Here is a 57,348-nt window from a genome sequence, read left to right as displayed (position 1 = left end):
GAAAGCTTTCGGGGCGCTGGAAGAAGTGTGGGGCAGTAGCGTGATGAATCCGTGGCTGCCGAAAGAGCAACAAAGCAGCATTCTGAAAGTAACGGTACTGGAACATCATCCGCGTTACGCGATGACCGCGCTGGCGCTGGGCGATCAGCATTTGTGGGTTAATAAGCTGGATGAACCGCTGCAAGCCGCGCTACGCATCCGCATCCAGGCTTCCGATGTTTCTCTGGTTTTACAACCGCCGCAACAAACCAGCATCCGCAATGTGCTGCGCGCAAAAGTCGTCAATAGCTATGACGATAATGGCCAGGTGGAAGTGGAACTGGAAGTCGGCGGTAAAACGCTGTGGGCGCGAATAAGCCCGTGGGCCAGGGATGAACTGGCGATCAAACCTGGCCTGTGGCTATACGCGCAAATTAAAAGTGTGTCGATAACCGCCTGATTAAATCAGGTGGCTATAAATAAACTGGGCGATGCTGTCGGTGGTATTGTCACCAATCACGATATTGGCGCGTGCTTTTACCGCATCATCGGCATTGCCCATCGCTACACCCGTTCCGGCAGCCTCCAGCATACTGATATCATTGAAGTTATCGCCGAATGCGACTACGTTTTCCATCGACCAGCCTTGCGCCTCAACCCATTTCGTCAGGCGTTTGCCTTTACTGTTGCCGCCGCGCGCAATATCAACCTGATCGTGCCAGGACCATTCACACTCCAGACCCAACTCATGTTCAACATGCTTACCAAAATGCTGTAACTGCGGCAGGTCATCGTGCGTCAGAGCGAACTTCCACACGGCGTTAACTTGTTGCGCCTTTTCAGCCAGAGAAGCGACTTGTGTGAAAGTCGGGCGCTGTTCCGGCGGCAAAGTCTGCGCCCAGTTAGACGTACGAATGACATGTCCGGTCGGATGCTCATAGACCATTGCGTCATCCACATACATCAGACCGTGAATGTGGTGTTCATTCAGCATCTCAATGAGTTGCAGGGCTTTGTTAACGGGCATTGGATCGGCTTCAAGCACAGTTTTTGCATGATAATCATACAAATAGGTGCCATTACAGCAAATAGCAGGTGTATCCAGCGCCAGCGCCTGATAAAAAGGATGAATAGCGACGTGATGGCGACCCGTGACGATAATCAATTGGTAACCTGCTTCGCGAGCGCGGGCAAGCGCTTCAATCGATGAGGGAAGTAGAGTCTTTTTCGGGGTCAATAAGGTGCCGTCTAAGTCGAGAGCAATCACGCGTGTGGTCATGGCGTTTTCCAGATTAAGGTTAAGAATTTTCGTCTGCGCGAATGGTACACCGATACCACTATCGGACAAAATTCTGCGTTTTAATTCAGCATTCACCGCCAAAAGCGACTAATTTTAGCTGTTAAAGTCAGTTGCTAAATGCAAAGGAGCATTCATGAAGCAAACAGTTTATATCGCCAGCCCTGAGAGCCAGCAAATTCACGTCTGGAACCTGAATCATGAAGGCGTGCTGACGCTGACACAGGTTGTCGATGTGCCGGGGCAGGTGCAGCCGATGGTGGTCAGCCCGGATAAACGTTACCTCTACGTTGGCGTTCGCCCTGAGTTTCGCGTTCTGGCGTATCGCATTGCACCAGATGATGGCGCACTGACATTTGCCGCAGAGTCTGCGCTGCCGGGTAGCCCGACGCATATTTCCACCGACCACCATGGGCAGTTTGTCTTTGTCGGCTCTTATAATGCGGGTAACGTGAGCGTAACGCGACTGGAAGATGGCCTGCCTGTGGGCGTTGTCGATGTGGTTGAGGGACTGGACGGCTGTCATTCCGCCAATATTTCACCAGATAACCGCACCCTGTGGGTTCCGGCATTAAAGCAGGATCGTATTTGCCTGTTTACGGTCAGCGATGACGGTCATCTGGTGGCGCAGGACCCCGCAGAAGTGACTACCGTTGAAGGGGCCGGTCCGCGTCATATGGTGTTCCATCCAAACGAACAATATGCATATTGCGTCAATGAGTTAAACAGCTCAGTGGATGTCTGGGAACTGAAAGATCCGCACGGCAATATCGAATGTGTCCAGACGCTGGATATGATGCCGGAAAACTTCTCCGACACCCGTTGGGCGGCAGATATTCATATCACCCCGGATGGTCGTCATTTATACGCCTGCGACCGTACCGCCAGTCTGATTACCGTTTTCAGCGTTTCGGAAGATGGCAGCGTGTTGAGTAAAGAAGGCTTCCAGCCAACGGAAACTCAGCCGCGCGGCTTTAATGTTGATCACAGTGGCAAATATCTGATTGCTGCCGGGCAAAAATCGCACCATATCTCGGTATACGAAATTGTCGGCGAGCAGGGGCTGCTGCATGAAAAAGGCCGCTATGCGGTAGGGCAGGGGCCAATGTGGGTTGTGGTGAACGCACACTAACCGCTGATTTACCCGGCGCTGAATCTCCTGCGCCGGGAGTATTAACCTATCTCCTGTAACGCGTGTCTCTGGCGTTCGACGATATTGGTCCACAAATTGTCTTTATCGTCAGTCCATAAATTAATCAGCAAGGCAAAAAAGCGTTCTGCTGCTGGAGAAAGTACGGCATCTTTACGGCGAATTATTCCCAATGTCCGACGTATAACGGGTTCCACCAATGGGATACCAATAATCGAAGAATAGGGCGCATGAGGCATTGCCAGGCCTGGAAGCGCCGAAATCCCCAGTCCCGCTTCCACCAATCCTAATGACGTCGAAAGATGACGCACTTCATAAAACCAGTCCAGTTTCCAGGGCTTATCGGACAATTTTTGCTCAATCAGCAGTCGGTTGCCGCTGGAGGAACGCACGCCAATCATTTTGTAACCTACTAACTCCTGCCACTCCACCAGCTGCTTTTTGGCCAATGGATGGTCACGCCGACAGGCCAGCACGAACGGCTCATTGACCAGTGGGGTAAAGTCAATGGATGAATTTGTGACATTGTTCATGTTTATGCCAAAGTCAGATTCATTGCACAGCACCGATTCCATGCAATTATTCGTGCCTTGTTCCAGAATCCGCACTTTAATATTGGGATACAGCTCATTAAATTTACCGATTGCCAGTGGTAAAAAATAAAATACCGCGGTCGGAATACACGCTAACGTCACCATACCACGATGATAAGCATTCATATCACGAATACTAAAAAGCGTTTCATCGAATTTCTTTATTAATTCCCGAGCTTCCGGGAGCAACCTTTTTCCTGCTTTTGTTAACGTAACCTTGCGAGTTGTACGCTCAAAAAGTTGAATGTGTAAATCTTCTTCCATCTTTTTTATTCTGCGCGTTAATGCAGGTTGCGTAATATTAAGTAATTTAGCAGCATTGTTAAATGAACTGGACTCTGCCAGCGTAACAAATGCCTTCATACTTGATAATTCATGCTTCATTATTACTCCGAAAAATGGAAGCGGTGCGTTTTAGTGATTTACAGTTAAACAGTTTAACTGCAATTTAATCACTTAAATTAATGAAAAAATGTTATTAATCGTGGAGCTAAAGTCATTAGAGATGCTTTGCCCTTAATGTAACCATATCGCAATAAGTTATGTTTTTAAATTGAGGGCATTATTATGAAAAAAATACCCTGCGTGATGATGCGAGGTGGAACCTCGAGGGGCGCGTTCCTGTTAGCGGAACATTTACCCGAAGATCAAACGCAGCGCGATAAAATATTGATGGCAATTATGGGTTCCGGTAACGATCTGGAAATAGACGGTATCGGCGGCGGTAATCCGCTGACCAGTAAAGTCGCCATTATTAGCCGTTCCGACGATCCGCGTGCTGATGTCGATTATCTGTTTGCTCAGGTTATCGTCCATGAGCAGCGTGTCGATACGACACCAAACTGCGGCAATATGCTGTCTGGGGTTGGGGCATTCGCTATTGAAAATGGTTTGATTGCAGCGACATCACCGGTCACCCGTGTGCGTATCCGCAACGTCAATACTGGTACGTTCATCGAAGCTGATGTGCAAACGCCAAATGGTGTTGTCGAGTACGAGGGTAGCGCCAGAATTGATGGTGTGCCAGGGACAGCCGCACCGGTCGCTCTCACTTTCCTGAATGCCGCAGGAACAAAAACCGGAAAAGTCTTCCCGACTGATAAACAGATTGATTATTTTGACGATGTTCCAGTGACCTGTATTGATATGGCGATGCCAGTCGTCATTATTCCGGCTGAATATCTGGGCAAAACAGGCTATGAATTACCGGCGGAACTGGATGCCGACAAAGCATTATTAGCCCGCATTGAATCTATCCGTCTGCAAGCGGGTAAAGCAATGGGCTTAGGCGATGTTAGTAATATGGTTATCCCGAAACCTGTGCTTATTTCTCCAGCGCAGAAAGGCGGGGCAATTAATGTGCGTTATTTTATGCCGCATTCTTGCCATCGCGCACTGGCGATAACTGGCGCTATTGCCATTTCCAGTAGCTGTGCATTGGAAGGCACCGTCACCCGACAAATCGTCCCTTCTGTGGGGTACGGCAATATCAATATTGAACACCCCAGTGGTGCGCTTGACGTTCATTTAAGTAATGACGGTCAGGATGCCACAACGTTACGTGCATCTGTTATTCGGACGACCAGAAAAATATTTTCCGGTGAAGTTTATCTTCCCTGAAAAATTTCGTTGTCGTGATAAGGACAATCAATAAAGGACTTCTGTATGAGTCATACAGAAAGAACAGGATTTTAAATGAATAAGAAATCGTTATGGAAGCTAATTCTGATATTAGCGATCCCATGTATTATTGGCGTTATGCCAGCCCCGGCAGGATTAAGCGAACTGGCATGGGTACTTTTTGGTATTTACCTGGCGGCGATTGTGGGGCTGGTTATCAAGCCTTTCCCGGAACCTGTCGTACTGTTAATTGCTGTTGCTGCCTCGATGGTGGTGGTCGGTAACTTATCTGACGGTGCGTTTAAAACCACCGCCGTATTAAGCGGTTACTCTTCAGGTACCACCTGGCTGGTGTTCTCGGCGTTTACCTTAAGCGCCGCATTTGTGACCACCGGCTTAGGTAAACGTATTGCCTATTTGCTGATTGGTAAAATTGGTAGCACTACCCTGGGTCTGGGTTACGTTACGGTATTCCTCGATCTGGTACTGGCTCCGGCAACACCGTCTAACACCGCGCGTGCGGGCGGCATTGTATTACCGATCATCAACAGCGTGGCGGTGGCTTTGGGGTCAGAACCTGAAAAAAGCCCGCGTCGTGTCGGACATTACTTGATGATGTCCATTTACATGGTCACCAAAACCACCAGCTATATGTTCTTTACCGCAATGGCGGGGAACATTCTGGCGCTGAAAATGATCAACGACATTCTGCACCTGCAAATTAGCTGGGGGGGATGGGCGTTGGCCGCCGGTTTGCCGGGTATCATTATGCTGCTGGTCACTCCGCTGGTGATTTACACCATGTATCCGCCAGAAATTAAAAAGGTGGATAACAAAACCATCGCCAAAGCGGGCCTTGCTGAACTGGGACCGATGAAAATCCGTGAAAAAATGCTGCTCGGTGTCTTTGTGCTGGCGTTGCTGGGCTGGATTTTCAGTAAAACGCTCGGGGTTGATGAATCCACTGTGGCAATCGTTGTTATGGCGACCATGCTGCTGCTGGGTATCGTTACCTGGGAAGACGTGGTTAAAAATAAAGGCGGCTGGAATACATTAATCTGGTACGGCGGTATTATCGGCTTAAGCTCCTTATTATCGAAAGTTAAATTCTTCGAATGGTTAGCTGAAGTCTTTAAAAATAACCTGGCATTTGATGGTCACGGTAACGTTGCTTTCTTCGTTATTATTTTCCTCAGCATCATCGTGCGTTATTTCTTCGCTTCCGGTAGTGCCTATATCGTTGCCATGTTACCGGTATTTGCCATGCTGGCGAACGTCTCCGGTGCTCCGTTAATGTTAACCGCGCTGGCACTGTTGTTCTCCAACTCCTACGGCGGCATGGTTACTCACTATGGTGGCGCGGCTGGTCCGGTCATCTTTGGTGTGGGTTACAATGATATTAAATCCTGGTGGTTGGTCGGTGCGGTACTGACGATATTAACCTTCCTGGTGCATATCACCCTCGGCGTGTGGTGGTGGAATATGCTGATCGGCTGGAACATGCTGTAAATATCCCTTCATTATCTTTCTGCGCACTTTCCGGTGCGCAGATATCTGGAGCATTTGATGATCAAGTTATCTGAAAAAGGCGTGTTTCTCGCCAGTAATAACGAAATAATTGCCGAAGAACATTTCACCGGCGAAATAAAAAAAGAAGAAGCAAAAAAAGGCACTATTGCCTGGTCTATTCTCTCTTCTCATAATACGTCCGGAAATATGGATAAACTTAAAATTAAGTTTGATTCATTAGCCTCTCACGATATTACCTTTGTTGGTATTGTACAGACCGCTAAAGCGTCCGGTATGGAACGTTTCCCGCTGCCGTATGTGCTGACCAACTGCCATAACTCACTCTGTGCTGTGGGCGGCACCATTAACGGTGATGACCATATTTTTGGTTTATCGGCGGCCCAGCGTTATGGCGGTATTTTTGTGCCTCCGCATATTGCGGTCATCCATCAATATATGCGTGAAATGATGGCAGGCGGCGGCAAAATGATCCTCGGGTCAGACAGCCACACCCGTTACGGTGCATTAGGGACAATGGCAGTCGGTGAGGGCGGCGGCGAGTTGGTAAAACAGCTGCTTAATGACACCTGGGATATCGACTATCCGGGCGTGGTTGCGGTGCATCTGACCGGAAAACCTGCGCCGTATGTGGGGCCGCAGGATGTGGCGCTGGCTATCATCGGTGCCGTGTTCAAAAACGGCTACGTCAAAAACAAAGTGATGGAATTCGTAGGTCCCGGTGTTGCTGCGCTCTCTACCGATTTCCGTAACAGTGTTGACGTAATGACTACCGAAACGACCTGTTTAAGCTCAGTCTGGCAAACTGATGAAGAAGTGCATAATTGGCTGGCGCTGCACGGTCGCGGCCAGGATTACTGCCAGCTTAACCCTCAACCGATGGCGTACTACGATGGCTGCATCAGCGTTGATTTAAGCGCCATCAAACCAATGATTGCGCTGCCGTTCCACCCGAGCAACGTGTATGAAATCGACACACTGAACCAGAACCTGACCGACATTCTGCGTGAGATTGAAATTGAGTCCGAACGCGTGGCGCACGGTAAAGCCAAACTCTCGCTGCTGGATAAAGTGGAAAATGGTCGCCTGAAAGTGCAGCAGGGGATTATCGCGGGCTGTTCTGGCGGTAACTATGAAAACGTTATCGCCGCAGCAAATGCGCTGCGCGGTCAATCCTGTGGCAATGACACCTTCTCGCTGGCGGTTTACCCGTCATCACAGCCGGTGTTTATGGATCTCGCCAAAAAAGGTGTGGTAGCCGATTTGATTGGTGCAGGCGCAATCATCAGAACCGCGTTCTGCGGCCCATGCTTTGGCGCGGGCGATACGCCAATCAACAACGGTTTGAGTATTCGCCACACCACACGTAACTTCCCGAACCGCGAAGGCTCTAAGCCAGCCAATGGGCAGATGTCAGCGGTGGCGTTGATGGACGCTCGTTCTATCGCTGCGACTGCGGCAAACGGTGGCTATTTAACCTCTGCCAGCGAACTCGATTGCTGGGACAACGTGCCGGAGTACGCCTTCGATGTAACGCCGTATAAAAACCGTGTTTATCAGGGCTTTGTTAAAGGGGCGACTCAGCAACCGCTGATCTACGGACCGAACATCAAAGACTGGCCGGAATTGGGCGCGCTGACTGACAATATCGTCCTCAAAGTGTGCTCGAAGATCCTCGACGAAGTGACCACCACTGACGAATTGATTCCTTCCGGTGAAACCTCTTCGTATCGTTCAAATCCGATTGGTCTGGCGGAATTTACCCTGTCACGCCGTGATCCGGGTTATGTTGGCAGAAGTAAAGCCACTGCCGAGCTGGAAAATCAGCGTCTGGCGGGGAATGTCAGCGAACTGGCAGACGTTTTTGCGCGCATTAAGCAGATTGCTGGTCAGGAAAATATTGATCCGCTGCAAACTGAAATTGGCAGCATGGTCTATGCGGTCAAACCAGGCGATGGTTCTGCGCGTGAGCAGGCTGCGAGCTGCCAGCGAGTGATTGGCGGTCTGGCGAATATTGCCGAGGAGTACGCGACTAAACGCTACCGTTCTAACGTCATCAACTGGGGGATGTTACCGCTGCAAATGGCGGAGGCACCGAACTTTGACGTAGGTGATTACATTTACATCCCTGGCATTAAAGCGGCGCTGGATAATCCAGGTACGACATTTAAAGGTTATGTGATCCATAAAGATGCGCCGGTAAGGGAGATTACGCTCTATATGGAAAGTCTGACTGCTGAAGAGCGCGAGATTATCAAAGCGGGTAGTTTGATTAACTTCAATAAAAACCGTCAGATATAAAAAGCGCCATGTGAATGTAGGTCGCATCCGGCACTTATTGTCGGATGCGATGCTTGCGCATCTTATCCGACCTACAAATCGCATCGAGCCGTAGGCCGGATAAGGTGTTTACGCCGGATCCGGCAAATAGTTAATAGCTTTTACTTCTTCGCTTCTGCAACCACTTTGCTACCCACGCCGCGGTTATTGTATTCCCACATGCGGTTGTAGTTAGTGTCATTCAGATTGCGCTGTACTTCGTCGCTATCGTCAACGCTGCCGGTATTACCCGCAAATGGACGATTGGAAATCACCGCATCGGCCCACGGTTTAGCCGTGTTAAAACCTTCGTTGATGGCGCTATCACGGATCACCACCTGACCGTTGGTATTGGTATCAACATCCAGCGAGCGGCCCAGTTGCGCCACGCCATCACCGGAAGCATTGAAACGGCTGTTTACGGCGAGGAAACCGTAATAGATGTTAGACAGCGTAGCCGGTGCAAACACATACGCTTCTTGCTGGGTACGGGAGTTCACCACGCGGAATTCGGTGTTATCGAACACCACCGCGCCGCGACCAGAAACGATATCCACATCCCCTTCAATGTAGCTGTTGGTCACCAGCGTACGCGGTTGACGATTGGTTTCCAGACGGTTTTGCACACCACTGTTGGTGACAAAAAAGGTGTTCTGACGACCGAGAATGTTGACGTTATTGATCTGCACTTTGTCGCCATCAGTACGTAGTGCCACCGCCGGATGGTTACCCGCATCTACGCTATCGCCCAGTGTGTTTTCGATGGTCAGGTTTTGCAGTTGCAGGCCATTGTTTTGTGACCAGAAGACCGCAGAACAGAGCACGCCGATACTGTCGCTGCGTTTGCTCTGGCAGCTATCGTACATATACCACGCTGGTTTACCTGGCATATATTTGCCGCGTGGGTTGACGTCGTGACGCCAGTCGGCAGGGCTCATGCCACCATCAAGGGAAAGCCCAATCTTCACATCAATCGGTTTTTCGCCTGTACCGTACAGAGTAATTCCACCCGGAGCGGCAGGGACATAGACCGTGCCTTCATACTCACCAGGCATCACGGCAATATACTGGCGCTTGTTGGTACGCTTGATAATTGCCGCATCCACCGCTGCCTGAATCGTGGTATGCGTTACACCTTGAGTACCCGCCGGGCCGACAACAAAGTCAGGTTGCGCAGGCAGGGTAATGGGGGAAGGATTCCACGCTGCAGCACCAGGTGTCAGGGACGCAAAATAGTGTTGAGCATCGAAATTCTGCGCTTCTTTTGCCGACAGAATCGGGCGAGAAGAGGTACCAGGCGCGGTTTGATCAGAAGGACGTTGATCGGGCGGTGTTGAGCTACAGGCGGTCAGCGTCACGCCAAAAGCCAATGCCAGCGCCAGACGGGAAACTGAAAATGTGTTCACAGGTTGCTCCGGGCTATGAAATAGAAAAATGAATCCGTTGAAGCCTGCTTTTTTATACTAACTTGAGCGAAACGGGAAGGTAAAAAGACAAAAAGTTGTTTTTAATACCTTTAAGTGATACCAGATGGCATTGCGCCATCTGGCAGAGTAACTAACTAAACATCGCCGTAATCGAGGCGCTGGCCAGAGAGTGGAAATGAACGTTAAACCCGACCATCGCGCCGCTGGCGCCTTCATCGACATCAATACGTTCTACATCCAGCGCGTGGACGGTAAAAATGTAGCGATGGGTTTCGCCTTTCGGCGGCGCTGCGCCATCGTACCCGGTTTTACCAAAGTCGGTACGCGTCTGCAAAACGCCGTCTGGCATTGCTACCAGACCAGAGCCAAACCCTTGCGGTAATACGCGGGTATCAGCGGGTAAATTAACAACTACCCAGTGCCACCAGCCGGAGCCGGTTGGCGCGTCCGGGTCATAGCAGGTGACAACAAAACTTTTCGTTCCCGCAGGAACATCATCCCACGCCAGATGCGGTGAAATATTATCGCCATCGTAACCCATGCCGTTAAAGACATGACGATGCGGCAGCTTATCGCCATCGCGCAGATCATTACTGATGAGTTTCATGAATCCTCCTTTCTTGTTTGCAGAAAGTGTAGCCAGAAACCCTCGCGCTGACTTCCCGTTATTGGCAAAAAAATGTTTCATCCTGTACCGCTCGGTTAACTGCTGCGGTCAGGCGCTGCAACTGTTGCGGGCGAATAATATAGGGCGGCATCAGGTAAATCAGTTTGCCAAAAGGCCGGATCCAGACGCCCTGTTCGACAAAGAATTTTTGCAGCGCCGCCATATTCACCGGGCGAGTGGTTTCGACCACGCCAATGGCCCCCAGCACGCGCACATCGGCAACCATTTCGGCATCACGGGCGGGGGCAAGTTGCTCGCGCAGCTGTGCTTCAATAGCCGCCACCTGTTGCTGCCAGTCGCCAGATTCGAGAATCGCCAGGCTGGCGTTTGCTGCCGCGCAGGCCAGCGGATTGCCCATAAACGTTGGCCCATGCATAAAGCAACCGGCTTCGCCGTTACTAATGGTTTCCGCAACCTCACGCGTGGTAAGCGTGGCGGAAAGGGTCATCGTGCCGCCGGTTAAGGCTTTACCGAGGCACAAAATGTCCGGCGCGATTTCTGCATGTTCGCAGGCAAACAGTTTGCCGGTACGACCAAATCCGGTGGCTATCTCGTCGGCAATCAGCAAGATACCTTCGCGATCACACATTTTGCGGATTCGTTTTAACCATTCCGGATGGTAGATGCGCATCCCGCCTGCGCCCTGGACAATCGGTTCAATGATCACCGCCGCGATTTCATGACGATGCGCCGCCATCAGGCGGGCAAAGCCCACCATATCGCGTTCATCCCATTCGCCATCCATGCGGCTTTGTGGAGCCGGAGCAAACAAGTTTTCTGGCAGATAGCCTTTCCACAGGCTGTGCATTGAGTTGTCCGGATCGCACACCGACATCGCGCCAAAGGTATCGCCATGATAACCATTGCGGAAGGTCAGAAAACGCTGGCGCGCTTCGCCTTTGGCCTGCCAGTACTGCAACGCCATTTTCATCGCGACTTCTACCGCTACGGAACCGGAGTCCGCGAGAAAAATGCACTCCAGCGGTTGCGGCGTCATTTCCACTAGTTTGCGGCACAGCTCAATGGCTGGCGCATGGGTGATACCGCCAAACATCACATGCGACATAGCATCAATTTGCGTCTTCATCGCCGCATTAAGCTGCGGGTGATTGTAGCCGTGGATCGCCGCCCACCAGGACGACATACCGTCAACCAGGCGTCTACCGTCAGACAAAATCAGCTCGCAACCTTCGGCGCTCGCCACCGGATAAACCGGCAGCGGGGAGGTCATGGATGTGTATGGGTGCCAGATATGGCGTTGGTCAAAGGCAAGATCGTCCGTTGTCATAATCGACTTGTAAACCAAATTGAAAAGATTTAGGTTTACAAGTCTACACCGAATTAACAACAAAAAACACGTTTTGGAGAAGCCCCATGGCTCACCGCCCACGCTGGACATTGTCGCAAGTCACAGAATTATTTGAAAAACCATTGCTGGATCTGCTATTTGAAGCGCAGCAGGTGCATCGCCAGCATTTCGATCCTCGTCAGGTGCAGGTCAGCACGTTGCTGTCAATTAAAACGGGTGCTTGCCCGGAAGATTGCAAATACTGCCCGCAAAGCTCGCGCTACAAAACCGGGCTGGAAGCCGAGCGGTTGATGGAAGTTGAACAGGTGCTGGAGTCGGCGCGCAAAGCGAAAGCGGCGGGATCGACGCGTTTCTGTATGGGCGCTGCGTGGAAGAATCCCCACGAACGCGATATGCCGTACCTGGAACAAATGGTGCAGGGGGTAAAAGCGATGGGGCTGGAGGCGTGTATGACGCTGGGCACGTTGAGTGAATCTCAGGCGCAGCGCCTCGCGAACGCCGGGCTGGATTACTACAACCACAACCTCGACACCTCGCCGGAGTTTTACGGCAATATCATCACCACACGCACTTATCAGGAACGTCTCGATACGCTGGAAAAAGTGCGCGATGCCGGGATCAAAGTCTGTTCTGGTGGCATTGTTGGCTTAGGCGAAACGGTAAAAGATCGCGCCGGATTATTACTGCAACTGGCAAACCTGCCGACGCCGCCGGAAAGCGTGCCAATCAACATGCTGGTGAAGGTGAAAGGCACGCCGCTGGCGGATAACGATGATGTCGATGCCTTTGATTTTATTCGCACCATTGCCGTAGCGCGGATCATGATGCCGACCTCTTACGTGCGCCTTTCTGCCGGACGTGAGCAGATGAACGAACAGACTCAGGCGATGTGCTTTATGGCTGGCGCAAACTCGATTTTCTACGGCTGCAAACTGCTAACCACGCCGAATCCAGAAGAAGATAAAGACCTGCAACTGTTCCGCAAACTGGGGCTAAATCCGCAGCAAACTGCCGTGCTGGCAGGCGATAACGAACAACAGCAGCGTCTGGAGCAGGCGCTGATGACCCCGGACACCGACGAATATTACAACGCGGCAGCACTATGAGCTGGCAGAAGAAAATCAACGCGGCGCTCGATGCGCGGCGTGCTGCCGATGCCCTGCGTCGCCGTTATCCGGTGGCGCAAGGAGCCGGACGCTGGCTGGTGGCGGATGATCGCCAGTATCTGAACTTTTCCAGTAACGATTATTTAGGTTTAAGCCATCATCCGCAAATTATCCGTGCCTGGCAGCAGGGGGCGGAGCAATTTGGCGTCGGTAGCGGCGGTTCCGGTCACGTCAGCGGTTATAGCGTGGCGCATCAGGCGCTGGAAGAAGAACTGGCCGAGTGGCTGGGCTATTCGCGGGCGCTGCTGTTTATCTCCGGTTTTGCCGCTAATCAGGCAGTCATTGCCGCGATGACGGCGAAAGAGGACCGCATTATAGCCGACCGCCTTAGCCACGCTTCATTGCTGGAAGCCGCCAGTTTAAGCCCGGCGCAGCTTCGCCGTTTTGCCCATAACGATGGCGCTCATCTGGAACGTCTGCTTGCTACCTCCTGTCCGGGGCAGCAACTGGTGGTGACAGAAGGTGTGTTCAGCATGGACGGCGATAGTGCGCCGCTTACGGAAATTCAGCAGGTAACGCAACAGCACAATGGCTGGTTGATGGTTGATGATGCCCACGGCACGGGTGTTATCGGTGAACAGGGGCGGGGCAGTTGTTGGCAGCAAAAGGTGAAGCCGGAACTGCTGGTAGTCACTTTTGGCAAAGGATTTGGCGTCAGCGGCGCGGCGGTGCTTTGTTCTGATAGCGTGGCGAATTATCTGCTGCAATTCGCCCGCCATCTTATCTACAGCACCAGTATGCCGCCCGCTCAGGCGCAGGCATTACATGCGTCGCTGGCGGTCATTCGCAGTGAAGAGGGCGATGCACGGCGCGAAAAACTGGCGACACTCATTACGCGTTTTCGTGCCGGAGTGCAGGGTTTGCCGTTTACGCTTGCGGATTCATGCAGCGCCATCCAGCCATTAATCGTCGGTGATAACAGCCGTGCGTTACAACTGGCAGAAAAACTGCGCCAGCAAGGTTGCTGGGTCACGGCGATTCGCCCGCCAACCGTACCCGTCGGCACTGCGCGACTGCGCCTGACGTTGACTGCGGCACATGAAACACAGGATATCGACCGCCTGCTGGAGGTGCTGCATGGCAACGGTCAATAAACAAGCCATTGCGGCGGCATTTGGTCGGGCAGCCGCGCAATACGAGGAACACGCAAATCTACAGCGCCAGAGTGCCGATGCCTTACTGGCAATGCTCCCACAGCGTAAATACCCCCACATACTGGATGCTGGCTGTGGACCAGGCTGGATGAGCCGCCACTGGCGCGAACGTCATGCACAGGTGACGGCCTTAGACCTCTCGCCACTTATGCTTGCGCAGGCCCGCCAGAAAGATGCCGCAGATCATTATCTGGCGGGAGATATCGAATCCTTACCGCTGGCGAATGCGACGTTCGATCTTGCATGGAGCAATCTCGCGGTGCAGTGGTGCGGTAATTTATCCACGGCACTCCGCGAGCTGTATCGGGTGGTGCGCCCCGGAGGCATGGTTGCGTTTACCACACTGGCGCAGGGATCGTTACCCGAACTGCATCAGGCGTGGCTGGCGGTAGACGAACGCCCGCATGCTAATCGCTTTTTACCGCCAGATGAAATCGAACAGTCGCTGAAAGGCTTGCGTTATCAACACCATATTCAGCCCGTCACACTGTGGTTTGATGATGCGCTCAGTGCCATGCGCTCGCTAAAAGGCATTGGCGCAACGCATCTTCATGAAGGGCGCGACCCGCGAATATTAACGCGTTCGCAGTTGCAGCGATTGCAACTGGCCTGGCCGCAACAACAGGGGCGATATCCTCTGACGTATCATCTTTTTTTGGGAGTGATTGCTCATGAGTAAACGTTATTTTGTCACCGGAACGGATACCGAAGTGGGGAAAACCGTCGCCAGTTGTGCGCTTTTACAGGCCGCGAAGGCGGCAGGCTACCGGACGGCAGGTTACAAACCTGTTGCTTCCGGCAGCGAAATGACAGTAGAAGGCTTACGTAATAGCGACGCACTGGCGTTGCAACGCAACAGTAGGCTGCAACTGGATTACGCCACGGTAAACCCTTACACCTTCGCAGAACCGACCTCGCCGCATATTATCAGCGCGCAAGAGGGCAGACCCATCGACCCCGTGGTTATGAGCGCCGGGTTACACGCGCTGGCACAGCAGGCAAACTGGGTACTGGTAGAAGGTGCAGGAGGCTGGTTTACGCCGCTTTCTGAGTCTTTCACTTTCGCGGATTGGGTAACGCAAGAACAACTGCCAGTGATACTGGTTGTGGGCGTGAAACTCGGTTGTATTAATCACGCGATGCTGACCGCACAGGCTGTACAGCAAGCCGGACTTACCCTTGCAGGGTGGGTAGCGAACGATGTCACTCCACCGGGCAAACGTCACGCTGAATATATGGCCACGCTCAAGCGGATGATTTCCGCACCGTTGCTTGGGGAGATCCCATGGCTTGATGAACCCCCTGAAAACGCGCTAACCGGAAAGTACCTCAATCTCACCGCATTGTTGTAGCAATATATTTGGTTAAATTGCGAGCGAGATCGCGTCGTCTGCTGCCTGCAATTCAACCAATTAAATTTTAAAAGAATCGAGAAAAAATATTTACCCCCACAATATGCGGTTAGTGTGGGAATTGCCCAGGCGGCAGGGCATACGGGCTGCAGGCAGTTATCCACTATTCCTGTGGATAACCATGTGCATTAGAGTTAGAAAACGCGATGCAAGCGAGAGAATACGCGGCTTGCACGCGAATTGACGCGAAAGAAGGCTTGATGGAATATTTGTTATTTTTCAATTAATTATATAAAAGCAATGGCAGTCATGAAAGTGACATCTCTTGCCATAAATCCGTCATCAGCCATCTTGACAATTGTTAAAAAAGCCGTTGCTTTGGGGATAACCCCGCAAGCATGGAGTTTTATCTCGTCACTGAGCAAATTATGCTCATGATTGATACCTTCGTTGACGGTGTAACAGAAATAATGTGGCGTGAAACTGTTTTTTTATCCAGTATAATTTGTTGGCAATATTAAACACGACGAGTAAAATTACATACCTGCCCGCCCACTCCTTCAGGTAGCGACTCATGAGTAAACCGTTCAAACTGAATTCCTCTTTTAAACCTTCTGGCGATCAGCCTGAGGCAATTCGACGCCTCGAAGAAGGGCTTGAAGATGGCCTGGCTCACCAGACTCTACTCGGCGTAACGGGCTCCGGGAAAACATTTACCATTGCTAACGTCATTGCCGACCTTCAGCGCCCGACGATGGTGCTGGCGCCCAACAAAACGCTGGCAGCCCAGTTGTACGGCGAGATGAAAGAATTTTTCCCGGAAAATGCGGTGGAATACTTCGTCTCTTACTACGACTACTATCAACCGGAAGCCTATGTGCCGAGCTCGGACACCTTCATTGAAAAAGATGCCTCGGTAAACGAACATATTGAACAGATGCGGCTTTCAGCGACCAAAGCTTTGCTGGAGCGGCGCGATGTGGTGGTGGTCGCCTCTGTTTCAGCCATCTACGGTCTGGGCGACCCTGACTTATATCTTAAGATGATGCTGCATCTGACGGTCGGCATGATTATCGATCAGCGCGCGATTCTGCGGCGCCTGGCGGAACTGCAATACACCCGTAACGACCAGGCGTTCCAGCGCGGGACTTTCCGTGTTCGCGGGGAAGTGATTGATATTTTTCCGGCGGAGTCCGACGACGTTGCGCTACGTGTTGAATTGTTCGACGAAGAGGTAGAGCGGTTGTCGCTTTTCGACCCGTTAACAGGGCAGATTATCTCAACCATTCCCCGCTTTACCATTTACCCGAAAACACACTACGTTACCCCGCGTGAACGTATTGTGCAGGCGATGGAAGAGATCAAAGAAGAGCTGGCCGATCGGCGCAAAGTGCTGCTGGCAAATAACAAGCTGCTGGAAGAACAACGCCTGACTCAGCGTACCCAGTTTGATCTGGAGATGATGAACGAGCTCGGTTATTGCTCAGGCATTGAAAACTATTCGCGCTTTCTTTCCGGTCGTGGACCCGGTGAGCCACCGCCGACGCTGTTTGATTATCTCCCCGCCGATGGTCTGTTGGTGGTCGATGAATCCCACGTGACTATTCCGCAAATTGGCGGCATGTATCGAGGCGACCGGGCGCGTAAAGAGACGCTGGTGGAGTACGGTTTCCGCCTGCCCTCGGCGCTGGATAACCGTCCGCTGAAATTCGAAGAGTTCGAAGCATTAGCGCCGCAAACCATCTATGTTTCTGCAACACCCGGTAATTACGAGCTGGAGAAATCCGGCGGCGATGTGGTGGATCAGGTCGTGCGTCCAACAGGGCTGCTGGACCCGATTATCGAAGTGCGCCCGGTAGCGACTCAGGTTGATGATCTTCTTTCAGAAATTCGCCTGCGGGCGGCAATTAACGAACGCGTACTGGTCACGACGTTGACTAAGCGGATGGCGGAAGATCTCACCGAATATCTGGAAGAACACGGTGAACGCGTGCGTTATCTTCACTCGGATATCGACACCGTCGAGCGTATGGAAATCATCCGCGACTTGCGCTTGGGCGAGTTTGATGTGCTGGTGGGGATCAACTTACTGCGCGAAGGTCTGGATATGCCAGAAGTTTCGCTGGTGGCGATCCTCGACGCTGACAAAGAAGGCTTCCTGCGTTCCGAACGTTCATTGATTCAGACCATTGGTCGCGCGGCGCGTAACGTCAACGGTAAAGCGATTCTCTACGGCGATAAGATTACCCCATCAATGGCGAAAGCGATTGGCGAAACTGAACGTCGTCGCGAGAAACAACAGAAGTACAACGAAGAACACGGCATTACGCCGCAAGGGCTGAACAAGAAAGTGGTCGATATCCTGGCGCTGGGGCAGAACATTGCCAAAACCAAAGCGAAGGGCAGAGGAAAATCGCGCCCGATTGTTGAGCCGGATAATGTACCGATGGATATGTCGCCTAAAGCGTTGCAGCAGAAAATCCATGAACTGGAAGGGCAGATGATGCAACACGCGCAAAATCTGGAGTTCGAAGAGGCGGCGCAAATTCGTGACCAGTTACATCAGCTGCGTGAGTTGTTTATTGCGGCATCGTGACAGGATAACGAAGAAGAGAGATAGCAAAAGCAAAATTGCCTGATACGCTACGCTTATCAGGCCTACATTTTCTCTGCAATACATTGAATTTGCGCGGTTTGTAGGCCGGATAAGGGTTCACGCCGCCTCCGGCATGAACAACGTGTACTTTGTCTTCAATAGGAAGCCGGAACTTTCTTTCGGCTTCCCGTTAACCTAAAACCTGTAATGCTTTTTCCAGTGCGTTATGTAACAACTGGCGGTCATGACGATAGGGGATATCGCTGGCCTCCAGTACGTCCTGAATGACTAATCTGTCGTTAACTGTAGAAACATCGACCTTCGGCCCAACAATCACCGCATCAATCACCTTTTTACCGACATACTGCTCCATAATCGCCAGCTTGTTTTCAAGCTTCAGATTCGCCGCAGGCAGGCTTAATTCTCTTCCCAAATTGCCAATATAAACCATCGGGGCTGGCGTGCGGCGTAGTGCCTGCGCCATTTCCTCAAGCAGTAGGATTGGCATCAGGCTGGTATAAAAACTGCCTGGCCCGATAATTATCAGGTCAGCCTCATTAATTGCCAGCACTGCTTCACGGGTGGCAGGTACGTTGGGGGTTAACAGTAGTTCCTGAATCGGCGTAGTTAGCTGGTCGATGTTGACCTCGCCGTAAACTTCATGTCCCTGATCGTCAATGGCCATCAGATCAACGGGATGCTCTGACATCGGAATTAATTGCGCGTCCACTTTCAACAGATTACGAATTAAATTGATGGCTTCCAGAGGCCGCACGCTAAGGTGATCCAGCGCCTTTAACATCAAGTTTCCGAGATTATGACCGGAAAGTTCGCCATTACCGCCGAAACGGTATTCAAACATCGCGGAGGCGACGCTCGGTTCCGTTATCAGTTGGTTGAGGCAGTTGCGCATATCGCCCCAGGCAATGCCGCCTTCTGAACGACGAATACGTCCCGTCGAGCCACCGTTATCGGTGGTGGTGACGATACCCGTTAAACGAGAACCCAAAGACGAAAGTGATGAGAGAACGCGTCCCAGTCCATGCCCCCCGCCGAGAGCAACGACACGATCAAGGTCAGCCAGCGTACGATTGCGCATATACATTCCTGAAGTCAGATTATCCGCGCTACAGTAGCGCAAATTACGGGGAAACAGCAATTAGCCTGCCAATATTGAGGATACAACTCATGGTTTTCTACCCCCAAAGGACAATATTCGCTCTGCATCCCTGATGATGTATATCAAAGTAAAACCGCCATTTTCCCTTATTCTGTAGCGAAATAGGCCGATTATGACGCTATATACATGATTACATAGCGAAAAGGGTGAATGGTAAAAATCTCATTTACGCGCTAGTATCGGCATAACCACTAAACACTCTAGCCTCTGCACCTGGGTCAACTGATATGGTGCTTTGGCCGTGACAATGCTTTGAAAGGTTGCCACCAGGGCGAAGGAAGAAATGACTTCGCCTCCCGTATCTGGAAAGGTGTACATGGCTTCACAACTGACTGATGCATTTGCGCGTAAGTTTTATTACTTGCGCCTGTCGATTACCGATGTGTGTAACTTTCGTTGCACATATTGCCTGCCGGATGGCTACAAGCCGAGCGGCGTCACCAATAAAGGCTTTCTGACCGTCGATGAAATTCGCCGGGTTACGCGCGCCTTTGCCAGTCTGGGCACCGAAAAAGTCCGTCTGACAGGCGGAGAGCCGTCTTTACGTCGCGACTTTACCGATATCATCGCCGCAGTGCGGGAAAATGACGCCATCCGTCAGATTGCGGTCACCACTAATGGTTACCGTCTGGAACGCGACGTGGCGAACTGGCGCGATGCCGGACTGACGGGCATTAACGTCAGTGTTGATAGTCTCGACGCTCGTCAGTTTCATGCCATTACCGGCCAGGATAAATTCAATCAGGTAATGGCTGGCATCGATGCTGCATTTGAGGCGGGCTTTGAGAAGGTCAAAGTCAATACCGTGCTGATGCGCGATGTCAACCATCACCAACTCGACACCTTTCTGAACTGGATCCAGCATCGTCCTATCCAGCTGCGTTTCATCGAACTGATGGAAACGGGCGAGGGCAGCGAGCTCTTCCGTAAGCATCACATCTCTGGTCAGGTTCTGCGTGACGAGCTACTGCGTCGCGGCTGGATCCACCAATTACGTCAACGTAGTGACGGTCCCGCGCAAGTCTTTTGTCATCCGGATTACGCCGGAGAGATTGGCCTAATTATGCCGTATGAAAAAGACTTCTGTGCCACCTGCAACCGTCTGCGCGTCTCCTCCATTGGTAAACTCCATCTCTGCCTGTTTGGTGAGGGCGGCGTTAACCTGCGCGATCTGCTGGAAGACGATACCCAGCAACAGGCGCTGGAAGCGCGTATTTCAGCGGCGCTGCGGGAGAAAAAACAGACCCATTTCCTGCATCAAAACAACACCGGTATTACGCAAAACTTATCGTACATTGGCGGCTAAAACGTCAAAAGGAGAGATCAGATGAGTCAGGTAAGCACTGAATTTATCCCGACCCGTATTGCTATTCTTACGGTTTCTAATCGTCGCGGTGAAGAAGACGATACCTCCGGTCACTATTTGCGCGATTCGGCGCAAGAAGCCGGCCATCACGTTGTCGATAAAGCCATTGTGAAAGAAAACCGCTACGCTATTCGCGCTCAGGTATCTGCGTGGATCGCCAGCGACGATGTACAAGTGGTGTTGATTACGGGTGGTACTGGCCTGACGGAAGGTGATCAGGCTCCCGAAGCACTGCTGCCGCTGTTCGACCGTGAAGTCGAAGGTTTTGGTGAAGTGTTCCGTATGCTGTCGTTCGAAGAGATTGGCACCGCAACGTTGCAATCCCGTGCGGTAGCGGGCGTCGCTAACAAGACACTGATTTTCGCCATGCCGGGCTCGACCAAAGCGTGCCGCACCGCGTGGGAAAATATCATCGCGCCGCAGCTGGATGCCCGTACGCGTCCATGCAATTTCCATCCACATTTGAAGAAATAAGTATGTCGCAACTGACCCATATCAACGCCGCTGGCGAAGCGCACATGGTGGATGTCTCCGCCAAAGCGGAAACCGTACGTGAAGCGCGAGCTGAAGCCTTTGTCACCATGCGTAGCGAGACGCTGGCGATGATCATCGATGGTCGCCACCACAAAGGCGATGTGTTTGCCACCGCGCGTATTGCCGGTATTCAGGCGGCAAAACGCACCTGGGATCTGATCCCGCTGTGTCATCCGCTGATGCTCAGTAAAGTCGAAGTCAATTTACAGGCCGAGCCGGAGCACAATCGGGTGCGTATAGAAACCTTATGCCGCCTGACCGGGAAAACCGGCGTTGAAATGGAAGCGTTAACCGCGGCCTCCGTGGCGGCGCTGACCATTTATGACATGTGCAAAGCGGTGCAAAAAGATATGGTGATTGGTCCGGTACGTTTGCTGGCAAAGAGCGGCGGCAAATCAGGTGACTTTAAGGTGGAAGCGGATGATTAAAGTTCTTTTTTTCGCCCAGGTGCGCGAGTTGGTAGGAACAGATGCAACCGAAGTGGCTGCGGATTTCCCAACCGTTGAAGCGTTACGCCAGCACCTGGCTGCGCAGAGCGATCGCTGGGCGCTGGCGCTGGAAGATGGCAAATTGCTGGCTGCCGTCAACCAGACGCTGGTGAGTTTTGACCATCCGCTGACTGACGGCGACGAAGTGGCTTTCTTCCCGCCGGTAACCGGAGGTTAAAATGGCAGAAACCAAAATTGTTGTCGGCCCGCAGCCGTTCAGTGTAGGGGAAGAGTATCCGTGGCTGGCGGAGCGTGACGAAGATGGCGCAGTGGTCACGTTTACCGGTAAGGTGCGCAACCATAACCTGGGAGACAGCGTCAAAGCATTAACCCTCGAACACTATCCGGGAATGACAGAAAAAGCACTGGCGGAAATCGTTGATGAAGCGCGTAACCGCTGGCCGCTGGGGCGCGTTACGGTAATTCACCGCATTGGTGAATTATGGCCGGGTGATGAAATTGTTTTTGTCGGTGTTACCAGTGCGCATCGCAGCAGTGCGTTTGAAGCCGGGCAGTTTATTATGGACTATCTCAAAACCCGCGCGCCGTTCTGGAAGCGCGAAGCCACGCCGGAAGGCGACCGCTGGGTCGAAGCCCGGGAGAGCGATCAGCAAGCGGCAAAACGCTGGTAGTTTTTAGCAGGCCGGATACCGCACAGCTGCATCCGGCAATTTCACCGCTCAGTACATGCGTTTACGCTGCGTCGATGCACAGCCCCATCATTTGCAGTATCCTTAAGATATTCCTTATATCTTCAGGAGAAAGTCATGGACAGATTCCCACGTTCTGATTCAATCGTACAAACCCGAGCTGGCCTGCAAACCTATATGGCACAGGTCTATGGCTGGATGACAGTAGGCTTGCTGCTTACTGCGTTTGTTGCCTGGTATGCGGCTAATTCCGCCGCCGTTATGGAGCTGTTATTCACCAACCGCATCTTTTTAATTGGTCTGGTAATAGCACAATTAGCTCTGGTTATTGTGTTATCAGCGATGATTCAAAAGCTGAGTGCAGGTGTGACAACCATGCTCTTTATGCTTTATTCAGCGCTGACGGGCCTGACACTTTCCAGTATTTTCATTGTCTATACCGCGGCCTCTATCGCCAGCACTTTCGTCGTTACTGCCGGGATGTTCGGCGCAATGAGCCTGTACGGTTACACCACCAAACGCGATTTAAGCGGCTTCGGCAATATGCTGTTTATGGCGTTGATCGGCATTGTGCTGGCTTCGCTGGTCAACTTCTGGCTGAAAAGCGAAGCGTTGATGTGGGCGGTCACCTACATCGGCGTGATTGTCTTTGTCGGATTGACAGCGTATGACACTCAGAAATTGAAAAATATGGGTGAGCAGATTGATACCCGCGACGCGTCGAACCTGCGTAAATACTCCATTCTTGGCGCGTTAACCTTGTATCTGGACTTCATCAACCTGTTCCTGATGTTGCTGCGAATTTTTGGCAATCGTCGTTAATTCCTTTTTTACCATCAATATCCCGGCCATGTGTCGGGATTTTTTTTCTTACTAAAAACGACACTTAACAAGTACCAGGTATAAAATACGCCTTATGGCCGAGCGGAAGCGTTTTCCGTATCCATAAATACAAAAGTATTTTGTATGCGTGGTTTTAAATTTATTCATGATGAATATTAATATTTTTCTATAAGGATAACTAAAAGAATGGAATCATACTCGCAAAACAGCAATAAATTCGATTTTCAGCACGAGGCCAGGATATTAAACGGTATATGGCTCATTACCGCTTTAGGTTTGGTGGCAACCGCAGGGCTGGCCTGGGGAGCTAAGTATCTCGAAATTACGGCAACCAAATATGATTCACCACCAATGTATGTCGCCATAGGGTTATTATTACTTTGTATGTATGGCTTAAGTAAAGATATCAACAAGATAAATGCGACCGTCGCAGGCGTAATATATCTGTTTTTACTCTCTTTGGTGGCGATTGTCGTTGCGAGTTTAGCGCCTGTATCTGCCATTATTGTCGTGTTCAGCACTGCGGGAGCGATGTTTTTAATCAGTATGCTGGCAGGTCTATTGTTTAAATTTGATCCTGGTTCTCACCGTTTCATCATTATGATGACGTTGACAGGGTTGGCCCTGGTAATCATCGTGAATGCGGCATTAATGAGTGAACGGCCCATTTGGGTAATAAGTTGCTTAATGATTGTGTTATGGTCAGGCATTATCTCACATGGACGAAATAAGCTCCTTGAACTGGCGGGGAAATGCCATAGTGAAGAATTGTGGAGTCCGGTTCGTTGCGCTTTTATAGGCGCATTAACACTCTATTACTATTTTATCGGCTTCTTTGGGATACTTGCAGCAATAGCGATAACGCTTGTCTGGCAAAGGCATACTCGGTTTTTTCATTAGTCGTAAAAAATAGGTAAGTTTCTTTTTTGGAAAAATGCGTGTTAATCGTTTTTATATAACCTCATGAATAAAATCGTGAAGAAATGTAATGAGGCTGATGCGCTATGCTTAGCTGGTACTGACTGGAATTGTAAACTATTAACTTAGTCCGGTTGTGTAGGGCGGATAAGGCGTTCACGCCGCATCCGCCATGAACAAATAGCACTTTGCTAAAAATCTGCACAAACCAAAAGAACTTAACCGAACTTCACATCGCCGCTTCATTTTTCGCTCGTAGCTTCTTCGCCTGGCTTTCCAGCAACAGGTAACAGATCAGCGCCAGCAGCAGCGGGATAAAGTAATACAACACACGGTAAGCGAGTAGGGCGGCGATAATTGTGCCTTTGGATGTATGCTCCCCAGCCAGTAGCGCGATAAACACCGCTTCCAGCACACCAATTCCCGCCGGAATATGCACGATGACGCCAGCAATACTACTAACCAGCAACACGCCCAGTACAAAGAAATAGTTCACGCTCTGACCAAGTAACAGCCAGATAATCGCTCCCATTACCATCCAGTTAACGCTGGAAATCAGCATCTGGGCGAGGGCGAATTTCCATGAAGGCAGCACAAGTTTTTGCCCTTTGATGGTCATATGGCGGTGCTTCGCGAAAGCGCAAGACCACAAATAAACCGCGATAATCATCAGTAAGCCAATGCCGAGAATATGCAGCGTAGTTTGATCGACATACCAGTGATCCGGCAACTCCACCACGCCTGCGGTAAAGATAATCCCCGCCAGCAAAATATAGCCCAGCCAGTTGGTGGTAATACTGAGCGAGAAAATTCGTGTAATAGTGCTGCCCGGTAATCCTAGCCGGGAGTACAAACGGTAGCGCATACCAATGCCGCCGACCCAGGTACTGAGCGTCAGGTTGAAGGCGTAGCAGATAAACGACACCAGCATCACCTGGCGCTTCGCCAGTTTGTGACCGCAGTAAAAGCGGGCGAGCAGGTCATAGCAGCCGTAAATCAGATAACTGATGACCACCAGCCCGACCGCACTAAGCAGCGCAACGCGATTGTAGTCACGGATGACCTTCCAGACCTCTTCCCAGTCCACTTTTTTGGCGTAGACCACCAGCAACACAATCACCGCGATAAAAAACAGCCAGGTGAGGATCTTCTTTGCTAAGCGCCAGCGCGGGTGTGATTTACTCATCAGGGTTTTACCCCCGTGTTTTCAGTTTCTACCCGATCCTGCGTTTCCATTGTCGGTTGTGCGGGCGGGTCAACCTGCGCGAGACGTGGCGTGTGCGCCGGAAGCCAGCCAACCAGCGCCGGGAAGTGGCGTAAAAAGTGGAACGCCAGCACGTTTTTGGTCAGGTTCCACCAGGTGCGTTTCGGCAGCATGGTCTCATCGACCTGCTGACAATCTGCGGCAATAATGCCGTTCAGATTATCGCGCAGCGTCTGGTTAAAATGACGATCGTGGATGATGACATTTGCTTCGAGATTCAGTGACAAACTGAGCGGATCGAGATTACTGGACCCTACTGTCGCCCAGTGATCGTCCATCAATGCCACTTTGCCGTGGAGCGGGCGGCGGCGGTACTCAAATACCTGAACGCCGCCTTTAACCAGATAGTTATACAGCAAGCGCGCACCGACTCTGACAATCGGCATATCCGGTTCGCCCTGAATGATCAGTTTGATCCGCACCCCGCGCCGTGCAGCTTTACGCAAGGCGTGTAAAAATCGATAGCCGGGGAAGAAGTAGGCGTTGGCGATAATGACTTCTCGCCGCGCCTGAGTGAGCATTTTCAGATAGTGACGTTCAATATCATCGCGATGTTCTTCGTTATCGCGCCAGACCAGCAATACCTGCGCTTCTCCCGGCTGGCGGTTCTCTTCCGCTTTGTGATGACGTCGCCACCAGCGTCGTGCCGCGCTCTGTCCAGGCAGGTTTTCCAGCTCAAACTGGAGAATATCTTCGACAATCGGCCCTTCAAGGCGTACCGCGTAATCCTGTTTAGCCTCTGGACCGTAGCTGGACATATGCTCGGCGGAGTAATTCAGCCCGCCAATAAAGGCTATACGCGCGTCGATCACCACAATTTTGCGATGCATCCGGCGAAACACATTGGTGCGCATACCAAAAAGGCGAGGGCGGGGATCGTAGTAGCGGAACACTACGCCAGCTGCCGTCAGTTCATTGACAAACTCATCGCTGAGATCCGGCGAACCGTAGCCATCCAGCAAGACTTCCGCTTTAACCCCGCGTTGCGCTGCTGCCAGTAGTGCCGCATGCAGTTGTTTGCCGACGTCATCCTCAAACCAGATAAACGTTTCAAGAATGATGCGTTCTTGTGCCTCGCCAATCGCCTTAAACACCGCGGGATAATATTGCTCGCCGTTTTCCAGCAACTGGATCTTATTGCCTTCGCGCCAGCTACATTTCATAAATGAATCTCCGCACTTAAAGGGGCATGATCAGAAAGGTGTCGCCATGTCCGCAGCGGCAACGCGGTTGGCGCGCTGGCGCTGGCATTTTTGACGTAGATCCTGTCCAGTCGTAGTAGAGGAAATTGCACCGGAAACGTGCGCGCCGGGCGTCCGTGGGCGCGGGTAAAAATCTCATCCAGTCCGGCCTGCACTTTTAACGGATGATTAGCTTTTTGCCGCCAGTCGTTGAAATCACCCGCTACCAATACCGGTTCGCCGTCCGGCAGCTCATTCACCCATTCGGCGAGCATCGCAATCTGTGCCTGACGGTGCGCCTCACGCAGGCCCAAATGTACGCACATCACATGAATCGCTTTCCCGGTCATCGGCGGAACAATGCGGCAGTAGAGCACGCCGCGCTTTTCCGCACCATCGACCGAAACATCACGATTCTCATAATGTTCAATGGGATAGCGTGACAGTATGGCGTTGCCGTGATGCCCTTCCGGATACACAGCATTGCGACCGTAGGCAAAATCGCTCCACATTGTGTCGGCGAGAAACTCGTAGTGCGAGGTATCGGGCCAGTTTTCCACATGCAGCGGATGAACTTCGTGTGCGCCCATCACTTCCTGCAGGCAAACAATATCGGCGCTGACGGTGCGCACGGCGTCGCGAAGTTCCGGCAAAATGAAGCGTCGGTTAAACGCGGTAAAGCCTTTGTGAATATTGATGGTGAGTACCTTGAACGAAAAGTGTTGTGTTTGATCGGGCATAATTTTCCCGTTTTGGCCTCTTATCTCATTGAAATAGTGTAGTCGGCGTCACAAAAAGGTGCGGTCTTACGGAATTTTCCGTAAAGTTCGGTACTCTGAGTAAGTAGAGATAAATTCTTCAGGAGAGAAGCCATGAAGTGGCAACAACGTGTTCGTGTCGCAACTGGCCTAAGTTGCTGGCAGATTATGTTGCATTTACTGGTAGTGGCGCTGCTGGTGGTGGGCTGGATGAGTAAAACTCTGGTTCACGTCGGCGTGGGATTATGCGTGCTGTATTGCGTAACGGTAGTGATGATGCTGGTGTTTCAGCGCCACCCCGAGCAACGCTGGCGTGAGGTGGCGGATGTGCTGGAAGAGCTGACCACCACCTGGTATTTTGGCGCGGCGCTGATTGTGCTGTGGCTGTTGTCCCGCGTACTGGAAAACAACTATTTGCTGGCAATTGCAGGGCTGGCGATCCTTGCCGGCCCGGCGGTAGTGTCGTTACTGGCGAAAGATAAAAAATTACATCACCTTGCGTCTAAACATCGCGTACGCCGCTGACCCTGTCGTGGCCGTTATCACCAGTAGCGGCCACAAACTGTTCCACACAATATCCAGACTCGCATCCTTCAAATAAATCTGCTTGGTAATGTCCGTAAAGTGGCGAATAGGGTTAATCCACGTCAGGTTTTGCAGCCATACTGGCATGTTCTCCACCGGCGAAACGTAACCGGAAAGGAGAATGGCGGGCATCATAAAGACAAACACGCCGATAAACGCCTGCTGTTGCGTTGAACAGAGTGATGAAATCAACAGACCGAATCCCACCAGCGATAAACCGTAAATCACCATCGTAAAGTAGAACAGCGCCAGCGATCCGGCGAATGGGATTTGATACGCCCAGATACCAATCGCCAACACAATGGTGGCCTGGAAGGTGGCGACAATTAATGCCGGTACGGCTTTGCCGATGAATATCTGCCAGGTGGTGAGCGGCGAAACCAGCAACTGATCGAGCGTACCTTGTTCACGTTCGCGGGCGACGGAAAGTGAAGTGACGATCATCACGCCGATAGTGGTGATCATGGCGATCAGCGACGGCACCACAAACCATTTGTAGTCGAGATTCGGGTTATACCAGTTGCGTACAACCAGCTCGCTGTTGTTGGGTTTCGGTTTTCCTTCCAGCAGCTCCTGCTGATAATTTTTGACGATCTGTTGCAGGTAGTTAGCGGCAATTTGCGCACTGTTGGAGTTACGCCCGTCGAGGATCAACTGCAACGGCGCGGTCTGGAAGGTATCCAGTTTGCGCGAGAAGTCAGCCGGGAAACGCACCAGCAGTAGCGCCTTTTGTGTGTCGATGGTCGGGCGGATCTCCTGCGGGCTTTTCAGCAGCAGCACATGGGTAAAGGCGCTGGCGCGGGCAAAACGTTGGGTCAGCTCCACCGAATGCTCGCCGTTATCTTCATCGTAGATGGCGATGGTGGCGTTGGTCACTTCCAGCGTGGCGGCGAACGGGAACAGAATCACCTGAATCAGCACGGGTAAAATCAGAATCGCGCGGGTTTGCGGTTCGCGCAGCAGCGACTGCAACTCTTTGCGGATTAACGTCCATAAGCGATGAAACATGCTCTTCTCCCTAATCCAGCCGACGTTTGGTTTTCAGCCACGTCAGGCCGATAAACATCACCGCCGAAGCGATCAAAAACAGCACGTTCACCACCAGCACCACTGGAATATTCCCGGCGAGGAACAGGCTTTGCAGGGTGCTGACGAAATAACGTGCGGGAATAATGTACGTCACCGCGCGGATCACCGCGGGCATACTGTCTATCTGAAATATAAAGCCGGAAAGCATAATCGACGGCAGGAACGCGGCGTTCAGGGCGACCTGAGCGGCGTTGAACTGGTTGCGGGTAATCGTGGAAATCAGCAGCCCCATCCCCAGGGTACTGAGTAAAAACAGGCTGGAGATAAAAAACAGAATCAGCAGCGACCCGCGATACGGCACGCCGAGAATAAACACCGACACCAGCATACACAGCAACATCGCCAGCATCCCGAGGAAATAGTAGGGGATGAGCTTACACAGCAGCAGCTCCGTGCGGGTAATCTCCGTAGAGAGCAAAGCCTCCATGGTGCCGCGTTCCCATTCTCGCGCCACCACCAGCGAGGTGAGAATTGCGCCGATGACCGTCATGATGATGGTCACCGCACCGGGGATAATAAAGTGTTGGCTTATCGCCGCCGGGTTAAACCAGTAGCGGGTTTGTACATCAATAAGCGGTTCAAAAGTCTGCCCGTTATCCTCCGCTCGCTGCATTTGCCAGATCTGCCAGATCCCTTCGACATACCCCTGCACAAAGTTAGCGGTATTCGGCTCACTGCCGTCGGTGATCACCTGAATCGGTGCGGTGGCGTTGGCGCGCTCCATCTGTTCGGCGAAATCCACCGGAATAACCACTAGGCCACGAATTTTCCCCGCCTGCATTTTGGCGATCAGTTCCTGACGGTTATCGCTGATGGTGGCGTCGATATAGGGCGAACCGGTCATGGTGTGGGTGAAATCCAGCGCCGCTTCGCTACGCTGTTCCAGTAAAATCCCGACGCGCAGCTTGCTGGAGTCGAGGTTAATGCCGTAACCAAAAATAAACAGCAGTAGCAGTGGGATCACTACCGCAATCAGCCAGCTACTCGGATCGCGAACGATCTGCCGCGTCTCTTTGACGCACAGCGCCCGCACGCGACGCCAGGACAGGATCGGATTACTCATTGCTATGCTCCTTATCCCAGTCGTGGATCAGTTGAATAAAAGCCTGCTCCATAGTGGGATCGGGTTGCTCATCGTTAGCCGACTGTGCTTTCAAATCATCCGGCGTGCCGCTGGCGATTAACTTCCCACGGTACACCAGGCCGATGCGGTCGCAATATTCCGCTTCATCCATAAAGTGGGTGGTGACCATCACCGTGACGCCTTTCTCTACCATGCTGTTGATGTGCAGCCAAAATTCACGGCGGGTGAGGGGATCAACGCCGGAAGTCGGTTCGTCGAGAAACAGAATGTCCGGTTCATGCATCAGCGAACAGGCCAGCGCCAGCCGCTGTTTAAAACCTAATGGCAGTTCATCGGTCGCGTGGGAGGCGATACTTTTCAGGCCGAACGCCTCGCTCATACGGGAGATTTTTTCGTTCTGCGCCCGACCGCGTAAGCCATAAACACCAGAAAAAAAGCGTAAATTCTGTTCGACCGTCAGGTTGCCATAGAGCGAAAATTTTTGCGCCATATAGCCGAGATGCTGGCGCGCTTTACCGGAACTCTCTTTCAGATCCATCCCCAGCACCAGCGCCTGACCAGAGGTCGGCACCAGCAAACCACACATCATCTTAAAGGTGGTCGATTTACCCGCGCCGTTTGGCCCGAGCAAACCAAAAATCTCCCCACGTTTAACGGCAAAATTGACGTGATCGGTAGCGGCAAAATCACCAAATTTCTTGGTCAGCTCTTTCGCTTCGATCACCGTCTCGCCAGGTGTACCTTCCACCGTATGTAATATTGCGCCCAGCGGCGATTCCGAGGTTCCGGCACCGCCCAGCAAATCGATAAACGCATCTTCAAAGCGAGGCGTGGTTGGGTTGATGTCGATTTCCGGCATCCCGTCGGCGCGGCGAATATCGTCTGGCGTGGCCTCTTTTTTGAGGATCAGGCGTACCGATTTCCCCTGAATCATGCCGTCGCTGACCTGCGGTAGTTTCAAGGTGCGCTGCAATAATGTGCGGTTGCCTTCGTGCGGGCTGGTCATCAGAAAGCTACGTCCGGCCATGGTTTGCGTCAGGGCCGTCGGTTCTCCCTGATACAGCAGCTCGCCTTCGTTCATCAGTAACACGTCACGGCACTGCTCGGCTTCGTCGAGATACGAGGTGCTCCAGAGGATTAACATCCCTTCGCCCGCCAGCTCATGCACCATCTGCCACAGTTCGCGCCGTGAGATAGGGTCAACGCCGACGCCGGGTTCATCGAGCAGCAACACTTTCGGTTCGCCCACCAGGGTACAGGCCAGGCCGAGTTTTTGCTTCATCCCGCCGGAGAGCTTGCCCGCTAGGCGTCCGGTAAACGGGCCAAGAGACGTAAACTCCAGCAGGCGAGCAAAAGTCTGCTTCCGCGCTTCACCGGTGACGCTGCGCAAATCCGCGTACAGATTGAGATTCTCCATCACCGTGAGATCTTCATACAGACCGAATTTCTGCGGCATATAGCCGAGCACGGCGTGCAGCGCAGCGTCGTTTTTGATCGGATCAAAGCCAATCACCGTGGCGCTGCCGCTGTCGGGTTTCAGTAATCCTGCCAGCATCCGCATCAGCGTGGTTTTGCCCGCGCCGTCCGGCCCCACCAACCCCGTCACATAACCGGCATGAATGGTGCAGTCGAGCGGCGCGACGGCGGGCTTGTCCATGCCCGGAAAGCGTTTTTCCAGGCCGTTCAGCGTGATAACGGCATCATTCATGTCCTGCCTCGTTACCGAATTGCACCGTTACCGGCATTCCCTGGCGTAACGCATCATCGGCGTCGGTCACCACAATACGCAGGCGATAGACGAGGTCGGTACGCAGATCCGGTGTTTCGACGGTTTTCGGGGTAAATTCAGCAGTCGGCGAAACGAAACCAATCTGCCCGTGATACGGTTTGTTCGGACGACCATCGGTATAAAGCAGCACTTTGCGCCCCGGCTGGGCCTGGTCAAGATTACGTTCATCAACATAAGCGCGCACCCACACCGGACGCGTTAGTGAAACGGTAAACACCGTGCCACCTTCGTTGAGCACCGTGCCTGGCTCCACCGCGCGGGTTAACAGCGTGCCATCAGACGGTGCTATCAACGTTGAGTCCTGTAAATTCAGCTCTGCCTGCGCCAGTTGCGCCTGCGCCTGTTCGAGGCTGGCTTTCGCCTGGGCGATGTCCTGTTCACGGTTACCGGAACGGTACTGACGCAATTTATCCTGCGCTGATTTCAGCGTTGCCTGGGCCTGGTCGCGCGAGGAGCGGGCATTTTCCAGGTCGTTTGCCGAAATGGTGCGGCTTTTCCACAATCCTTGCTGACGAGCATAGAAGTTCTGCGCATAGTCATAGGCGGCTTGCGCCTGTTTCACCGCTGCGGCGGCTTGAGCGATTTCTTCATCGCGATACCCGGCAAGCATCAGGTCATACTGCGCCTGCGCCACCGAAACGCCCGCTTTCGCCTGCATCAGGGCAATCTCATACGGCTTGTGATCCAGCTCGCCCAGCACCTGACCCGCTTTGATCGCATCACCTTCGTCCATCGCCAGCGATTCAACGCGACCACCGACACGGAAACTCAGATTTACGGTGCGAATATCCACATTGCCATACAGCGTCAGGCCGTTATCCTGGCGGCTTTGATACCACCAGTAGCCTCCGGCAATCACGGCGGCAAGTACCACTACCGCCAGTCCAATCACGACAGGTTTTTTCATCACTACAAACTCCTTTGCGATAATCCTTGCAAAATCAGGTCGATATGACAGGTTACCGTCTGGTTAATCAGTTCGGTCTTTTCTTCATCGAACGCAGTCCAGCCGGTACGTAACAGAATCGTTTCTTTGCCGAGACGAAACGCCAGAATCTCGCCAATCAGCGCATGGGTATGGAGGATCATGCGGGTATCGTTGGCGTCGCAGCCGGTCCAGGCGGCAATCAGGCGTGTCAGGTGGCTGTGTAGCGGGCTAATCACCTGTTCATGCACCAGATGGTAGGCCGCCGTGGGAGAGAGCTGTTCACGGGAGATAAACTTGCTGAGGTTGACGGTGTCATCCTGGGTGAGCAGTTGGATCATGTTCCTGCAGGCGCGAAGAATCAGTTCGCGGATAGCGGCGCGATCCGGCTGTGGTTGTGCGAACAAGCGTTCGGCCTCTTCGGCGTGCGGACGGAACTGCTCGCCAATAAAATCGGCAATCCACTGGGCGCAGGCGAGGTACAAATCTTCTTTCGAACCGAAGTAATAGGTAATGGCAGCGATATTCTGCCCGGCCTGGGCGGCGATATCGCGGGTGGTGGCGTTCATTCCATACTCACCAAACTGTGCCAGTGCCGCTGCAATCAGCTGTTTTTTCGCCTGTTCACCTTTGGTTGTCATGGCAGGACTATTCATAGCACAGCCCATTCTTAATCAAATGATTGATTAAGATTATGACTCATTTTTAGCGTTGTCCAGTATGGTCAGGAATTTTAGCAACGCCAGTCACAGGGATAATTTATGCGCTGCGTCACAAAAACTGCTACACTCCGCTCCCTCATGACATTGTGGTTTTTGTCATTTTCCTTTTCAGTATCTCCCTGAAAACTACACCGGTAACGGTCGGGGCGGTTCGGAGTAGTTATGTCTTTCGATTCTTTGGGTTTAAGCCCTGATATCCTGCGCGCCGTTGCCGAGCAAGGTTACCGTGAACCCACCCCTATTCAGCAGCAGGCGATCCCTGCGGTGCTGGAAGGCCGCGACCTGATGGCCAGTGCCCAGACCGGCACGGGCAAAACAGCGGGCTTTACGTTGCCGCTACTACAACACCTGATTTCCCGCGAGCCGCACGCCAAAGGGCGTCGTCCGGTACGCGCGCTCATTCTTACCCCGACCCGTGAACTGGCGGCGCAGATTGGCGAAAATGTCCGTGATTACAGCAAATACCTGAACATTCGTTCGCTGGTGGTGTTTGGTGGTGTCAGCATTAACCCGCAGATGATGAAATTGCGTGGCGGCGTTGATGTTCTGGTGGCAACGCCGGGGCGTTTGCTGGACCTGGAACATCAGAATGCGGTGAAGCTGGACCAGATAGAAATCCTCGTCCTCGATGAAGCTGACCGCATGCTCGACATGGGCTTTATCCACGATATCCGTCGCGTGTTGACAAAACTGCCAGCGAAGCGCCAGAACCTGTTGTTCTCCGCGACCTTCTCTGACGATATTAAAGCCCTGGCGGAAAAACTGTTGCACAACCCGCTGGAAATCGAAGTGGCACGCCGCAATACCGCGTCTGATCAGGTGACCCAGCACGTTCACTTTGTTGATAAGAAACGCAAACGCGAATTGCTGTCGCATATGATTGGTAAAGGGAACTGGCAGCAGGTGCTGGTGTTTACCCGTACCAAACACGGCGCTAACCATCTGGCTGAACAGCTCAATAAAGATGGCATCCGTAGTGCGGCGATCCACGGCAATAAATCGCAAGGTGCGCGTACTCGTGCGCTGGCTGATTTTAAATCGGGTGACATTCGCGTACTGGTGGCGACCGACATCGCTGCGCGCGGTCTGGATATCGAAGAGTTGCCGCACGTCGTCAACTATGAACTGCCAAACGTACCGGAAGATTATGTCCACCGTATCGGGCGTACCGGTCGCGCGGCAGCTACCGGTGAAGCGTTGTCGTTGGTGTGTGTTGATGAACACAAACTGCTGCGTGATATCGAAAAACTGCTGAAAAAAGAGATCCCGCGCATTGCGATTCCTGGCTATGAGCCGGACCCGTCAATCAAAGCCGAACCGATCCAGAACGGTCGCCAGCAACGTGGCGGCGGCGGTCGTGGGCAAGGTGGTGGTCGCAGTCAACAGCAACCTCGCCGTGCGGAAAGTGGTGCAAAATCTGCAAGCGCGAAACCTGCAGAAAAACCCTCTCGTCGCCTCGGCGATGCCAAACCGGCAGGCGAGCAACAACGTCGCCGCCGTCCGCGTAAACCTGCCGCTGCGCAGTAATCTTTTGATGCCGGGCATAGCCCGGCATCAGGCTGATGACAAACGCAAAACTGCCTGATGCGCTACGCTTATCAGGCCTACGTGAACTCTGCAATATATTGAATTTGCATGCTTTTGTAGGCCGGATAAGGCGCTTGCGCCGCATCCGGCATTTCACAACAAGCACTTGTCAGCAATTTGAGAACGCGGAAAAAAGATTTCTCTGTTTTACCGCTCATAAGCCACCCGAGACGTTACTTCTCTATAGCCAATTGTTCGCGCAACTCCATTAAAAGGTAGCCCAGTCGATTCTTGCCCTTACCATTACCACCGTCTCCCCAGTAAGCATCATTTCCCGTATGCTCAACCAGTTTTGCGGACGCTGTTGCCAGTAAGAGCGCGCGCAGTTCTGCATGCTGTTCGAATTTAGCGCGAAGTGCTTTACGCATCACCTGTTCTTTGACCGACTCCCAGTTTTTACGCAGAGGCTTAGAACGATCGCGACCCATGCGTGCGGCGACCATGGGGGAAGAAACCCGACGGATCTCTTCGCGGTATTTTTCATCAAGGAATTTTTGTGCCTGGAAATAGTGTTCTGAGGTGGGCCAGGTTTTCCCGTCAACCTTAATGGGCCAAGCGGCAAAGTTAGAAAAATCACCGTAGTCATCGCCGGTGCTGTAGAAATTTATGGTGGTGTCTTGCATGACGTGTTGGATCCTTTGTGTTCGAACGGGCATTAAACCGCATTATGTTGGTGGTTATTGCGAGCCGCTTTCCAGAAACAGAAAAACCATTACCCCTGAAAACCGAAAAATGCCACAATATTGGCTGTTTATACAGTATTTCAGGTTTTCTCATGGCATTAACCGCCGCGCTTAAAGCGCAAATTGCCGCCTGGTATAAGGCGCTTCAGGAACAGATCCCCGACTTTATTCCCCGTGCGCCGCAGCGGCAGATGATTGCGGACGTCGCCAAAACGCTGGCCGGAGAAGAAGGGCGGCATCTGGCGATTGAAGCCCCCACCGGCGTTGGGAAAACGCTCTCCTATTTGATTCCCGGCATCGCCATTGCCCGCGAAGAGCAAAAAACGCTGGTGGTGAGTACCGCCAACGTGGCGTTGCAGGATCAGATCTACAGCAAAGATTTACCGCTGCTGAAAAAGATCATTCCCGATCTTAAATTCACTGCCGCTTTTGGGCGTGGGCGCTACGTTTGCCCGCGTAATCTGACTGCGCTCGCCAGCACTGAACCCACGCAACAGGATCTGCTGGCGTTTCTTGACGACGAACTGACGCCGAACAATCAGGAAGAGCAAAAACGTTGTGCGAAGCTGAAGGGCGATCTCGACACTTATAAATGGGATGGTCTGCGCGATCATACGGATATCGCTATAGATGACGATCTCTGGCGTCGTTTGAGTACCGACAAAGCCAGCTGCCTCAACCGCAACTGTTACTACTATCGTGAATGCCCGTTTTTTGTTGCCCGTCGGGAGATTCAGGAAGCGGAAGTGGTGGTGGCAAACCATGCGCTGGTAATGGCGGCGATGGAAAGCGAAGCCGTATTGCCTGACCCGAAAAATCTGCTGCTGGTACTGGACGAAGGTCATCACCTGCCGGACGTGGCGCGGGATGCGCTGGAGATGAGCGCCGAAATCACCGCGCCCTGGTATCGGCTACAGCTGGACTTGTTCACCAAACTGGTCGCTACCTGCATGGAGCAGTTTCGCCCGAAGACGATCCCACCGCTGGCGATCCCTGAACGTTTGAATGCGCATTGTGAAGAGTTGTATGAGCTTATCGCCTCGTTAAACAACATTCTCAATCTCTACATGCCTGCCGGGCAAGAGGCAGAGCACCGTTTCGCGATGGGCGAATTGCCTGATGAAGTGCTGGAGATCTGCCAGCGGCTGGCGAAACTCACCGAGATGTTGCGTGGTCTGGCGGAGTTATTTCTTAACGATTTAAGTGAGAAAACCGGCAGCCATGACATTGTACGTCTGCATCGGTTGATTTTGCAGATGAACCGCGCGTTGGGGATGTTCGAGGCGCAAAGCAAACTCTGGCGGCTGGCGTCTCTGGCGCAATCTTCCGGTGCGCCGGTGACCAAATGGGCGACGCGGGAAGAGCGCGACGGGCAGTTGCATCTCTGGTTTCACTGCGTGGGGATCCGTGTTAGCGATCAGCTGGAAAGGCTGCTGTGGCGCAGTATTCCGCACATTATTGTCACCTCCGCAACCTTGCGTTCGCTGAACAGTTTTTCGCGTTTGCAGGAGATGAGCGGGCTGAAAGAGAAAGCGGGCGACCGCTTTGTGGCGCTGGATTCCCCCTTCAACCACTGCGAACAGGGCAAAATTGTTATTCCCCGGATGCGCTTTGAGCCTTCCATTGACAACGAAGAACAGCACATTGCTGAAATGGCGGCGTTCTTCCGTGAGCAGGTGGAGAGCAAAAAACATCTCGGTATGTTGGTACTGTTTGCCAGCGGACGGGCGATGCAGCGGTTTCTCGACTATGTGACGGATTTACGGTTGATGTTGCTGGTGCAGGGCGATCAGCCACGTTACCGTTTAGTTGAACTGCACCGCAAACGCGTCGCCAACGGTGAGCGCAGCGTACTGGTGGGCTTACAGTCATTTGCCGAAGGGCTGGATTTAAAGGGCGAGCTGCTAAGTCAGGTGCATATCCATAAAATTGCCTTCCCACCTATTGATAGCCCGGTGGTGATCACCGAAGGAGAATGGCTGAAAAGCCTCAATCGCTATCCGTTTGAGGTGCAAAGCCTGCCGAGCGCCTCGTTTAACCTGATTCAGCAGGTTGGGCGACTGATTCGAAGCCACGGTTGCTGGGGCGAAGTGGTGATTTACGATAAACGCTTGCTCACCAAAAACTACGGCAAGCGGCTACTGGATGCATTACCGGTATTTCCGATAGAGCAACCGGAAGTCCCTGAAGGTATAGTTAAAAAGAAAGAAAAAGCGAAATCCCCACGCCGTCGGCGGCGTTAATGATGTGAGTCAGGTAAGGAGTCGTAAATGGACTATCGCAAAATCATTAAAGAGATCGGGCGCGGGAAAAACCACGCGCGCGATTTAGAACGGGATACTGCGCGCGGTCTGTATGCCCATATGCTCAACGGTGAAGTCCCTGACCTTGAGTTGGGCGGCGTATTGATTGCGCTGCGTATCAAAGGGGAAGGGGAAGCAGAGATGCTCGGCTTTTACGAAGCCATGCAAAATCACACCATCAAGCTGACGCCGCCTGCAGGCAAGCCGATGCCGATTGTCATCCCCAGTTACAACGGCGCGCGTAAACAGGCCAACCTGACGCCGTTGTTGGCGATTCTGCTGCATAAACTCGGTTTTCCTGTGGTGGTTCACGGGGTTAGCGAAGATCCAACCCGCGTGCTGACAGAAACCATTTTCGAACTGATGGGTATTACGCCAACGTTGCACGGCGGGCAGGCGCAGGCGAAGCTCGACGAACATCAACTGGTGTTTATGCCTGTGGGCGCGTTTTGCCCGCCGCTGGAAAAACAACTGGCGATGCGCTGGCGGATGGGCGTGCGTAACAGTGCGCATACCCTGGCGAAACTGGCGACGCCATTTGCCGAAGGTGAGGCACTGCGTCTTTCCAGCGTTTCGCATCCGGAATACATCGGACGCGTCGCGAAGTTCTTTAGCGATATTGGCGGACGAGCGCTGTTAATGCATGGCACTGAAGGTGAAGTGTATGCTAATCCGCAACGCTGCCCGCAAATCAATCTGATCGACCGTGAAGGGATGCGGGTGCTGTATGAAAAACAGGACACTGCTGGCAGCGAGCTACTGCCACAAGCCAAAGACCCGGAAACCACGGCGCAGTGGATTGAACGTTGCCTGGTTGGCAGTGAACCGATCCCTCAGTCACTAAAAATCCAGATGGCTTGCTGTCTGCTGGCGGCGGGCGAAGTGGCAACCATTAGCGACGGTCTGGCGCGCGTTAAGCAATCATTTTAAGTTCTCCCCCAGCCGGATGAGCACTGTCATCCGGCCTTTACCCCACCGCAATATGAAATTCCTGCATCTTTATTGACCTTCCCGCGTCTGGCGCGCAGCATAAAAAAGCAACAGGCATATAACATAAACAGGAGTTAACCATGGAAAGTGGTCATCGCTTTGATGCGCAGACGCTACACCGTTTTATTCAGGCTGTATTTCGTCAGATGGGGAGCGAGGAACAGGAAGCAAAATTAGTTGCCGATCATTTAATCGCGGCAAATCTGGCTGGGCATGATTCACATGGTATTGGCATGATCCCAAGCTATGTGCATTCCTGGAGCCTGGGTTCTTTGCAAATCAACCATCACGCCAAAATTATCAAAGAGGCGGGGGCTGTGGTCACGCTTGATGGCGATCGCGCATTTGGTCAGGTGGCGGCACACGAAGCGATGGCGCTGGGGATTGAGAAAGCGCATCAGCACGGCATTGCTGCCGTGGCGCTACATAACTCGCATCATATCGGCCGAATCGGTTATTGGGCGGAACAGTGCGCGGCGGCGGGGTTTGTCTCTATCCACTTTGTTAACGTGGTCGGTATTCCAATGGTTGCACCGTTCCACGGCCGCGACAGCCGCTTTGGCACCAATCCGTTCTGTGTGATTTTCCCACGTAAAGATAATTTCCCGCTGTTGCTTGATTACGCCACCAGCGCCATCGCATTTGGTAAAACTCGCGTCGCCTGGCATAAAGGTGTTCCCGTGCCGCCAGGCTGCCTGATTGATGTTAACGGCGTCCCGACGACAAATCCGGCGGTCATGCAGGAGTCGCCGTTGGGGTCGTTGTTGACCTTTGCTGAACATAAAGGCTACGCGCTGGCGGCGATGTGTGAAATTCTTGGCGGGGCGCTTTCTGGCGGTAAAACGACGCATCAGGAAACGTTACAAACCAGTCCCGATACCATTCTTAACTGCATGACCACTATCATCATCAACCCGGAACTGTTCGGCGCGCCGGATTGTAGCGCGCAGACCGAAGCCTTTGCCGAGTGGGTGAAAGCTTCGCCGCATGATGAAGATAAGCCGATTTTGCTACCGGGTGAGTGGGAAGTGAACACGCGTCGCGAACGGCAGGAGTTGGGGATCCCATTGGATGCGGGAAGCTGGCAGGCCATTTGTGATGCGGCGCGACAGGTTGGTATGCCGGAAGAGACGTTGCAGGCTTTCTGTCAGCAGTTAGCCAGCTAAAAAAAAGCCCGTCCAGTGTCGGACGGGCAAACAAGGGTAACATAGGATCAATGAGGGTTAGAGCATATGCGTCTGTCGGCAAACAGACAGGGAAATACTTTTGCTGGATGTAGCGTTAACGCCATATCCGACCAACGGTTCGGAATTTGTAGGCCTGACAAGATGCGGTAGCGTCGCATCAGGCATCTGTTGTCGGATGCGGTGTAAACGTCTTATCCGACTTACGAATTACTTATAGATAACCGCAGTTCCGCTTAATTTATTGTTGTTGGTGGCGGAAGTAATGCTGTATCCACTAGCCCCAGCAGCTGCCGCTTTCTCAGCCAGTTTCGCTTCCAGGGCATCGAGGGTGGATGCGCCATCGGCAGAAACTACGCCGATTTTGTTCATGCTCTGTGCCTGGGATGCCGTTACCGGTTCCGCGGCAAATACGCCAAATGACAGAGTTGAAAGAGCCATAGCAGCAACAACAGTATTGATAGTTTTCATAATTAATCTCTCGCAGGTGATTTTTGTTTAAGTGACGTTGTTTCGTCGATGTGATGAGTATCACGTTTTTTTACGAGAGATAAAATCGAAGAGAATTGACCGCCTTGTTCAAATAAATTGATTGATATCTAACATATTGATAAATCATTTATTTGTTGCACTTATGGACCCGTTTTATATCGCGTGGCAGTCACGGCAGCGTTAAAGGCACGGAATGCCACGCAAAATACAAATTATACTCGCTATACATCCCGCCAGTTGCAGTTAACGTAACTGGCTGTCCTTCGAACCTCTGCGATTATATCCTGTATAAGCTGGTTTTTGTAAATCTTTCTCCTGCTGACAATGAATGCATAAGCGCACGCCAGGAATGGCTTCCCGACGGGCCTGTGGGATGGGGGCGCCACACTCTTCACATTCATACAGGCTTTCGCCACGCGGAATTTCACCCCGAGCGCGAGCGATCGCATCTTCAATTGTACTGTTGATCTGTTCGTTGACGGCGTCATCGTTAGCCCAACCGGATGCCATATCGTCCTCCCCATATCAATACTTGTACAGTTAAGTGTAGCTAATATAGGGACGAACCTGGGCAGTTCAAGCGTCAGATCTCCGACCATTCCCGCAGCAGATTATGATAAAGATTGAGCAGCGACAGGATCTCTTCACTTTCGCCATAGCGGCTTTTCAGCGACTGAATATTGTTGTCCAGTTCAAACAGCATGGCGCGCTTTTTATCATCGCGGATCATCGACTGGATCCACATAAATGATGCCACTCGCACGCCGCGGGTTACGGGTGTCACGCAATGCAGGCTGCTGGAGGGGTACAACACCAGATCACCTGCCGGAAGTTTAACCCGATGTTGTCCGAAGGTATCATTAACGACCAGTTCGCCACCTTCGTAACTTTGTGGATCGCTCAAAAACAGCGTGGCAGAAAGGTCAGTGCGCATCCAGCCGTTTTGTGGATGACTGCGTACTGCACCATCCACATGAAAACCATAGGTTTCATTGTTCTGGTAGCGATTAAACAGCGGCGTGGAAAGGGTACGCGGCAAGGCAGCGGCAAAGAACAAAGCATGTTGGTTAACCGCGTTCAGCACCTCATTTTGCAATTCGGCGTACAGGGCGCTGCGGATATCAACTTGCTGATTGTTCTTAACTTGTGCGCCTTGTGCGCCGGTGGTGACGCGTCCATCAACCCATTCGGCTCGTTCCAGTTGTTCAAGAAAACGCGCGACGTCCTGTGGCGATAACACACCGGGAATGTGGTACATCATACAAGTTCTCCACAAAGTGTGGCCTGCGCCCCACACCGATTTTTAACAGTCATGCCGGATGCGGCGTGAACGCCTTATCTGCCCTACCAAATGATGTGAATTCAATGTATTGCACAACCTTGTAGGCCTGATAAGCGCAGCGCATCAGGCAATGGTACTCAGGTGCCGGATGCGGCGTGAACGCCTTGTCCGGCCTACAAAATGATGTGAATTCAATGTGTTGCACAACCTTGTAGGCCTGATAAGCGCAGCGCATCAGGCAACGGTGTTCAGATGCCGGATGCGGCGTGAACGCCTTATCTGGCCTACCAAATGATGTGAATTCAATGCATTGCACAACCTTGTAGGCCTGATAAGCGCAGCGCATCAGGCAGACCTGTTCTCGCCATCAACATTAGTGGGCCTTGCGCCCCACATCTGAATCAGAAATGCATATTGGCTGTGAGCAAGAAGGTTCTTGGCTCGCCCGGGTGATAACGGTAGCCGCTCTTGTTGATTGAGGCGACGTAATCGGTATCAAACAGGTTGTAGACGTTTAGCTGGAAGTCGAGATTGCGATTAACCCGATATCCCAGTTTGGCATCGGCGACCCAATAACCTTCGGTAAACGCTGGCGTTCCCACCGCGCCGTCTGAACCTTTATGCATACTGCCGATGTAGCGCGCGCCCGCGCCAACGGAAATATCATCGGTTGCCTGATACTGGCTCCATAAGGTAAAGGCGTGTTCCGGCGTATATGGCAGTGATGATGAACCATCCTGAGCCACATCCGCACCATTTTTTATGGTCGCTTTTTGCTGGGTGTAGCCGCCAATCACCTGCCACGCGGGCGTGATATTCCCGGCCACGGATATCTCATAGCCTTCGACGCGTTTCTTACCGTATTGTGAGTAAGTCCCGTCATCGTTTTGCTCAACTTCATTTTCGATATCAGTACGGAACAGCGCGGCGGTAAGCAACAGGCGTTTATCCAGCACCTGCCATTTGGTGCCAATCTCACTGGTGTTGGCTTTTTGCGGTTTAAAGTCGGTGCGGCTGGCGCTGTTACCGCTGCCAGACTGCGCAAGGGCGAAGTTGTTGCCGCCCGGCGGCTGCTGGGAAACGGCATAGTTAATATAGACATTGCCGTTTTCCGTCAGGTGATACAGCGCCCCGGCTTTCCAGTTCACCAGATTGCCCGACTTGGCAGTGTCGACGGTGGTGACCGGAGAACCGTTTGCCACGCCAGCAGGGCAGGTGACTGCGCCGCGTCCACTGCCGCCGCAGGCGGTGGCACTGTCATATTCAGTATGATAATTATCCAGACGGATCCCGCCGTTCAGCTCAAAATCACGGGTGATTTGCAGCGTATCGAAGGCATAAATTGCGAAGGTATCCGTCTGACCATTGGCGTTTGCGCCGTTGCGCGTCAGGCCGCCGGGATGAATGCTGCTGTCAGGATGATAAATATTCACCGCCGGTAACGTCACCGGATTAACGCCGTAGTTGGTCTGCGTTTCACGGGTAAATTCCACGCCAGTACTAACATCATGACCGATAGAGCCGGTATAAAACGTGGTAGTCAGATTGGTCTGGTTGGTGAGAATTTTATTACTCACATCTTTGGTGTTCGCCGTACGTGACCAGGTCCAACTATTCACATCGCTGGTAGGCTGGGTAATATTCGATGCCCCGCCCATAATCGCCGTCATCAGGTAATCCTGCTTCACGCGCGACCATCGGGTCGTATTGCGAATGGTGGTGTTATCGTTGATGTCGTGCTCAAAACGCATGGTGGCGGTATCGGTGGTCGAATCGTCGTAATCGGAATCCGTGCCATAAAAGTTATGCGTATCAACTTTTCCGGAATGATTCAGCGCCGCCGTACCCGCAGAAGGTGCGGAATAGCCCGGTAAACCAATGGTCGGAATGCCTCCGTCTGGCGTATTGTGCTGGGTAACGTGTAAATAGTTGAGATACAAACGATTCGATGTACCAAGACCAAATGCCACGGAAGGGGCGACGCCGTAACGCTCATTTTTGACTTTGTCGCGTCCGGCATCGTGCGTTTTTTCGCCCATCACATTCAGACGCACCGCGGAGGTATCGCCAATCACCTGATTGACGTCCAGCGTGCCGCGGCGGAACCAGGCGCTGCCAATACTGGCGGAGGCGTCAATGCCGGAATCATTGCGCGGCTGCTTGCTGATCATATTGATCGAGCCCGTCGGCGCGCTGCGCCCGTAGTCGGTGCCGGACGGCCCTTTAATCACTTCGACCTGCTCAGTATTGAAGGTGTCGCGCGAGACGCTGCCGATATCACGAATGCCATCAATATAAATACTGTTAGAGGTGTCGGCACCGCGCATATAAATGGCGTCGCCAGTGGTGGAGTTACCGTTCTCACCAGCAAAAAATGCACCTACGCCGGGGACGTTTTTGAGCGCGTCGGTAAGGTTGGTCGCGCCCTGATCTTTAATCACTTGTTCAGAAATCACCGTCATCGTGCGGGTCGTATCCGCTACCGGACGCGAGAATTTCGGATCGGCAGATTGTTGTGGCGCATAAAGCGAAGGCGTTGAGGCTTCGACAACCAGCGTGTCATCCGCGTTAGTTTGCCCTTCGGCGGCGAGTGCCTGTGCCACAGGCGTGATGCCAATACAAAGACCGGCAAAGAACGTGAGCGAATGAAATTGTCTGGCAGGGAAATTGCGATTGTTTTCCATTTAGCAGGTGACTTTTTCTTATATGTTTAAGTTTTCACTGTCACGAGAAAGCATCTCTGCGGATGCGATGCCACTGTTAATCCCGTAATAGTGTTCGTGAAAGTGATAATAATTTTGATAAGCATTATCACTTAGCGCGATTTTCTATCACCCATTGCGCGAAAAAGAAATACATTTATTTACATTGCGTTCATATTTGATGTTTTTTGATTACAAAACAGGCGAAAACTGCATCCAGAGGCGAATGCAGTTACGTTGGTGGGGTTATTTGTAGATGGTTGCAGTACCGAACATCTGGTCATTTCCGCCCGCGGAATTAATGACATAACCTTTCGCGCCTTGTTCGCGCGCTTTTTCTGCCAGTTTATCCTCCAGATCGCTTAGGTTTGATGCGCCAGTTGCCGAAACGGTACCGGCGGGCCGTAGCTGACCGCTGTCCTGGTTACTCAGAGGCTGCGCGGCATAAGCCGTGAAGGTGATTCCGCTCAGGACGGTGGCAATCAGTAGTGCGAGGCACTTTTTCATAATGACATCCTCAGAAATACAACGAGTAGTGCCTGATAAGTGTAGGTCGCCTGTGCGATGCAAATGACGCAAAAAATTGACAGAGATGTGCTTATTTTTTGAACGATATATTTTTACAAAACAAGACAAATCAATGACATGCATGATGCTGATTTTTATGGTGAATTGCTATAAGCCATAGTCATGTTAAGGTCTTTCGAAACGATAAACGCAGCCAGATATTTACCCTGTCGCGTTATGCGGGTATCTTACGCCGCTGCTTAAAGGAGAATGCTATGTCCGCCCAGAAACCGGGGTTGCATCCGCGCAACCGTCATCACAGCCGCTACGATCTCGCCACGCTTTGTCAGGTGAATCCTGAACTCAGGCAATTCCTCACGCTTACACCCGCCGGGGAGCAAAGCGTAGACTTTGCCAATCCGCTGGCGGTGAAGGCGCTCAATAAGGCGTTGCTGGCCCATTTTTACGCCGTAGCGAACTGGGATATTCCGGACGGTTTTCTCTGCCCGCCAGTACCGGGCCGGGCGGATTATATTCATCACCTTGCCGATTTACTGGCAGAAGCAAGCGGAACAATTCCAGCTAATGCCAGCATTCTGGATATCGGCGTTGGTGCGAACTGTATTTACCCGCTGATTGGCGTACATGAATATGGCTGGCGTTTTACCGGCAGCGAAACCAGCAGCCAGGCGTTAAGCAGTGCGCAGGCGATCATCAGTGCTAATCCGGGGCTTAACCGCGCCATTCGTCTGCGTCGGCAGAAAGAGAGCGGGGCGATTTTTAACGGTATCATCCACAAAAACGAGCAATACGACGCGACCTTGTGTAACCCGCCATTCCACGATTCCGCCGCTGCGGCACGGGCAGGTAGTGAGCGTAAACGCCGTAACCTTGGGCTGAACAAAGACGATGCGCTGAACTTTGGTGGTCAGCAACAGGAGTTGTGGTGTGAAGGCGGTGAAGTCGCCTTTATCAAAAAGATGATTGAAGAGAGCAAAGGCTTCGCGAAGCAGGTGATGTGGTTTACCTCGCTGGTATCTCGTGGTGAAAACTTACCGCCGTTGTATCGTGCTCTGACGGATGTTGGCGCGGTGAAAGTGGTCAAAAAAGAGATGGCCCAGGGGCAAAAGCAGAGTCGCTTTATTGCCTGGACCTTTATGAACGACGAGCAGCGTCGCCGTTTTGTCAATCGCCAGCGTTAAAGCGTTGGCTCCCCCGGCGGCAGCGGTTCTGCCGGGGCCGCGCCCGGAGCAGGCAGCACCTGATAAGTCTGCACTGGCGCGCGAACACCCGCCAGGTCGAAATGTTTTTTCACCTGGCTGTCGAGGGCAAAGCGTACCGTCCACTGTTTGAGTGGCAGCGTGGTGAACGAAACACGCAGCGTAAACGCGGTATTGCTTAAGCCGACAATCCCGGCAAAGTTCGGTTCACCAATAATCAGCCCGCGAATTTCTTCGTTTTCCATCAATTCCGCTACCGCATCTTTCAGTGCCTGATTGGCTTTATCAGCATCTTCATGGCGATCAACATCGTAATTTGCCACCACCGAACCAATGCCGCGGACGAAGTTAGCAAAAGTGGTAATCGAAGACCACGGAATGATGTGATACGCCCCGGTATCCTGGCGCACGCCCACGGAGCGAATCGACATCCGTTCCACTGTGCCGGTCAACGGTCCGATGGTCACTAAATCCCCGGTGTTCATGCCGTTTTCAAACTGAATAAATACCCCGGTGATAATATCTTTCACCAGCGTTTGCGAACCAAACGAGATAGCCAGACCTAATGCCCCGGCACCTGCCAGCAATGGCGCGATATTGACGCCGATTTCCGACAACACAATCATGATGGTGATGGTACTGATTATCACCGCCAGCGCGTTACGGAACAGCGTTAGCAGGGTACGCGTACGGGCGCTGGGTAGCGGGCGACCATGAATATCCGAAGCCAGCCGGTTTTCGATCAAACTGGCGAGCACCGTCCAGCCAACCGCCGAGAAGAAAAGAATGAGTGCGATACGGATCAGGATATCTACGGTTTTCTGCCCCGCGCCGTTTTGCAGCCAGTTCCAGAAATCGAACAATCCCCATGCGCTCAACAGCAACATTACCGCCACGCAGACTGTCAGAATACGCGCCGTTTTCAGTGCCGCCGAAAGCCAGCCATTCAGCCGTTTTTGCAGCTCCGGATAGTTACGCTGAGTATGTGGCGAGAGGGTGATGGTTTTCGCCAGCCAGCGGGAAAACATACCGGAAACAAACGCTGCGATACCAATAATCGCCAGGCTGCGCACCGTTGCACCCATCATAAATTTCAGGCTGTTGCCTGGATCGAACAACGAAAAGAAAAACAGCACGATAAAATAGGCGCTTGCCAGCCAGTGCCACACCAGCGCAAAGGCGCGGATAAACAGGCTGAAAAAGGCCAGCGAATGCTCCGCAAAGTTGAGCAAATGTTGGGTAATCTCTTTTTTATTACGAAAGATCAGGTACAACGCCCAGACGGTCATGCACAGCATAATGATGACGTTCGCCAGCGCACCTATCTGTACATTCACCTGATTAGAGATAATCGGCACGGCCACAATCAGGCCATAGCCAATCAGGCTGCTTAACCAGCTCAGGCGACGGCTCCAGTAACGGGCGCTCTCGTCCTGAATCGTGAAGGGGCGCAGCTCCGCCACGTTTGGGCAAAAAATCAGGCGTAGTACAGCTTTGAAAAATTCAATCAGGGCAAAGGCGTTGAGAAACAAACTTTGTTGGAAAGCGATGGTGCGACTGCCCGCATTCAGGTTGTCGCTTAATACCTGGCCGACAAATAATGTCAGTGCCAGTAACAGCAGGTCGATAATAAACGCCCCGATAATCATCGCCGGAAGCTGCAACCAGTTGCTGCGCTCACGATTTTTTTGCCGCGCCCACTGACCCATTTTGCGATACAGCGGCAGTGCGCACAGGCGAATCAGCCAGTAAAAACCAAACACTAATACCGCTAACATTGAAAAATGGCTCAGCGCATTGCTGAAGGTTTGTGGATTAAATGGCTTATGCGGGGAGCCGGTGATATTGCGATAAAGTTGCCCGAAGCGGGCGGAAAGGGCTTCACCATAATGGCGGCTGACTTCGGTGACCTTTTGCAGCACGGTTTGCTCTTCAACCAGCGTCGGCGGCACGATCTTCGGTACCGGTTCCGCAGGGGGCGTAGCGGCGACGGTGCGCAACTGGTCGATCAACTCTTTACGCGAGGTGTCGTTATCCAGCACATCCGCCAGTGCGCCATAGGCCGCTTTTTTTTGTTCGATATCCGGTTCCGGGGCCGGTTCAGTCGTTGAGTCCGTTGTCGTTGTGGTTGTAACGCCGGGTATGGATACCGCGTGGGCAGGTGCGCCCAGCAGGCAGAAGAGGATGAACAGGATCCACCGCATGACTCCTCCAGTGAGAAAACAGAGCAAAAAGATAAGTATAGATGCTGGGGGAGGGGCGATTTTAAATGAGAGGAATCTGGTGTGCCTCCCTTTCGGGTGAAAGGGAGGAAGGGATATTAAGCAGGTTGCTGACAACGTGCGGGCTTTTTTGCCGGATGCGGCGTGAACGCCTTATCCGTCCTACACGTTCATGCAATTTTAATAAGTTGCCATATATCCTGTAGGCCTGATAAGCGTAGCGCATCAGGCAATGTGTCTTATTAAGAGACGTGCTGTAAAAATTCCTGCAAGCGCTGGCTCGGCGGATTCTTGATCAACGCCTGCGGATCGCCATCTTCCGCAATCCGGCCTTTGTCGATAAAGATCAGGCGCGAAGCCACTTTCTCGGCAAAACCGATTTCGTGGGTCACGATCACCATCGTCATCCCTTCTTCAGCCAGATCCTGCATAACCTTCAGCACTTCATGGCGCAATTCCGGGTCAAGAGCGGAAGTCGGTTCATCAAACAGCATCATTTTCGGTTTCACCGCCAGCGCGCGGGCAATCGCCACACGCTGCTGCTGACCACCAGAAAGTTCGGAAGGGTAGTGATGGGCACGTTCCGCCAGACCGACTTTCGCCAGCAGTTCACGTGCCAGTTTTTCCGCCTCTTCTTTGTTCGCGCCACGCACGCGTAGCGGGCCAAACATGACGTTTTCCAGCGCCGTCAGATGCGGGAAAAGGTAAAACTGCTGGAACACCATACCCGCTTCCTGGCGAATCAGGCGCTCGTCAACTTTCGGATCGTTAACCTTCAGACCATCGACAATCAGATCGCCGGAGGTGATTTCTTCCAGTTTGTTGATGCAGCGCAGCAGGGTCGATTTACCGGAACCGGACGGCCCGATAATCACCACGACTTCGCCTTGGGCAATATTCAAATCGATATTGTGCAGCACCTGGGTTGGGCCAAAGTGCTTGGAGACGTTTTTAAATTCAATCACAGGATTTTCATCCTTCTTTCCAGACGACGCAGAATAAAGCTCAGCACCAGGGTAATAATCAGATAGAACACCGCCACGGCGCTCCAGATCTCAAGGGCGCGGAAGTTACCGGCAATAATTTCTTGCCCCTGACGGGTCAGTTCCGCCACGCCGATAACAATAAACAGCGAGGTATCTTTAATGCTGATGATCCACTGGTTACCCAGCGGCGGCAGCATGCGGCGCAGTGCCAGCGGTAAAATGACGTAGCGAATGGTTTCCCAACGTGAAAGGCCGAGCGCCAGTCCTGCTTCACGAAAACCTTTGTGAATTGACAGCACCGCACCACGCGTGATTTCCGCAATGTACGCGCCGGAGTTGATCATGATGGTGACCACCGCCGCAGTAAACGGGTCGATGCGTAAGTCGTTAAACGCCATCGGCAGGGCGAAGTAGATAAACATCACCTGGACGACGATAGGTGTGCCGCGGATCACTTCAATAAAGACCAGCGCGACGTGGTTGGCTATCCAACCACCGAAGGTGCGTGCAAAACCTGCCGCCAGTCCGATCACCAGGCCGCCAGCCAGACCGAGGACCGAAATCCACAGGGTCATTTTGGCGCCTTCAATCAGAAGCGGAATGGCAGGCCAGATGGCACTCCAGTCAAACTGCATATGTTGTTCCTGTTACCGTGGTGTAAATACCCGAGCCAGAAGGCTGGCGGGGCGAAACGCTGGCCCGGTATGCAAAAGGCCACCGGGCCATAAATTAAAGGCAATCATTATTTCGGTTCAGTACCGAACCATTTTTTGTAGATTTCGTTGTATGTGCCGTTCTCGCGCAGGGTTTTCAACGCGCCGTTGATTTTGTCACGCAGCTCATCGCTACCTTTCGGGAACGCAATACCGTATTGCTGTGCTTCCAGAGAGTCTCCTACCGCTTTGAACTGACCGTTACCGGCGGTTTTGATGAAGTACAGAATGTTTGGTGTGTCGTGCAGGACGGCGTCTGCGCGGTTGGTACCCAGTTCCATATAGGCGTTATCGATGTTCGGGAACTGACGCAGATCTTTGGTTTTGATGTTCGCTTTTGCGTAATCAACGGAGCCGGTGCCGCTTTTCACAGCAACCACTTTACCGTCGAGATCTTTCACGCTTTTCACATCGTTATTGTTGGCTTTCACCATCACTAACAGGCCGCTTTTGTAGTAGCCGTCAGAGAAATCGATCGCTTTTTTACGCTCGTCGGTAATGGTAATGCCCGCCAGCGCCAGATCGATGTTTTTGGTTTGCAGTGCTGGGATGATGCCGCTGAAATCCATTGGTTTCAGTTCGTAATCCAGCTTCAGTTCTTTGGCGATAGCAGCCCACAGATCCACATCAAAACCAACGTATTTGTCGCCCTGTTTAAATTCAAACGGAACGAAGGCGGTATCCGTCGCCACAACCAGTTTTTTATCCGCGGCATGAGAAGAAACCGCAAAAGCCAGGGTCAGTGCAGCCAGTGAAACTTTTAATACAGACTTCATAGCATTTCCTTTTTTCTATCCACGGGACGATCCCCTGCGTGACATTTACGTATATGAAAAAATCGTGCCAGTTTTACAACTCTTTGATTTTTATAGGAGCAGTAAAAACGGGTTGCACAATTTATAGGGCAACATCTCCGGTCTGCACCATATTGGGGCGCCAAAGTGGTGCGCAAAAATAGTGCACTCAACACATAGGTTATTTAGCGTAAATTCTGATGAAAAAACAATCTTTATGTAACGATTGTGTGATGTTGTTGATACAAGTATTTTACTTTGACAGGCAAAGAAGGCGATGAGTTGCACTAAAAAAGTGCGTAGAGGCGGGCAGCAATACAAAACGGCCTCCTGTCAGGAAGCCGCTTTTATCGCTTACTTAAGTTTTGCACCATCTGCGATGGATTTATTCGATATTAGATTCGATAAACCACAAGAATTTATCCAGGTCGCGGGAAGCGGCGGTCAGGATATCTGCGGTGTCGTCATCTTTCGCTTCGCCAATCGCTTTGCGCACGTCGTTGGCAACAATCGCGTAACGGTCAGCCAGCTCTTTCAGGTGATCCTGAACGCTGTGGATGTCCAGCGGGTAGCTTTTCAGCGGAGTTTTGCTGTTAATAACTTGAGTGGTACCAAGGGCAACGCCACCCAGCTGCACTGCGCGCTCTGCCATAGTATCCAGGTGATCGGTCAGTGCGGTACGGAAACCATCCAGCATCTCATGTACGGCAATGAAGTTAGCGCCGCGCATGTTCCAGTGCGCTTGTTTGGTAATCAAAGAGAGATCAATAAACTGGATAACCTGGCGATTCAGCAACTCAACTGTCGCTTTCTTCTCGCTGTCAGAGACATCGTTGCGGGTATAAAGCAGATTGGTCGCTTTTGCTTTGACTAATTTAGCGGTACTCATAATTTCATATCCTCTTGATGTTGTGTCCCAGTAATTAACGAGACTAAGTATAGCACCGCCCTGGTGTTCTGCTATTCTGGCTGTCCCTATCACACTAATAGCGGTAACAAGCGTGAAAAATAAAAACTATATAAATTCACATAGTTATGTATATTGCTGGAGACGATTCTTATTTTCTTTTTTACGCGAACTATTCACAGATAATAGGTTTTGGGATAACAAGATATATAAAAAAGGAAGGGATGAGGATTCGTGTCATATTCTGCATGGTTATGCATAACCATGCAGAAAGGTAGGTTTAATTAATATCTAATTCTTTAATTTTAGTCTCTTTGCGCGCTGTCAGCGTTGAGCCCATTGAGGCGGCAATAATCGCGCCGAGGGCCAGCAGTTGTATTGGCGCCAATGTCTCACCGAGGAAAATCATTCCGGAAACGGCAGCCAGTGCTGGTTCCATACTCATTAGCGTACCAAATGTCCGGGTCGGCAGACGGGTGAGGGCAATCATCTCAAGCGAATAGGGCAGAGCGGTAGAGAGGATAGCGACAGCCAGACCCAATGGAACAACTGACCAGTGCCAGAGCGCCTCTCCAGCCTGGAATGCGCCAATCGGCACGAAAATAAGCGCCGCAATCAGCGAACCGATAGCCACCGTCGCCGGGCCGTGTTCCGCACCGGCGCGTTGCCCACTTAATATGTAGATAGCCCAACAAGCACCGGCACCGAGCGCCAGCGCACAGCCGGTTAGGTCGACATGCGAAACATCCTGCCCCAGCGGCAGCAGGAACCACAGGCCGAGTACCACCAGCACAACCCAAACAAAGTCTACGGGGCGACGAGAAGAGAACAGCGCCACTGCCAGTGGCCCGGTGAACTCCAGCGCCACCGCAATCCCAAGCGGTACGGTCTGAATAGCAAGATAAAAAAGATAGTTCATTCCACCCAGTGAGATGCCGTAAAACAACAGCGGCAAGCGCTGTTCTTTGGCAAACCGCAGTCGCCACGGTTTAAAGAATGCGATAAGAATCAGTGTTCCCAGCGCCAGACGCAGTGCAGTCACGCCCGGCGCGCCAACCAATGGAAAAAGCGACTTTGCTAATGAGGCCCCGCCCTGAATAGACGCCATGGCAACGAGCAATAATAATATCGGTAACCAGACCGGCATTTTACGTAATGTCCCTGGCATCCGTTCCCCCATAAATTTGTATAGTCAGGTAAAGCGAGGAGTGTACTGGATATAACTAAAACTGGTTGAGCATTTGTTGAAAAAATTTTCCCCGTTTTGACTAAAATGCGCCAGGATTGATTGATTCATCAGCTTGGTGATTAGGAATAATCTGGATGAACGGCAGTGAAAATATGCGTAATACTTACGCAGTTCACTGAAAAAATGATTTAAATTTAGATGGATAGCGGCATGTGGAAACGTTCTGTTACATGAAATGGCCCGTTAGACATCACAAATCGCGAAGAGTTTCCCATTAATTTTTGATATATTTAAAGCTTAGGACTTATTTGAATCACATTTGAGGTGGTTATGAAAAAAATTGCATGTCTTTCAGCACTGGCCGCAGTTCTGGCTTTCACCGCAGGTACTTCCGTAGCTGCTACTTCTACCGTAACTGGCGGTTACGCTCAGAGCGACGCTCAGGGCAAAATGAACAAAATGGGCGGTTTCAACCTGAAATACCGCTATGAAGAAGACAACAGCCCGCTGGGTGTGATCGGTTCTTTCACTTACACTGAAAAAAGTCGTACTAACAGTGCAGGCGATTACAACAAAACCCAGTACTACGGCATCACCGCTGGTCCGGCATACCGCATCAACGACTGGGCGAGCATCTACGGTGTTGTAGGTGTGGGCTACGGTAAATTCCAGGACACCAACTACCCGACCTATAAACACGACACCAGCGACTACGGTTTCTCCTACGGCGCAGGTCTGCAGTTCAACCCAATCGAAAACGTTGCGCTGGACTTCTCTTACGAGCAGAGCCGTATTCGTAGCGTTGACGTAGGCACCTGGATTGCCGGTGTTGGTTACCGCTTCTAATCACTTCGGTGATATAAAAAATCCGCCCCTCGGGGCGGATTTTTGTTTTTAAGGTTTCGAGTCGAAAATATCGGTTCCGAGATGGTTGTAATCCACCTTCTGTAACTGGAAGTTGGTGATGTATATCGGCCCGGCTTTCTTCTCGGAAATAAACGGGTAGTTGATGTTGATTTCCTGCGCTTTAATTCCCGTCCACAGTGAGAAAAAACCTAAGAAATCATTGGCTGAACGGCGGGCTTTAATCACCCGATGCGCTTTATCGTCGCTGGAAATGACCATAAAAGGCACCTGAAAATTCTGCTGATATTTATCATCGTGGGCCAGGTATTGCACTTCTTTTCCGCGTTCTTTAAAGGCTAAACCGTGGTCTGAAAAATAAACCATGGAAAAACTGCTGCCGCTGTTGCGTAACTGGTCGTACAGTTTGCGCAGTAAATCGTCCGTCTGCGTCATGGTGTAGAGATAGCACGATGTTTCTTTCGATTGTACAAAGGTTTCGTATTTGCCTTGTGTCCGGTCACAGGCCTGAGGATGTGAACCCATCAGATGCAAAACAATCAGTTGCGGCTGCGAGTGTTCTTCCGCCAATACCTGAGCGGTCATTGTCAGTAGTTCTTCGTCTTTAGCGTTCTTATCTGCTTCAAAATTACCGTTTTTCAGGAAGTGAACTTCATCTGCACGTTTAGCGATGCTGGCGATAGCCGTATCGTATTCGCCAATTTGTCCCTGATTAGAAAACCACCAGGTCTGGAATCCTGCTCGGTTGGCCAGGGTCACAAAGTTATCCTGAAACTGTGGCTTGCCATCGACTACGCGGTTAAGCGTTAATCCGAGAGATTTCTGTGTGGAGCCACTGGCAGCAATATAATCAGAAAAAATCAAGCCGTTAACGCTACTGGCAAACGGGGTATTGTTCCAGTGACCGCCAAAGGCACCGAGGGCATCGCGACGTGCGCTTTCGCCAATGACCACCACATAAGTGTGATATTTTGGTTTAACCGCAGTGACTGTCCAGGTATCTTTCATCCCGGAAAGTTTCGCCATCCGTTCTTGCTCTTCAATCACCTCGTTATTATTGACGATGACATCCTTAGCAAAACGAAATACCGGATAACCGGTGTCTTTCAGTTTAAATACGCCGCCCCAGGCGAGATTTTGAACCGGAGCGACAAAAAATGTCGCCACACTGAATACCAGACACAGGGTGTCGAATTTATTCCAGCGTGCTTTTTCATCCTCTTTTTTCCGCCTGATCGCAATCACGCCGAGCGCAAAAATAAATAAGCCGACCAGATAGCTATACCACGGGAAGATCGTAAGAATTTCGGTCGACTCTTCCATATTGGTGGAATGCAGCGCCAGCAATGTATTGAAGTTAGGCGCACCGTACGCCTGAGCAAAAGGAAAATAACAGGCCGCCACCAGCGAACAGACACCTATTAAGGTTTTTTGCACACGCGGCAACATCCGCCATAACAAAAGCAAAACGGCAGTAAAAGCGGCGGTATAGAGAAAACTAAAGGGATAACCTAAACCAAGGTTAATCAATAGCGACTGTAAAAAGTAGAACGCAGTCCACGGGCTAAAAACCCGGCTACGGGAAACAAGCGATTCTTTAAGGGTTAAGTTCATATGCCACTATCGTAACAAACGCCATGTGCTTACCCTGGCGTCAAGGGTCAATACCTGCAAGAGTGCGTGAAGAGGGGGAAGGGTCCGCATCTGCGAGCCGCAATATACGCAGGGCTGCAAGAAGATAGAGCGAGCTGCCGTTCAGGTCAACTACTGAGGAACAAATCTTTTGCGAAGAGAATAGCAAATCCGATAAAAAGTGGGGTTTTTCAATCCAGAACAATCTATGCCTGCAATAAAGCAGGAGTAAAGCGGCGTACCGCGACGCCGCTATTTATCGGAAGGTTTATCTTGCTGCGGTTTGTTGTTGACCATATCGCACAACATCGAGAGCAGCATTAACCGTACTTTAAAGGGAGAGTGACTAAACACGCGCATACACCTCTTGAACTCATTCATAAGACCTCCTGACTTGCTAATCCCGTCGATCCATGAGGGATGATTGCATTACATACAGATATAGCACAGGCTATATTATAAAGCATCAACTATCTACGAAAAACAATAACTTACAGTGTTATCAATAAGTTACGTTAGTTAATATCTGTGAGTATTCGGCAGTATTTCTAAGCTGTCGCGACATTTTTGCGACATTTTAAGGGGTTAAGTCGCACGGCATCTTCAAGGTGGCTTGGGGCGAAATGGGCATAACGCATTGTCATAGTGATGTCAGCGTGGCCGAGAATTTTTTGCAGAACCAGAATGTTTCCGCCGTTCATCATAAAGTGGCTGGCAAATGTATGGCGCAGTACATGGGTAAGCTGGCCGGAGGGGAGTTCAATGCCTGCGCGTTCCAGAGCAGAGCGGAAAGCGTTGTAGCAGGGCTTGGGGAACAGAGCGCCTTTTGTTTCAGGTAATTCGGACAGAAGTTCATCATCAAGGGGAATTGTTCTGTTGCGCTTCCCTTTGGTTTTGACGAACGTGACTTTACCCCCGGCGATCTGGGAGCTTTTCAGCGTTGCCGCCTCATTCCACCTTGCGCCGGTAGCAAGGCAGATTTTGACAACTAATTCTAGGTACTTAACTTTACTTCGTTTGCATTCCAGTAAAAGCCGATCAATTTCTTCGATAGTGAGGAAAGCCATTTCGATTTCATCAGTACGATACTGTCTGACGTTTTCTAGTGGGTTGGGTGCTGACCATTCACCAATCCGTTTCAGCTCGTTGAACATAGCCAGGAAGTAAGCATGTTCAAGGTTCATAGTTTTCGGGGAAACCTTAGATACTCTGTTGGTACGGGCATAATGCCCATCCAGCCTTTTAGCGCGGTAGGCTGTGAACAACTGGGCATTAAATTCTGTGGCCAGCGGGAATCCCATGCATTCCGCCGCCCTGGTCATAGCATTTTTACGCTTTTCGCCATTGCTCAAAGCTACGCCGTGGCGTTCATACCACATTGTTATCAGATCTATTAAAGTTCGCTTGTCCTTCCCTTCACCCAGCCACGGAGCTGCGTCTACTTTCTGAAGCGTATGGTTTTCGAATGCCAGGGCTTCCCCTTTCGTGGCAAATTTTTTACGTATACGCTTCCCGTTCTTGCCATTACTGCGGTTGACGGTGTAGAAGTCGGCGATCCA

The 57,348-nt window shown here is 51.8% G+C and carries 56 protein-coding genes and 1 riboswitch (2 of these 57 cut by a window edge); of the genes, 25 read left to right on the top strand and 31 right to left on the bottom strand.

Features of this window, described 5'->3' with window-relative positions:
* Positions 1-439, top strand: partial view of a molybdenum ABC transporter ATP-binding protein ModC gene (gene modC / locus D9597_RS09610; protein WP_130209932.1) — the end only. Its footprint begins 620 nt before the window's first position; only the last 439 of its 1,059 coding nucleotides appear in the window; its start codon lies beyond the left edge, outside the window; its stop codon occupies positions 437-439.
* On the opposite strand, the gene ybhA is transcribed toward modC, so the two are convergent.
* Positions 440-1,258, bottom strand: a complete 819-nt coding sequence (ybhA, locus tag D9597_RS09605) for a bifunctional pyridoxal phosphate/fructose-1,6-bisphosphate phosphatase (protein ID WP_130214925.1) — start codon at positions 1,256-1,258, stop codon at positions 440-442.
* A gap of 154 nt (positions 1,259-1,412) precedes the next feature.
* On the opposite strand from ybhA, the gene pgl reads away from it, so the two are divergent.
* On the top strand, positions 1,413-2,408 hold the full coding sequence (gene pgl / locus D9597_RS09600; RefSeq protein WP_130209934.1) for a 6-phosphogluconolactonase: 996 nt from the start codon (positions 1,413-1,415) through the stop codon (positions 2,406-2,408).
* Positions 2,409-2,449: 41 nt separating this feature from the next.
* Here pgl and D9597_RS09595 read toward each other — a convergent pair whose 3' ends face one another.
* Complete coding sequence (locus tag D9597_RS09595) at positions 2,450-3,403, bottom strand: LysR family transcriptional regulator (protein ID WP_130222218.1); 954 nt, start codon at positions 3,401-3,403, stop codon at positions 2,450-2,452.
* 183 nt (positions 3,404-3,586) lie between these two features.
* Between D9597_RS09595 and D9597_RS09590 the strand changes: the two genes are divergently transcribed.
* From D9597_RS09590 to D9597_RS09580, 3 genes are all read left to right on the top strand, one after another.
* Positions 3,587-4,639, top strand: coding sequence for a 4-oxalomesaconate tautomerase (locus D9597_RS09590; RefSeq protein WP_130222217.1), 1,053 nt, complete (start codon positions 3,587-3,589; stop codon positions 4,637-4,639).
* Positions 4,640-4,714: 75 nt separating this feature from the next.
* Positions 4,715-6,148: an anion permease gene (locus tag D9597_RS09585; RefSeq protein WP_130214919.1), complete on the top strand. Its 1,434-nt coding sequence runs from the start codon at positions 4,715-4,717 to the stop codon at positions 6,146-6,148.
* Between the two features lie 57 nt (positions 6,149-6,205).
* Positions 6,206-8,467 carry a hydratase gene (locus D9597_RS09580; protein WP_130222216.1) on the top strand — a complete coding sequence of 754 codons (2,262 nt, stop codon included), beginning with the start codon at positions 6,206-6,208 and terminating at the stop codon, positions 8,465-8,467.
* Between the two features lie 140 nt (positions 8,468-8,607).
* Here the strand turns inward: D9597_RS09580 and D9597_RS09575 are convergent, their stop codons facing one another.
* From D9597_RS09575 to bioA, 3 genes are all read right to left on the bottom strand, one after another.
* Positions 8,608-9,891, bottom strand: coding sequence for a putative acyl-CoA thioester hydrolase (locus D9597_RS09575; protein WP_130222215.1), 1,284 nt, complete (start codon positions 9,889-9,891; stop codon positions 8,608-8,610).
* A 151-nt stretch (positions 9,892-10,042) separates the two neighbouring features.
* Positions 10,043-10,519, bottom strand: coding sequence for a kinase inhibitor (locus D9597_RS09570; RefSeq protein ID WP_000767391.1), 477 nt, complete (start codon positions 10,517-10,519; stop codon positions 10,043-10,045).
* A 58-nt stretch (positions 10,520-10,577) separates the two neighbouring features.
* Positions 10,578-11,867, bottom strand: a complete 1,290-nt coding sequence (bioA, locus tag D9597_RS09565) for an adenosylmethionine--8-amino-7-oxononanoate transaminase (RefSeq protein ID WP_130222214.1) — start codon at positions 11,865-11,867, stop codon at positions 10,578-10,580.
* 86 nt (positions 11,868-11,953) lie between these two features.
* On the opposite strand from bioA, the gene bioB reads away from it, so the two are divergent.
* From bioB to uvrB, 5 genes are all read left to right on the top strand, one after another.
* The gene (gene bioB / locus D9597_RS09560) at positions 11,954-12,994 is read left to right on the top strand and encodes a biotin synthase BioB (RefSeq protein ID WP_000951213.1); all 1,041 of its coding nucleotides are present in this window, start codon (positions 11,954-11,956) and stop codon (positions 12,992-12,994) included.
* On the top strand, positions 12,991-14,148 hold the full coding sequence (gene bioF, locus D9597_RS09555; RefSeq protein WP_130222213.1) for an 8-amino-7-oxononanoate synthase: 1,158 nt from the start codon (positions 12,991-12,993) through the stop codon (positions 14,146-14,148). Before bioB ends, bioF begins: the two co-directional genes overlap by 4 nt.
* Entirely contained in the window at positions 14,132-14,887 is a 756-nt protein-coding gene (gene bioC / locus D9597_RS09550) for a malonyl-ACP O-methyltransferase BioC (RefSeq protein WP_130222212.1), read from the top strand. Before bioF ends, bioC begins: the two co-directional genes overlap by 17 nt.
* On the top strand, positions 14,880-15,560 hold the full coding sequence (bioD, locus tag D9597_RS09545; RefSeq protein WP_130222211.1) for a dethiobiotin synthase: 681 nt from the start codon (positions 14,880-14,882) through the stop codon (positions 15,558-15,560). The genes bioC and bioD overlap by 8 nt, the downstream gene beginning before the upstream one ends.
* Before the next feature lie 574 nt (positions 15,561-16,134).
* On the top strand, positions 16,135-18,156 hold the full coding sequence (uvrB, locus tag D9597_RS09540; RefSeq protein ID WP_130222210.1) for an excinuclease ABC subunit UvrB: 2,022 nt from the start codon (positions 16,135-16,137) through the stop codon (positions 18,154-18,156).
* Between the two features lie 190 nt (positions 18,157-18,346).
* Here the strand turns inward: uvrB and yvcK are convergent, their stop codons facing one another.
* Positions 18,347-19,255, bottom strand: a complete 909-nt coding sequence (gene yvcK, locus D9597_RS09535; protein WP_130222209.1) for a uridine diphosphate-N-acetylglucosamine-binding protein YvcK — start codon at positions 19,253-19,255, stop codon at positions 18,347-18,349.
* 265 nt (positions 19,256-19,520) lie between these two features.
* A riboswitch (molybdenum cofactor riboswitch) is annotated at positions 19,521-19,665 on the top strand.
* On the opposite strand from yvcK, the gene moaA reads away from it, so the two are divergent.
* From moaA to D9597_RS09500, 7 genes are all read left to right on the top strand, one after another.
* Positions 19,653-20,642, top strand: coding sequence for a GTP 3',8-cyclase MoaA (moaA, locus tag D9597_RS09530; RefSeq protein WP_001295301.1), 990 nt, complete (start codon positions 19,653-19,655; stop codon positions 20,640-20,642). (Overlaps the previous riboswitch by 13 nt.)
* Positions 20,643-20,663: 21 nt before the next feature.
* Complete coding sequence (gene moaB, locus D9597_RS09525) at positions 20,664-21,176, top strand: molybdenum cofactor biosynthesis protein B (protein WP_000084634.1); 513 nt, start codon at positions 20,664-20,666, stop codon at positions 21,174-21,176.
* Between the two features lie 2 nt (positions 21,177-21,178).
* Complete coding sequence (moaC, locus tag D9597_RS09520) at positions 21,179-21,664, top strand: cyclic pyranopterin monophosphate synthase MoaC (protein ID WP_000080885.1); 486 nt, start codon at positions 21,179-21,181, stop codon at positions 21,662-21,664.
* The gene (gene moaD, locus D9597_RS09515) at positions 21,657-21,902 is read left to right on the top strand and encodes a molybdopterin synthase sulfur carrier subunit (RefSeq protein WP_000598612.1); all 246 of its coding nucleotides are present in this window, start codon (positions 21,657-21,659) and stop codon (positions 21,900-21,902) included. The genes moaC and moaD overlap by 8 nt, the downstream gene beginning before the upstream one ends.
* Position 21,903: 1 nt before the next feature.
* Positions 21,904-22,356: a molybdopterin synthase catalytic subunit MoaE gene (gene moaE, locus D9597_RS09510; RefSeq protein ID WP_000852287.1), complete on the top strand. Its 453-nt coding sequence runs from the start codon at positions 21,904-21,906 to the stop codon at positions 22,354-22,356.
* 135 nt (positions 22,357-22,491) lie between these two features.
* Complete coding sequence (locus D9597_RS09505; RefSeq protein ID WP_130205105.1) at positions 22,492-23,196, top strand: Bax inhibitor-1/YccA family protein; 705 nt, start codon at positions 22,492-22,494, stop codon at positions 23,194-23,196.
* A 207-nt stretch (positions 23,197-23,403) separates the two neighbouring features.
* Positions 23,404-24,117 (top strand): Bax inhibitor-1/YccA family protein, encoded by a 714-nt coding sequence (locus tag D9597_RS09500; RefSeq protein ID WP_130222208.1) that lies wholly within the window; start codon positions 23,404-23,406, stop codon positions 24,115-24,117.
* A gap of 247 nt (positions 24,118-24,364) precedes the next feature.
* Here the strand turns inward: D9597_RS09500 and D9597_RS09495 are convergent, their stop codons facing one another.
* The 3 genes from D9597_RS09495 to D9597_RS09485 are packed head-to-tail and all read right to left on the bottom strand — an operon-like array spanning position 24,365 to position 27,320.
* On the bottom strand, positions 24,365-25,321 hold the full coding sequence (locus D9597_RS09495) for a YbhN family protein (RefSeq protein WP_130222207.1): 957 nt from the start codon (positions 25,319-25,321) through the stop codon (positions 24,365-24,367).
* Positions 25,321-26,562, bottom strand: a complete 1,242-nt coding sequence (gene clsB, locus D9597_RS09490; RefSeq protein ID WP_130222206.1) for a cardiolipin synthase ClsB — start codon at positions 26,560-26,562, stop codon at positions 25,321-25,323. The genes D9597_RS09495 and clsB overlap by 1 nt, the downstream gene beginning before the upstream one ends.
* On the bottom strand, positions 26,559-27,320 hold the full coding sequence (locus tag D9597_RS09485; RefSeq protein WP_130214893.1) for an endonuclease/exonuclease/phosphatase family protein: 762 nt from the start codon (positions 27,318-27,320) through the stop codon (positions 26,559-26,561). Before D9597_RS09485 ends, clsB begins: the two co-directional genes overlap by 4 nt.
* A 132-nt stretch (positions 27,321-27,452) precedes the next feature.
* Between D9597_RS09485 and D9597_RS09480 the strand changes: the two genes are divergently transcribed.
* Positions 27,453-27,863 (top strand): YbhQ family protein, encoded by a 411-nt coding sequence (locus D9597_RS09480; RefSeq protein WP_000871987.1) that lies wholly within the window; start codon positions 27,453-27,455, stop codon positions 27,861-27,863.
* On the opposite strand, the gene D9597_RS09475 is transcribed toward D9597_RS09480, so the two are convergent.
* Genes D9597_RS09475 through cecR form a run of 5 tightly spaced genes read right to left on the bottom strand, consistent with a single transcriptional unit; the run spans position 27,825 to position 33,466 of the window.
* Positions 27,825-28,931 carry an ABC transporter permease gene (locus D9597_RS09475; RefSeq protein WP_000469031.1) on the bottom strand — a complete coding sequence of 369 codons (1,107 nt, stop codon included), beginning with the start codon at positions 28,929-28,931 and terminating at the stop codon, positions 27,825-27,827. The two genes, D9597_RS09480 and D9597_RS09475, sit on opposite strands and share 39 nt — an antisense overlap.
* 10 nt (positions 28,932-28,941) lie before the next feature.
* A complete protein-coding gene (locus tag D9597_RS09470) occupies positions 28,942-30,075 on the bottom strand; it encodes an ABC transporter permease (protein ID WP_000070131.1) in 1,134 nt (377 codons plus the stop codon).
* Complete coding sequence (locus D9597_RS09465) at positions 30,068-31,804, bottom strand: ATP-binding cassette domain-containing protein (protein ID WP_130214889.1); 1,737 nt, start codon at positions 31,802-31,804, stop codon at positions 30,068-30,070. The genes D9597_RS09470 and D9597_RS09465 overlap by 8 nt, the downstream gene beginning before the upstream one ends.
* Positions 31,797-32,792, bottom strand: coding sequence for a secretion protein HlyD (hlyD, locus tag D9597_RS09460; RefSeq protein WP_130222205.1), 996 nt, complete (start codon positions 32,790-32,792; stop codon positions 31,797-31,799). Before hlyD ends, D9597_RS09465 begins: the two co-directional genes overlap by 8 nt.
* A gap of 2 nt (positions 32,793-32,794) precedes the next feature.
* Positions 32,795-33,466, bottom strand: coding sequence for a DNA-binding transcriptional regulator CecR (gene cecR / locus D9597_RS09455; protein ID WP_024191852.1), 672 nt, complete (start codon positions 33,464-33,466; stop codon positions 32,795-32,797).
* Between the two features lie 228 nt (positions 33,467-33,694).
* Between cecR and rhlE the strand changes: the two genes are divergently transcribed.
* Positions 33,695-35,059 carry an ATP-dependent RNA helicase RhlE gene (gene rhlE, locus D9597_RS09450; RefSeq protein WP_130222204.1) on the top strand — a complete coding sequence of 455 codons (1,365 nt, stop codon included), beginning with the start codon at positions 33,695-33,697 and terminating at the stop codon, positions 35,057-35,059.
* Between the two features lie 77 nt (positions 35,060-35,136).
* Here the strand turns inward: rhlE and D9597_RS23110 are convergent, their stop codons facing one another.
* Both D9597_RS23110 and ybiA read right to left on the bottom strand, forming a co-directional pair.
* On the bottom strand, positions 35,137-35,277 hold the full coding sequence (locus tag D9597_RS23110; RefSeq protein WP_165383153.1) for a hypothetical protein: 141 nt from the start codon (positions 35,275-35,277) through the stop codon (positions 35,137-35,139).
* A gap of 15 nt (positions 35,278-35,292) precedes the next feature.
* Positions 35,293-35,775: an N-glycosidase YbiA gene (gene ybiA, locus D9597_RS09445; RefSeq protein WP_130222203.1), complete on the bottom strand. Its 483-nt coding sequence runs from the start codon at positions 35,773-35,775 to the stop codon at positions 35,293-35,295.
* Between the two features lie 119 nt (positions 35,776-35,894).
* On the opposite strand from ybiA, the gene dinG reads away from it, so the two are divergent.
* From dinG to hcxB, 3 genes are all read left to right on the top strand, one after another.
* Positions 35,895-38,045: an ATP-dependent DNA helicase DinG gene (dinG, locus tag D9597_RS09440; protein ID WP_130222202.1), complete on the top strand. Its 2,151-nt coding sequence runs from the start codon at positions 35,895-35,897 to the stop codon at positions 38,043-38,045.
* 27 nt (positions 38,046-38,072) lie between these two features.
* A complete protein-coding gene (gene ybiB, locus D9597_RS09435) occupies positions 38,073-39,035 on the top strand; it encodes a DNA-binding protein YbiB (RefSeq protein WP_130222201.1) in 963 nt (320 codons plus the stop codon).
* A 140-nt stretch (positions 39,036-39,175) separates the two neighbouring features.
* Complete coding sequence (gene hcxB, locus D9597_RS09430) at positions 39,176-40,261, top strand: hydroxycarboxylate dehydrogenase HcXB (RefSeq protein WP_130222200.1); 1,086 nt, start codon at positions 39,176-39,178, stop codon at positions 40,259-40,261.
* Between the two features lie 228 nt (positions 40,262-40,489).
* Here hcxB and ybiJ read toward each other — a convergent pair whose 3' ends face one another.
* The 6 genes from ybiJ to mcbA form a co-directional block, all read right to left on the bottom strand.
* Positions 40,490-40,750, bottom strand: a complete 261-nt coding sequence (ybiJ, locus tag D9597_RS09425; protein ID WP_000849307.1) for a DUF1471 family protein YbiJ — start codon at positions 40,748-40,750, stop codon at positions 40,490-40,492.
* Positions 40,751-41,014: 264 nt separating this feature from the next.
* A complete protein-coding gene (gene ybiI / locus D9597_RS09420; RefSeq protein WP_000146357.1) occupies positions 41,015-41,281 on the bottom strand; it encodes a C4-type zinc finger protein YbiI in 267 nt (88 codons plus the stop codon).
* A 73-nt stretch (positions 41,282-41,354) separates the two neighbouring features.
* Positions 41,355-42,032, bottom strand: coding sequence for a PKHD-type hydroxylase YbiX (ybiX, locus tag D9597_RS09415; protein ID WP_130222199.1), 678 nt, complete (start codon positions 42,030-42,032; stop codon positions 41,355-41,357).
* A 49-nt stretch (positions 42,033-42,081) separates the two neighbouring features.
* Positions 42,082-42,399: a hypothetical protein gene (locus D9597_RS09410; protein ID WP_130222198.1), complete on the bottom strand. Its 318-nt coding sequence runs from the start codon at positions 42,397-42,399 to the stop codon at positions 42,082-42,084.
* A 55-nt stretch (positions 42,400-42,454) separates the two neighbouring features.
* Positions 42,455-44,737, bottom strand: coding sequence for a catecholate siderophore receptor Fiu (locus D9597_RS09405; protein ID WP_130222197.1), 2,283 nt, complete (start codon positions 44,735-44,737; stop codon positions 42,455-42,457).
* Between the two features lie 264 nt (positions 44,738-45,001).
* Positions 45,002-45,262, bottom strand: coding sequence for a DUF1471 family periplasmic protein McbA (gene mcbA, locus D9597_RS09400; RefSeq protein WP_010347475.1), 261 nt, complete (start codon positions 45,260-45,262; stop codon positions 45,002-45,004).
* Positions 45,263-45,537: 275 nt separating this feature from the next.
* On the opposite strand from mcbA, the gene rlmF reads away from it, so the two are divergent.
* The gene (gene rlmF, locus D9597_RS09395; protein ID WP_001275941.1) at positions 45,538-46,464 is read left to right on the top strand and encodes a 23S rRNA (adenine(1618)-N(6))-methyltransferase RlmF; all 927 of its coding nucleotides are present in this window, start codon (positions 45,538-45,540) and stop codon (positions 46,462-46,464) included.
* On the opposite strand, the gene ybiO is transcribed toward rlmF, so the two are convergent.
* The 6 genes from ybiO to rhtA all read right to left on the bottom strand — a co-directional run bounded on the left by ybiO (position 46,461) and on the right by rhtA (position 53,272).
* On the bottom strand, positions 46,461-48,686 hold the full coding sequence (ybiO, locus tag D9597_RS09390; RefSeq protein WP_021578425.1) for a mechanosensitive channel protein: 2,226 nt from the start codon (positions 48,684-48,686) through the stop codon (positions 46,461-46,463). The two genes, rlmF and ybiO, sit on opposite strands and share 4 nt — an antisense overlap.
* A 260-nt stretch (positions 48,687-48,946) precedes the next feature.
* Positions 48,947-49,669: a glutamine ABC transporter ATP-binding protein GlnQ gene (glnQ, locus tag D9597_RS09385; RefSeq protein WP_032302757.1), complete on the bottom strand. Its 723-nt coding sequence runs from the start codon at positions 49,667-49,669 to the stop codon at positions 48,947-48,949.
* Positions 49,666-50,325 (bottom strand): glutamine ABC transporter permease GlnP, encoded by a 660-nt coding sequence (glnP, locus tag D9597_RS09380; protein ID WP_061090926.1) that lies wholly within the window; start codon positions 50,323-50,325, stop codon positions 49,666-49,668. Before glnP ends, glnQ begins: the two co-directional genes overlap by 4 nt.
* A 107-nt stretch (positions 50,326-50,432) precedes the next feature.
* The gene (gene glnH / locus D9597_RS09375) at positions 50,433-51,179 is read right to left on the bottom strand and encodes a glutamine ABC transporter substrate-binding protein GlnH (RefSeq protein ID WP_130205139.1); all 747 of its coding nucleotides are present in this window, start codon (positions 51,177-51,179) and stop codon (positions 50,433-50,435) included.
* A 403-nt stretch (positions 51,180-51,582) separates the two neighbouring features.
* On the bottom strand, positions 51,583-52,086 hold the full coding sequence (gene dps / locus D9597_RS09365) for a DNA starvation/stationary phase protection protein Dps (RefSeq protein WP_064530112.1): 504 nt from the start codon (positions 52,084-52,086) through the stop codon (positions 51,583-51,585).
* Between the two features lie 298 nt (positions 52,087-52,384).
* Entirely contained in the window at positions 52,385-53,272 is an 888-nt protein-coding gene (rhtA, locus tag D9597_RS09360) for a threonine/homoserine exporter RhtA (protein ID WP_130205141.1), read from the bottom strand.
* Positions 53,273-53,505: 233 nt separating this feature from the next.
* Between rhtA and D9597_RS09355 the strand changes: the two genes are divergently transcribed.
* Positions 53,506-53,571 (top strand): protein YliM, encoded by a 66-nt coding sequence (locus D9597_RS09355; protein ID WP_120795379.1) that lies wholly within the window; start codon positions 53,506-53,508, stop codon positions 53,569-53,571.
* A gap of 52 nt (positions 53,572-53,623) precedes the next feature.
* Positions 53,624-54,139, top strand: a complete 516-nt coding sequence (gene ompX, locus D9597_RS09350; RefSeq protein ID WP_105289445.1) for an outer membrane protein OmpX — start codon at positions 53,624-53,626, stop codon at positions 54,137-54,139.
* A 48-nt stretch (positions 54,140-54,187) separates the two neighbouring features.
* Here ompX and opgE read toward each other — a convergent pair whose 3' ends face one another.
* The 3 genes from opgE to D9597_RS09335 all read right to left on the bottom strand — a co-directional run.
* Complete coding sequence (gene opgE / locus D9597_RS09345) at positions 54,188-55,771, bottom strand: phosphoethanolamine transferase (RefSeq protein ID WP_130222196.1); 1,584 nt, start codon at positions 55,769-55,771, stop codon at positions 54,188-54,190.
* A 270-nt stretch (positions 55,772-56,041) separates the two neighbouring features.
* Positions 56,042-56,170, bottom strand: coding sequence for a manganase accumulation protein MntS (mntS, locus tag D9597_RS09340; RefSeq protein ID WP_001001761.1), 129 nt, complete (start codon positions 56,168-56,170; stop codon positions 56,042-56,044).
* 167 nt (positions 56,171-56,337) lie between these two features.
* Positions 56,338-57,348: the 3' portion of a tyrosine-type recombinase/integrase gene (locus D9597_RS09335; RefSeq protein WP_130222195.1), read on the bottom strand. 30 nt of this gene lie beyond the right edge of the window; 1,011 of the gene's 1,041 nt are visible here — the last part of the coding sequence; its start codon lies beyond the right edge, outside the window; the stop codon is at positions 56,338-56,340.

The sequence above is a fragment of the Escherichia sp. E13S3 genome, from assembly GCF_004212325.1.
In the GTDB taxonomy this organism is placed as follows: domain Bacteria; phylum Pseudomonadota; class Gammaproteobacteria; order Enterobacterales; family Enterobacteriaceae; genus Escherichia.
Note: the sequence above shows the minus strand (reverse complement) of the source record. Positions and strands in the feature narration are given on the sequence as shown.

Excerpts from the sequence above, each read along its gene's own strand:
- moaB (WP_000084634.1), top strand. The coding sequence starts at position 20,664 with ATGAGTCAGGTAAGCACTGAATTTATCCCGACCCGTATTGCTATTCTT.
- hcxB (WP_130222200.1), top strand. The coding sequence starts at position 39,176 with ATGGAAAGTGGTCATCGCTTTGATGCGCAGACGCTACACCGTTTTATT.
- rhtA (WP_130205141.1), bottom strand. The coding sequence starts at position 53,272 with ATGCCAGGGACATTACGTAAAATGCCGGTCTGGTTACCGATATTATTA.
- bioA (WP_130222214.1), bottom strand. The coding sequence starts at position 11,867 with ATGACAACGGACGATCTTGCCTTTGACCAACGCCATATCTGGCACCCA.
- mcbA (WP_010347475.1), bottom strand. The coding sequence starts at position 45,262 with ATGAAAAAGTGCCTCGCACTACTGATTGCCACCGTCCTGAGCGGAATC.
- D9597_RS09495 (WP_130222207.1), bottom strand. The coding sequence starts at position 25,321 with ATGAGTAAATCACACCCGCGCTGGCGCTTAGCAAAGAAGATCCTCACC.
- D9597_RS09590 (WP_130222217.1), top strand. The coding sequence starts at position 3,587 with ATGAAAAAAATACCCTGCGTGATGATGCGAGGTGGAACCTCGAGGGGC.
- D9597_RS09485 (WP_130214893.1), bottom strand. The coding sequence starts at position 27,320 with ATGCCCGATCAAACACAACACTTTTCGTTCAAGGTACTCACCATCAAT.
- ybiA (WP_130222203.1), bottom strand. The coding sequence starts at position 35,775 with ATGCCCGTTCGAACACAAAGGATCCAACACGTCATGCAAGACACCACC.
- rlmF (WP_001275941.1), top strand. The coding sequence starts at position 45,538 with ATGTCCGCCCAGAAACCGGGGTTGCATCCGCGCAACCGTCATCACAGC.
- ybiX (WP_130222199.1), bottom strand. The coding sequence starts at position 42,032 with ATGATGTACCACATTCCCGGTGTGTTATCGCCACAGGACGTCGCGCGT.
- D9597_RS09480 (WP_000871987.1), top strand. The coding sequence starts at position 27,453 with ATGAAGTGGCAACAACGTGTTCGTGTCGCAACTGGCCTAAGTTGCTGG.
- dps (WP_064530112.1), bottom strand. The coding sequence starts at position 52,086 with ATGAGTACCGCTAAATTAGTCAAAGCAAAAGCGACCAATCTGCTTTAT.
- bioD (WP_130222211.1), top strand. The coding sequence starts at position 14,880 with ATGAGTAAACGTTATTTTGTCACCGGAACGGATACCGAAGTGGGGAAA.
- bioF (WP_130222213.1), top strand. The coding sequence starts at position 12,991 with ATGAGCTGGCAGAAGAAAATCAACGCGGCGCTCGATGCGCGGCGTGCT.
- ybiJ (WP_000849307.1), bottom strand. The coding sequence starts at position 40,750 with ATGAAAACTATCAATACTGTTGTTGCTGCTATGGCTCTTTCAACTCTG.
- D9597_RS09585 (WP_130214919.1), top strand. The coding sequence starts at position 4,715 with ATGAATAAGAAATCGTTATGGAAGCTAATTCTGATATTAGCGATCCCA.
- moaD (WP_000598612.1), top strand. The coding sequence starts at position 21,657 with ATGATTAAAGTTCTTTTTTTCGCCCAGGTGCGCGAGTTGGTAGGAACA.
- yvcK (WP_130222209.1), bottom strand. The coding sequence starts at position 19,255 with ATGCGCAATCGTACGCTGGCTGACCTTGATCGTGTCGTTGCTCTCGGC.
- D9597_RS09405 (WP_130222197.1), bottom strand. The coding sequence starts at position 44,737 with ATGGAAAACAATCGCAATTTCCCTGCCAGACAATTTCATTCGCTCACG.
- ybhA (WP_130214925.1), bottom strand. The coding sequence starts at position 1,258 with ATGACCACACGCGTGATTGCTCTCGACTTAGACGGCACCTTATTGACC.
- ybiO (WP_021578425.1), bottom strand. The coding sequence starts at position 48,686 with ATGCGGTGGATCCTGTTCATCCTCTTCTGCCTGCTGGGCGCACCTGCC.
- D9597_RS23110 (WP_165383153.1), bottom strand. The coding sequence starts at position 35,277 with ATGAGCGGTAAAACAGAGAAATCTTTTTTCCGCGTTCTCAAATTGCTG.
- pgl (WP_130209934.1), top strand. The coding sequence starts at position 1,413 with ATGAAGCAAACAGTTTATATCGCCAGCCCTGAGAGCCAGCAAATTCAC.
- D9597_RS09580 (WP_130222216.1), top strand. The coding sequence starts at position 6,206 with ATGATCAAGTTATCTGAAAAAGGCGTGTTTCTCGCCAGTAATAACGAA.
- uvrB (WP_130222210.1), top strand. The coding sequence starts at position 16,135 with ATGAGTAAACCGTTCAAACTGAATTCCTCTTTTAAACCTTCTGGCGAT.
- D9597_RS09410 (WP_130222198.1), bottom strand. The coding sequence starts at position 42,399 with ATGCGCTGCGCTTATCAGGCCTACAAGGTTGTGCAATGCATTGAATTC.
- moaE (WP_000852287.1), top strand. The coding sequence starts at position 21,904 with ATGGCAGAAACCAAAATTGTTGTCGGCCCGCAGCCGTTCAGTGTAGGG.
- D9597_RS09500 (WP_130222208.1), top strand. The coding sequence starts at position 23,404 with ATGGAATCATACTCGCAAAACAGCAATAAATTCGATTTTCAGCACGAG.
- ybiB (WP_130222201.1), top strand. The coding sequence starts at position 38,073 with ATGGACTATCGCAAAATCATTAAAGAGATCGGGCGCGGGAAAAACCAC.
- rhlE (WP_130222204.1), top strand. The coding sequence starts at position 33,695 with ATGTCTTTCGATTCTTTGGGTTTAAGCCCTGATATCCTGCGCGCCGTT.
- cecR (WP_024191852.1), bottom strand. The coding sequence starts at position 33,466 with ATGAATAGTCCTGCCATGACAACCAAAGGTGAACAGGCGAAAAAACAG.
- glnP (WP_061090926.1), bottom strand. The coding sequence starts at position 50,325 with ATGCAGTTTGACTGGAGTGCCATCTGGCCTGCCATTCCGCTTCTGATT.
- D9597_RS09505 (WP_130205105.1), top strand. The coding sequence starts at position 22,492 with ATGGACAGATTCCCACGTTCTGATTCAATCGTACAAACCCGAGCTGGC.
- opgE (WP_130222196.1), bottom strand. The coding sequence starts at position 55,771 with ATGAACTTAACCCTTAAAGAATCGCTTGTTTCCCGTAGCCGGGTTTTT.
- bioB (WP_000951213.1), top strand. The coding sequence starts at position 11,954 with ATGGCTCACCGCCCACGCTGGACATTGTCGCAAGTCACAGAATTATTT.
- mntS (WP_001001761.1), bottom strand. The coding sequence starts at position 56,170 with ATGAATGAGTTCAAGAGGTGTATGCGCGTGTTTAGTCACTCTCCCTTT.
- dinG (WP_130222202.1), top strand. The coding sequence starts at position 35,895 with ATGGCATTAACCGCCGCGCTTAAAGCGCAAATTGCCGCCTGGTATAAG.
- D9597_RS09465 (WP_130214889.1), bottom strand. The coding sequence starts at position 31,804 with ATGAATGATGCCGTTATCACGCTGAACGGCCTGGAAAAACGCTTTCCG.
- moaC (WP_000080885.1), top strand. The coding sequence starts at position 21,179 with ATGTCGCAACTGACCCATATCAACGCCGCTGGCGAAGCGCACATGGTG.
- moaA (WP_001295301.1), top strand. The coding sequence starts at position 19,653 with ATGGCTTCACAACTGACTGATGCATTTGCGCGTAAGTTTTATTACTTG.
- hlyD (WP_130222205.1), bottom strand. The coding sequence starts at position 32,792 with ATGAAAAAACCTGTCGTGATTGGACTGGCGGTAGTGGTACTTGCCGCC.
- clsB (WP_130222206.1), bottom strand. The coding sequence starts at position 26,562 with ATGAAATGTAGCTGGCGCGAAGGCAATAAGATCCAGTTGCTGGAAAAC.
- D9597_RS09595 (WP_130222218.1), bottom strand. The coding sequence starts at position 3,403 with ATGAAGCATGAATTATCAAGTATGAAGGCATTTGTTACGCTGGCAGAG.
- ybiI (WP_000146357.1), bottom strand. The coding sequence starts at position 41,281 with ATGGCATCCGGTTGGGCTAACGATGACGCCGTCAACGAACAGATCAAC.
- D9597_RS09470 (WP_000070131.1), bottom strand. The coding sequence starts at position 30,075 with ATGAGTAATCCGATCCTGTCCTGGCGTCGCGTGCGGGCGCTGTGCGTC.
- D9597_RS09475 (WP_000469031.1), bottom strand. The coding sequence starts at position 28,931 with ATGTTTCATCGCTTATGGACGTTAATCCGCAAAGAGTTGCAGTCGCTG.
- D9597_RS09570 (WP_000767391.1), bottom strand. The coding sequence starts at position 10,519 with ATGAAACTCATCAGTAATGATCTGCGCGATGGCGATAAGCTGCCGCAT.
- bioC (WP_130222212.1), top strand. The coding sequence starts at position 14,132 with ATGGCAACGGTCAATAAACAAGCCATTGCGGCGGCATTTGGTCGGGCA.
- glnH (WP_130205139.1), bottom strand. The coding sequence starts at position 51,179 with ATGAAGTCTGTATTAAAAGTTTCACTGGCTGCACTGACCCTGGCTTTT.
- ompX (WP_105289445.1), top strand. The coding sequence starts at position 53,624 with ATGAAAAAAATTGCATGTCTTTCAGCACTGGCCGCAGTTCTGGCTTTC.